The organism is Sedimenticola selenatireducens DSM 17993 (genome assembly GCF_000428045.1).
Lineage (GTDB): Bacteria > Pseudomonadota > Gammaproteobacteria > Chromatiales > Chromatiaceae > Sedimenticola > Sedimenticola selenatireducens.
Map to the genome: position 1 here is coordinate 115,343 of NZ_ATZE01000008.1, position 57,671 is coordinate 173,013.

Here is a 57,671-nt window from a genome sequence, read left to right on the forward strand (position 1 = left end):
CCCTGGACCGGCTTCCTGGCGACCGACGGAAACAACTGCCGCAGTGACCTGAGCAGGCTCTGGTATCCGGCGGCCATGCTCACCAACCTGAGTCTGGCGATACTGGCCATTGAAGGCTACTACTTCAGCGCTCTCAACCTGGAGCGCATGCTGTTTGTCTCAATGATCTCCGGGATACTCATCTTCCTGGTCTATCACCTGCTGGCGCGTTGGCTACTGGTGGCGGAACGACGCCTGGCACTCGCGCGGGCAAGGGCCAAACGACAGGCGGCACAGGAAGCCAAAGTTGCCAAGGAGGCCGCCGAGGCGGCCGGCGAGGGAGTGCCGGAACTGGCTGAATTCGAGGCGGTCAACCTGGCCACCATCAACGAGCAGACACGTCGCCTGTTACGGGTGGGCACCACCCTGCTGTTTGCCGTCCTGATCTACCTGATATGGGAACAGCTGACACCGGCCCTGAGCTGGTTGAACAACGTGGTGTTGTGGCAGTTTGAAAGCGGTGGCCAGATCTCGGATATCTCCCTCTGGGAGGGTCTGGCGGCGCTGGTGGCGGTGGCCCTCACCATGATTGCCGGGCGCAACCTGCCGGGATTGCTGGAGATCGCCGTATTGCAGCCGTTGAGCCTGGATCTGGGCACCCGGTATGCCGTCTCCACGATCAGCCGCTATACCATCTACGGTGTCGGCAGTCTGCTGGTGCTGAATCTGATCGGCTTGAGGTGGGATGATGTTCAGTGGCTGGTTGCCGCCATGGGTGTCGGCCTCGGTTTCGGACTTAAAGAGATCTTCGCCAACTTCTTCTCGGGCATACTAATCCTGTTCGAACGGCCCATCCGCATCGGCGACACCGTCACCATCGGCGACATAAGCGGTACCGTCTCGCGTATCCGTATCCGCGCCACCACCATCACCGACTGGGACAACAAGGAGCTGGTGGTCCCCAACAAGAATTTCATCACCGATCCACTGATTAACTGGACCCTGTCGGACCCGATCACCCGCCTTGTTATCAAGGTGGGCATCGCCTACGGCTCGGACACCGACCGGGCCCTGCAGATCATGACCGAAGTAGTGGATAGTCATCCTGATGTCATGAAGGAACCCAGGGCCACCATCTTTTTTACTGGATTCGGCGACAGCTCTCTGAACTTCGACATCCGCGTCTTTGTCAGTGACAACTTTAAGCGCATGCCCCTGTTGCACGACCTGCACATGTCCCTGAACAAGGCGCTGGCCAAGGGCGGCATCGAAATCCCGTTCCCGCAACGGGATCTGCACCTGCGCTCGGTGGATCCAAATATCGATTTGCGCGGCGGGGATAAGGCATGATTTTCCCTCATTCCGTCAAGGCGCACTGTAGGGGCAAGCCCCTGTGGTTGCCCCTGCCATCTCAATCATCCTGCATTTGTGACAACCCACCGCAGCCTTTAGAATGCCCCGATGAACCCAACCCCCACCACGGCCGACCGACTGACCGAAACCCTCAGCCGTGTCTTCGGCTACAGCGAATTCCGCCCGCATCAGCGCCAGATCATCCAACAGCTCACCGGGGGAGAGTCCGCCTTCGTACTGATGCCCACCGGCGGTGGCAAGTCGCTCTGCTATCAGATTCCGGCGCTACTGCGTCCGGGCGTTGGTATCATCATCTCACCCCTGATCTCGTTGATGAAGGACCAGGTCGATGCGCTGCGGGCAAACGGGGTCAAGGCCGCCTTCTACAACTCTTCCCTGTCATCCGATAACGCCCGCCAGGTCCTGGCACAACTGCACAGCGGCGAACTGGAGCTGCTCTACATCGCCCCGGAGCGGCTGATGCGGGCGGATTTCATCGAACGGTTGCGGCAGATCGATATCGCCCTGATCGCCATCGACGAGGCCCACTGCGTCTCCCAGTGGGGCCACGACTTCCGTCCCGAGTACGCCCAGTTGGGCCAGCTCGAGACGCTGTTTCCCGGCATCCCCCGGATCGCCCTGACAGCAACCGCCGATCCGCAGACCCGCAAGGATATCTTGCGGGTGCTGAAGCTGGAGCAGGCAGCTTGCCATATCACCGGTTTCGACCGTCCCAATATTCGCTACTCGGTACTGGAGAAACACAACCCGTTCAACCAGCTGCGTCAGTTTCTCGCTAACCACCCGAAAGAGTCAGGCATCATATACGCCCTCAGCCGCAAGCGGGTGGAGCGACTCACAGCCCAGCTCTACGAGAAGGGCGTTCGCGCCGCCGCCTATCACGCCGGGCTCTCGTCCGAACAGCGTCACTGGGTGCAGGAGCAGTTTCTGCGCGACGAGATCGACATCGTGGTTGCCACGGTCGCCTTCGGCATGGGCATCGACAAGCCCGATGTGCGATTCGTGGTGCACTACGATCTGCCGAAAAATATCGAGAGCTACTACCAGGAGACCGGCCGGGCCGGCCGTGACGGCCTGCCGGCCGAGGCGCTGCTGCTGTTTGGTGCCCAGGACATGGTGCTGGTGCGCCAGCTGGTGGAGGGCGGCGATAATCCGGAGCGGGTGCGTATCGAACTGCACAAGCTCAACACCATGATCGCCCTGGCCGAGAGCGTCACCTGTCGCCGCCAGGTGCTGCTGAACTACTTCGGCGAGCAGCTCGAGGGCGGTTGCGGCAACTGCGATCTCTGCCTTGATCCACCCGAGACCTTTGACGCCACCGAGGATGCGCGCAAGGCCCTCTCCTGCGTCTACCGGGTCGGCCAGTCATTTGGCATGCGCCATGTCATCGACGTGCTGCGCGGCGCCGACAACGAACGCATCCGCCGCCTCGGCCATGATCGACTCAGCACCCATGGCATCGGCAGCGACAAGAGCGATATCGAGTGGTCCAGCCTGATCCGTCAGCTGATTCACCACGGCTACCTGCTGCAGGATATCGAGCACTACTCGGTGCTGCGGCTCACTCCCGCGGCACGACCGGTATTGCGCGGAGAAAAGCCGTTGCAGCTTGCCGTGCCGCGCATTCGTGAAAAGACAAAGAGCAAGCCCAAGGCACCCAAAGGGGCCGCCGAGATCGGCGCCTACGATGAGGTGCTGTTCGAGCGGCTGCGTGCGCTGCGCAAGTCATTGGCGGATGAAGCCGGCGTGCCGCCCTACGTGGTGTTTGGCGACAACGCACTGCTGCTGATGGCAAGGGATAAGCCGACCGAGTCAGACGAGTTCCTGCAGATCAGCGGTGTCGGCCAAACCAAACTGGAGCGTTATGGTGATACCTTCATGAATGCCATTGCCGAACATGACAGCCGGGCAACCGACGGCTGATTGTCGCAACATGTGGACTCTATTCCCCTTAAAAACCATCTCCAATCACGGCACAATAGAACGATAACGAAAAAACAGATAACGGGAGAAGGACATGGATCAACGCTGGATCACGCTGGGTGGCGCAACCCTGATCGCCCTGGCGCTCTACTGGGGTGTCGATCTGGCAGAACCCCTGCGCATTGGCCTCTCCATCCTCGCCTTCATTGCCCTGCTCTGGGTCACCGAGACCTTCCACATCACCATTACCGCCCTGCTGATACCGATACTGGCGGTTGCCAGCGGGATCTTCGACACCACCGAGGCGCTGAAAAACTTCGCCCACCCCATCATCTTCCTGTTCATGGGCGGGTTTGCCCTGGCCGCTGCACTGCACCGCCAGCAGCTTGACGAGCGACTCGCTGGGCTGGTGATGCGTGCAGCCCACGGAGAGCTTTCGCGAGCCACGCTACTCATCTTCGTCACCACCGCCTTTGTCTCCATGTGGATATCCAACACCGCCACCACCGCCATGATGCTACCCCTGGCCCTCGGACTGCTGGCGGCCCAGCCCTACGAAACCCACCGCTCGACCTACTGGTACCTGCTGCTGGGCGTCGCCTACTCGGCCAATATAGGTGGCATCGGCACCCTGGTCGGCAGCCCGCCCAATGCGATTGCGGCAGCAGCCAGTGGCATCAGCTTCGTTGAATGGCTCAGCTTCGGACTACCGGTCGTCCTCGTCCTGCTGCCGCTGATGCTGCTGTTGCTGTGGCTGGTGTTCCGCCCCGACCTGACACTGCGACTGAAACCACCGGCCGGAACTCCGGATAATCGGCGCCTGACGCGGCAACAGAAGCTGACACTGGGCGTCTTCCTGCTCACCGTGCTGCTCTGGCTGACCAGCCGCCCCCTATCCCAATGGCTCGGAATTGACGCCAACTTTGACTCACTGGTGGCGATCATGGCAATCGTCCTGATCGCCGCCCTGCGGCTGGTGGAGTGGCGGGATATCGAGAATTCCGCAAACTGGGGTGTACTGCTGCTGTTTGGCGGTGGCCTCACCCTCTCCGCCCTGCTCAAGGAGACCGGCACCAGCGTATTCCTGGCCGAGGGGGCCGCCGGCCTGTTGCAGGGGGCACCGCTGCTTCTGCTCCTGCTGGTGATCGTGCTCTTCATGGTGATACTGACCGAGTTCGCCAGCAACACCGCCAGCAGCGCCCTGATGGTGCCGATCTTCGCCTCCATTGCCGAGGCGATGGGCATCTCCGCCACCATCATGGCGGTAGTCATTGCCATTGCCGCCTCCTGCGCCTTCATGTTGCCGGTGGCAACCCCGCCCAACGCCATCGTGTACGGTTCCGGTTACATCCCCCAGAGCCAGATGATGCGCGCAGGCATGGTGATGAATCTGGTGCTGGCCTGCCTGATCAGCCTGGTGACCTGGTGGATTATCTAGTCGGGGCGGACTAATAGGTCGCATTGTTATTTCCGCACCACTATCCCCATCAATTTTCAACAGATAGCGTCAAAAATGCCGGATGACAGCCGGCAAATAACACGAGAGACTATTCCAATGAGCAAAACCGGCACCGCACTGGTCTGGTTCCACAGGGATCTTCGCCTGACTGACAACCCGGCCCTAAGCACCGCAGTGGAGCAGTGCGCCCGGGTGATCCCACTTTACATACACGCACCTGAAGAGGAAGCTCCCTGGGTACCCGGCAGTGCCAGTAACTGGTGGCTGCATCAGAGCCTCCGGGCACTGCAATATGATCTGCGACGGTACGGATCAAACCTGATCATCGTCAAAGGGCCAACACTGGCGATACTTCAGTCTCTCGCTCATGAGACTGGGGCAACCCATCTGTTCTGGAACCGGCGCTATGAACCGGCGTTCATCGCACGGGACAGCCGGATCAAGCGCGAATTGACCGACTCAGGCCTCACCTGCCGCTCGTTCAATGGCAACCTGCTGAGTGAACCGGCCAGCATCCTGACCGGACAGGACACCCCTTACAAGGTATTCACCGCCTACTGGAAGGCGTGTCAAAAAAAGGCGCAAGCACTGACGCCACCCCTGTCCCACATCACCCGGATACCAACACCGCCACAAAATCATCCCAACCTCGACATCAACACGCTTGACCTGCTACCCAGGATAAAATGGTACGCGGGTATGGAAGCCACCTGGCAACCGGGAGAGCAAGGTGCCCTGGACAGATGGACCCGCTTCCTCCAGAACCGCCTTCCCGACTATGAAGATCAACGGGATTTCCCCGGTAGCGAAGGCACCTCGCGCCTTTCGCCCCACCTGCACTTTGGCGAGATCTCACCGCGGCAGATCCTCTGGAGTTTGCAACAGCAGTCTGATCAGTCACCGGTGCTGGGGCGTCATCTGGACCGTTTCACCAGCCAGCTCGGCTGGCGTGAATTCGCCCACTACACCCTCCACCACTTTCCCCACAGCGCCAATGAATCGCTCGACCGGCGCTTCGAAAAATCGGCCTGGCCTAAGGGTGAGGAGCAGGAGCAACTGCTCGGCCTATGGCAAAGGGGCGAGACTGGCATCCCGCTTGTGGATGCCGGCATGCGAGAACTCTGGCACACCGGTTGGATGCACAACCGGGTACGCATGATCGTCGCCTCGTTCCTGACCAAGAACCTGGGCATCCACTGGCGGGAAGGTGCCCGCTGGTTCTGGGACACCCTGGTGGATGCCGACCTGGCCAACAACAGCCTCGGCTGGCAGTGGACCGCCGGCTGCGGGGTTGACGCCGCCCCCTACTTCCGGGTCTTCAATCCGGCCAGGCAGGCCGAACACTTCGACGCCGGCGGCTATATCCAGCGCTGGTTGCCGGAGCTCAAAGGTGCCGACAAGGCCGTTCTGCACAACGGTCGCCTCGACACTGACGGCCCCATCGACTATCCCCGACCCATCGTTGACCTGAACCAGAGTCGGCGCGCTGCCCTGCAACGCTGGGAACGGATCAAACGATTGGAGCGGGGGTAGCTTTCTTTAAGCAAGTACCAGCCACCACACTCCCCAGGTCGATATCGATTACGAAACTGAACCGCCACTGGCGGATGACGCGGGAAAATTTCCATACAGAGATGTTTATTGTAGTGTCCCTCGCCCGCATAGCGGATCGCTCCGGCCAATGCCAAGACACACCAATCCCCTTTTCACCCCCTGATTAATATCGAAATATACGATATCAATTACGAATAAATATCGTTTGATAAATATCAGAACTCTCTTATATTTATAACTGATGGTTCTGATATCTCTTCGATGCCAACATCAGGAAGTACTTTCTCCAGATGATCGGAATGCGCTGTTCAGGACTGAATCTGCATAAACCGTGCGGATGGCCGGTTCAACCAGCACAGTCAAAGGTACCGATGAGAACAGATGACCAGTCTTTAAATCTGAATCAATCGCGAGGTTGTCATGAATGATCTAATCGCTAACTTTCCTCAGAGCGGGATTATTACGGTAAACCGGGTGATTCTGAAACCTGAATACAGTGTGGACGATCTGCAGGAGCGGGTAGCCGTGCTGTGTGAAAATGTAAAAACCTATCACTCTGACCAGGGTTTTGTGGGCGGTTTTGTGGCCCTTAACAGCGGCCAGATATCCAATGAGGGTTCTACCATCGGCCAGGCGGTGGATAGCGACCTGAAAGACCGGGAAGCCTTGATCGTGACCTTCTGGGACAGTTTCCAGGAACATGAGCGCTCGCACCGCAGCGACAGTTTTCAGCCACTGTTTCAACAGGTGCTGGAACTTTGCGAAAACGGCAACGAGGAGATCGTCTATTCGATGCTCTGGTCCGGCAAGGCATACAATCCGGATGAGGTTAAGGCGGCACGTGAGGCAAAAGCGCGTTATTCGGCTTGAATGTCCCTTTTCATTTTTCAATGATTCTTTCTGCGCAAACGGGAACCTTTTCTGCTTGAGCGGTATTTAAGGGGCGGTCATCTTCGCAGAAGTTCACAGACCATTTCTGCTTCACGAGTCTATCACGCCGCTCATTCTTATTGCTGACGGTACGCGACCAGTTCAAAGGTATCCGTATTCATCCGTTGTCCCGAAGCGGCCGTGGTGGTGCGCACCATCTTCACATAACGCTTGATCTCCGCCGCATACCAGATGTTGTATTGTATCCGCACCGGTTCTGAATCCCTTTCCGTTTGGCTGCCGGAGGCGGTCCGAGCGCTCCATATCTCCAGTTTTATCGCATCGAAAGTACCCGCGGGTACGGTCACTGATTCGTGTCCCTCCACCTCTCCGGTACTGTACCATTTGGTCCAGAAATTATTGGTATCGGGCGTGGGGATTCCCTTCCAGCTCGACTTGGAGTCAACACCACCAAAGGCGGCCAGGTAAGGACTGAACTCGGTACCGAGTATGGGCGATTGGGTCATATAGGCAACTGGCCCGCGTACATGCCGCTGAGCCAGTGTCTTGCGCGACTCGGCCTCAACCTGTGATAGCAGCTCTTCTACTGCGTCGGAATTCACCGAAAGTGCTGACACCTCAATGGTGCGCCTTGGCGAAGACGCCCATTGCCCACGCACTCGATAGGTCCACCGGTCACGCACATTGGGCAGTCTGCTATTGACCAGAGCCTTGGGTTCGGGCTTGGCTGGAATGACCTCCGGGGCGGCGGGTGCCGCTACCGGTGACTCGGGCACCACCACCAGGCTATCCGTAATACTGCGGTCTGCCCCCCGGGCCACTATTTTGAAAGTCGTTCGCTCTTTGAGGCGAACAGTCACACAACCACTCTGCGGATTATTCAGGCGACCCGGCCGCGGTGTGATAGTGACGCGCTCCGCATTGGCGACCCGGTAGCAGAGTTCGGCCGCACTGCCGCTCACCTTGCTGGTGAAATTGAGAATCTTTGGTGCTGGCGGAGGGCTGGCTTTCGGCGGCTCCGGTGGCGGCTTGGCGGGTGGTGGAGTGGACTCCACTATTGGCGTACTGGGTACGGGTAAGGTTTTTTCCACCACTTTGCCGGTCAACAAAATGGTAATGGGAGTGTCATCAACCCGCCCAATACTCAACTCGATATTCAACGGACCCGCACGCCGTGGTTCAAAACGCAACCCGACCACACAGCTTTCGTCTGGTACCAGTTTATCGGGACACCGGTTATCGAGGGTGATATCTGCCGCTTCAACGCCCCCAATCCGAGGAGCAGCCAGATCGGCATCACCACTGTTGGTCAGCGTGATACTGGCCATACCGGATGCACCCAGGGTAATGGTACCGTAATCAATCCGATGCGGTTGGACATCCAGTCGGCCAACCAGCTGCACGGGTTCAGGCTCAGTCTCCAGTGAGGGAGCAGGTTCAGGCTCGGCTACAGGTTCTGGCTCTGGTGCGCTTGTAGCTTCAGGCTCCGGTTCGGCCCCGGACAGTTGTGCCGACTCCGGCTTGTGTTCCAATGCGGCAATTGGCACCTCGGCAGGTCGGGTAATCGGTGCAACGGGTGTAGCAGTGAAGGTCTCTTCCGGCATCAGCCAGCGGGTTGCCACCCAGGCCCCTGCCAGGGCCACGCCAACCAGGCCGACCGCCAGCCACGGCCCCCAACGCTTGGCGTGCGATCGGGATGAATCTTCCTGACCGGTGGTGGTAGTAACTTGTGGTGTTACTGTCGAGGTGTCCGGAAAATAAATTTTATCCAGTGCCTCAATCAGGTTACCGGTACTTGCCTCCCACTGTTTATGACTGATCTCGATGGCCTGCCGACGACTCAGAGAAGACAACTCATCGGGCAGTTCATCCACTCGCGGCATCTGCGCGCCTTCCAGCAGTACCGGAACAACACGGATATCCCGTTTAAGTGCCGTAGAGGTCTCGAGACGAATAAAGTCGTTGGGATCATCCAGCCTGCGGCGGCCACTGCCGTCAACGATACCCGTCCATTCGTTGCCAATCAGCACGATCAACACTTTGCAGGAGGTCACGGCACGTTCTATGGCGTCGACAAAATCGGTACCGGGAGCGATCCCCTCCACGTCCATGAAGACCCGTTCGACACCAAAGTGCGCCGCAAGCCTGTCGTACAATCTGCCGGCATAGCCGGCAGAGTCTTCACGTCGATAGCTGATAAAAATTCCGTCCAATATTCAGCTCTCCTGAGGTTCTGCCAACGGGATGCCCGCCATCAACACGCGGCTGCGTAACCGCCTTGCCTATTAAGCATAGAAGATGCCAAAGGGGATTTAAGGAAACAGGGATGAATTAATGTTATCCAGCCCATAACCACACATTGAATATGGAAAACAGTGTATAAAAAAATCTATCAAAGGTTCGCTTTGTTTGATCACGGAGCAAGATCGGCATAAGCCATTTTAAAGCACCGAAAAGCCACATATATGGAAGACCGGCGACACCAATAAAAACAGCGATTCAGGTGTGGTCCTATCAGGATTCTCTGGCAACCGCGACCCCGTTTCGATATGCTTTGACTAATATCAAACGGACAATCGATCTATGGCTGAACAGAAGACCAATAACAGCCCGGGCGGTGACGACACCATTCTGCAGCAGCAGTTCATGCGCGCTGTCAGCTCATTCGAAGGCATTATTCTCAGCCAGATTGATATCAAGAACCGGCTGGCCGATCGCCTCAATTACAGCATACGTACCGGTTTGGTTATCCTTGGCCTGATTGCCGCTTCGATACTCATTCTGCTACTCACACTCTCCTCCCAGATCACCCGCATCTCTGCCGTGGTCACTGAAATGAACCACGACTTTACCTCGGTGACAACACAGATGACCGCCATCAAGCAGGCGGTAGGCTCAATGGAAAAACAAGTCGCACTGCTGCAACAGATGGACAGCCATACCCGAACCATGGACCAGGAAATGGCCGTTATTGCAACAGATCTGACCACCATGCGCGGATCAGTGGAGCAGATCAGCGGCAATCTCACCACTGTCAGGAGCAATGTGGACAACATCTCCCAGATCATCAGCCAGATGGATCTTGAGGTTTATGGTCTCGGACAGGAGGTGCACCGGATGGGTCAGCCGGCGCGCAGCATGAACCGGATGATCCCACTCCCCTGATTCAGGAGCAGTACAATGGCAGACGATCCAAGACGCGTATTGGTTGAGGTGGTTGCCCGGCTCGGGCGGGAGACCCAGCTGCACCTGGATGAGCGGCATCGCCACTTCTGGATCACCAACGTCGTCACCATTGTCATCTCCCTGTTGCTGGTGGTGCTCGCTGTGTTCAATGTTTACTACGTCAAGGTGCTGCACGGAGACCTGAATGGCATCGTCTACAACATGGGCTCGATGCATACCAACCTGCGGCAGATAACCGGTGATATGACGGGGATCGCCGGGCATGTTCAGATCATCGGCAACAGTATCCAATACATGGACAGTATCAATACGCACACCGCGGGCATATCCCGGCATCTGCCGGAGATCGCCGCCTCCATGGCCGGCATGGTGGTTGAAGTAGATGCTATCAGCCAGGACATGGAGCTGATGAAACAGGGCATGCTCAATATCGAGCAACGGACGGGCCACATGACCGGCAATGTTTCGATCATGCGGGAGAATGTGCGGCAAATGTCCCGCCCCATGGGTGTCATGAACCCATTTCTTCCCTGATTACTGGAATGGCTCCGGTTACCACCCTTCGCCTGTGAGTGGGTGTGTTACATTATTCGCAACCATTCAGCTATTCCGATTAACCCTTTGTGGGATGCGCAGACTGTAGTGATGCGGTTCGTTTCACTCACCACGTCCTACCGGTGGACGACATTCAACGGACCAACCGACAAGCCAGGAGTCACCGGACATGTTGTTGAAGCCAGCAGAGCTTTATCACAATTGCAAGACAGAACTGTTTACCTTTGAAACCACCGCCGAGCTGGAGCATCTGGCGGAAACCATCGGGCAGGAGCGGGTGCTTGAATCGATCCGTTTTGGTGTCGGCATGCCCCACTCCGGTTACAACCTGTATGTCATGGGCTCCAACGGACTGGGCCGTCATACCCTGGTCCGTGAGGCGCTGATCAAACAGTCGATGGAGGCCCCCACGCCACTGGACTGGTGCTACGTCGCCAATTACCAGCATCCACACAACCCCACTACACTGGGCATTCCTCCAGGCATGGGCAGCAGCCTGCGCCACGACATGGCACAGTTGATCGACAACCTGATCAAGGCGATACCCGCCGCCTTCCGCGGTGATGAGTACCAGCGCCAGGCCCGGGAGATTCAGGATGAGTTCAGCATGCGTGAAAACGTTATGGTGCAACGTTTGAGAGAAAAGGCCGAGAGCCTGAATATCCGGCTGATGCAGGGGCCTACCGGATTCACCCTGGCCCCGCATAAAGAGGGAAAAATGCTCACGCCGGAGGAGTTCAACCATCTGCCGGAAGCAGAACAGAAACAGCTGGGCAACGCCATGGAGGAGATGAAACAGGAGCTGAAGGAGACCATGAGCCACGTGCCGGAGTGGCAGCGCGAGATGCAGCAGCAGTTCAGTCGCCTGAACCGGGAGACCATGGAACTGACCGTGACCGAATTCATCAATGAACTGGAGGAGCGCTACCGGAGCAACGCCAAGATCAGCGCCTATCTCGCCCAGACCAAGCAGGACATTATTGAAAACGTCGACATGTTTCGTCAGGCTGGAGAGTCTGAGGAGAAGAACTTCACTTCGCAGGACCCTGAATTCACCCGCTATCGAATCAATGTACTGGTGGACAATGCCGAAACACAGGGCGCACCGGTTATCTTTGAAGACAATCCCACCTACCAGAATCTGTTGGGGCGCATCGAACACCTGGCCCGCTATGGCACCCTGCAGACCGATTTCACCCTGATCAAGCTGGGCGCCCTGCACCGGGCCAACGGTGGCTACCTGATCCTGGATGCCGAAAAGGTTCTCACCAACCCGTTTGCCTGGGATGGCCTGAAGCGAGCCATCCGCTCCCGCGAGATTCGTATCGAATCACTGGAGCGACAGTTGAGTCTGATCAGCACGATTTCACTGGAACCTGAAACCATTCCGATGGATCTGAAGGTGGTGTTGATCGGCAGCCGGATGCTCTTCTATCTGCTGAAACAGTATGACCCGGAGTTCGGACTGCTGTTCAAGGTGTCGGCGGACTTCTCGGAACAGCTCTCCCGGGAAGATGAGAACGAGTTGCTCTACGCCCGGCTCATTGCCACACTGCAGAAGCGCGAAGGAATCCGGGTCATCACCCGTGATGGCGTGGCACGCATTATCGAACAGCTGGTCCGGCTAGCCAACCACAACGACAAGATCTCCCTCAAGCTGAGCAGCCTGCTCGATCTGTTGCAGGAATCCAATTATCGCGCCGAGCAGCGGGGTGGCAGCCGTATTCGCCGGATCGACGTGGACGCCGCCATCCAGGCGCAGATCTTCCGGGGCAATCAGTACCAGCAACATCTGCAGGAGGCCATTCTGAACGGCACCCTGCGTATCGAAACCAGTGGGGTACAGCTGGCCCAGATCAATGGCCTCTCCTATCTGCAACTGGGCGATCACGCCTTTGGAGCCCCCACGCGCATCAGCGCCACGGCTCGCATGGGCGGGGGTGAATTTATCGACATCGAGCGGGAAACCAAACAGGGCGGTCCCATTCACTCCAAGGGAGTGATGATTCTCTCCTCCTATCTTGGGCAACGCTATGCAAAAAACCAGCTCCTCTCGGTAACCGCCAGCCTGGTATTTGAACAGACCTATGGTGAAATCGAGGGTGACAGCGCCTCCGCGGCTGAACTCTGCGTCCTGCTATCGGCGATTGGCGATATCCCCTTGAGGCAATCCATGGCGATTACCGGCTCCATCAATCAACACGGGCAGATGCAGGCAATTGGCGGTGTCTGCCAGAAGATCGAGGGATTTTTCGATATCTGCAAGGCACGCGGGCTGAACAAACAGCACGGCGTGATCATTCCCTCTTCCAACATAAAAGACCTGATGTTGAAGGAGGAGATTCTCGAAGCGGCCGAAGCGGGTCTTTTCAATGTCCACGCGGTGGATCATGTGGAGCAGGCGATGGAATTGCTAACTGGTCTGCCGGCGGGCGTACCCGATGAAGATGGACTGTTTCCAGAGGGCAGCATCAATTACCTGATTCAACTCAAGCTCGCCGAATGGATCGCCCTGCGCCTGCACTACGCAGGCAATACCCTCCAGCAGGGTGGAACAGCCGAGCAGTGAATACTGCGACACACCTGGTGACGTAGTTTTCCCACTAAACCCAATACGGATACGGCAATAAAAAAGGGGCCCCAAGGGCCCCTATGGATATACATCGATATATTCGATTACATGGCGGCTTTCTTCGCCTCGGCAATCCAGCCATCAAACGTCGCCTGATGCCCCTTGATCCAGGCGTCCGCATGGCGTTCGACATCGGCGGCGCTCTTTTCACCGTCACGCATGCGCAGGTTCTGCGCACTGATGTCGTTATTGCTCAACTGCATAATGGAAAAAAGTTTCGCGGCCGCCGGATTGGCCTCTGCCCAGGCGCGATTGGCAATAATGCGCTGGGTGTTGGCCTGGAAACCATAGTTGCTGCCATCCGGCAGGCTGGTGTCCACATTTTCACGCGCACCGGGAAGACTGGAGAACGGCACCTGCAGCCAGACCACGTCCTTGCCCGGCACCAGCACACCACTCACCCAGTAGGGCGTCCAGGTGTAGTAAAAGATGGAGTCACCCTGTTTGTAACGGGCAATGGTGTCGGCAATGATGGCGCCGTAGGAGCCCTGGTTATGGACCACGGTATCACGCAGCCCATAGGCGTCCAGGTGATGTTCAATGACCTTTTCGCAGCCCCAGCCCGGGTTACAACCGGCCAGATCCGCCTTGCCATCACCGTTGCTGTCGAACAGTTTGGCGATTTTCGGGTCCTTCAACTGGGCAACATTTTTGATGCCGTATTTGTCGGCAGTCTTATTGTCGATCAGGTAACCCTGCAACGCACCACCGGAGTAGACCCCTTCACGGTAGAGCTTTTCGTCGCCACCGGCCTTGTTGTAGAAATCCACATGTAGCGGATCCCAGTGATCCGCCAGGAAAGTGGCGTCGCCATTGGCGATAGCGATATGTCCGGCGGCGTATTCGATCTCCTTGATCGGCTTCACCTCGTAACCCAGTGCTTCCAGCGCCTTCATCACCACCAGGGTCTGGAAGGTCTCTTCGGCAATGGAACTCTTCAGCGGTTGAACCTCTACGCCTTTGCCCGGCAGATCTGCTGCCAGAGTGGTTCCGCCAAGACAGAGCACCGCTGCTGCGGTGGTCAGTTGTAGCATCCTCTTCAATTTATTCAGTCTCATAATCTTCCTCATTGTTCTTAACTCTAGGTACTCCGCCAAGCCCTACTGCGGGTTGGCTTGTGACTTGTTACCGGACTTGAGCAGGCCCATGACAAAACCCAGCGGCCCGGTCTGATACCAGCGTGCCGCCGGCTGCTTGCGCTCCTGCTCACCCATCGCCTGGGTGATGCGATCGAGGACGATGGCCAGCAGCACGATGCCGACACCACCGACGGCCGCCAGTCCCATATCAAGCCTTCCGATACCGCGCAGCACCATCTGTCCCAGTCCACCCACGGCAATCATGGAGGCGATCACCACCATGGAGAGGGCAAGCATCAGGGTCTGGTTCACACCCGCCATAATCGTGGGCATGGCCAGTGGCAGCTGTACCTTGAACAGCAGTTGGCGGGGTGACGCACCAAATGAGCGGGACGCTTCCACCAGGTCAGCCGGCACCTGCCGGATGCCCAGGTTGGTGAGCCTGATCAGCGGCGGCAGGGCAAAGATAATGGTCACCACCACACCCGGCACATTGCCGATGCCGAACAGCATCACCACCGGTACCAGATAGACAAAAGCGGGGGTGGTCTGCATCGCGTCCAGAATTGGTCGCAGGGTGGATTCAGCCCGGTCACTGCGGGCAAGCATGATGCCGGTCGGCAGACCGAACAGAATGCAGAAAAAGACCGAGGTCAGCACCAGCGCCAGGGTTACCATCGCTTCCGGCCAGGCACCGATAAGGCCGACAAATGCCAGAGAGCCTACCGTCGCCAACGCCAGGCGTCGGCCACTCACCTGCCAGGCAATCAGACCGAACAGGATGATCATGACAATGGATGGCACTGCCAGCAGGGCGGATTCGATTCCAGTTAGGGTGGCATCAATCGGCCAGCGCACCGCCTGAAAAGCCGGACGGAAATTATCCACCAGCCACTCCAGTCCCTGATCCACCCAGATATCCAGTGGGATCAGTTTCTGGGCAAAGGGATCGAGCCAGTTGAAAGCATCCTCGGGTAGCGGCGCCTGTTGTGTATCCAGCCAGTTGGCCGTCGGCTCTTGGGGTGCCTGGGCACCCGTCCCCCAGGGATTGGCCGCGGGCGCGGCAGCGGATGTATCGGGTGTGGGCGTACCGACGACGTTGTCACTGCTTCCGGAGGCGGCCCAGGGATTACTGCTGTTCTCACTGCTCATAATTCAATCACCTGGCCTGCCTGTCCAAAGTTTCCAGCATGGTGGCCTTGCTCACCGTGCCGATATAACGCCCGTCGCTGGATATCACGGGCAGTCCGTAGCCGTGTTGGGCCAGCGGACCAAACAGGTCGCCCAGCGAAGCATCCTGCTGTACCGTTTCAACCGACGGTATGAAGGCATTCTTCAGGTGCGGGTCATCGTTTTGCAGCTCTTGTTTCAGGGAATCAACCGAGACAATCCCGGCAAAGCGCCGTCCCCGATCAATCACATAGCCGTACTCCCTATCATGCTGCCGTAATCGTTCCAGTGCCGCCCGCGCACCAATACCACCATGCTCAATCACAGTGACCTGGGTCTTGCGTGCGATATCACCCGCGGTAAACACCGTCGAAACATCCACCCCACGGAAGAAGGAGCGCACATAGTCATCGGCCGGGTTGCGCAGAATCTCATCTGGCGACCCCACCTGTACCACGCGACCGCCCTCCATGATGGCGATGCGATCACCGATGCGGATGGCTTCATCCAGATCGTGGGAAATAAATATAATGGTGCGTTGACGGGTCTCCTGCAGATTGAGCAGCTCATCCTGCATTTCGGAGCGAATCAGCGGATCAAGCGCGGAGAACGCCTCATCCATCAGCAGCACGGAAGGATCGTTGGCCAGCGCCCTGGCCAGGCCGACCCGCTGCTGCATCCCGCCGGAAAGTTCATGCGGAAAACTCTCGCCCCAGGCATCCAGTCCCACTTGCTGCAACGCCTCTTCGGCCCGTTGCAGACGTTCATTCAACGGAGTACCACCCAGTTCCAGCCCAAATGCGGCATTCTGCAATACCGTCAGGTGCGGCATCAGCGCAAACGACTGGAACACCATGCTCATGTCCCTGCGCCGCAGATCGCGCAGTTCTTCATCCGTCATGGAGGCGATATCCCGGCCATCCACCAGCACCTCACCCGCCGTGGGCTCAATCAGCCGGTTGAGCAAGCGCACCATGGTCGATTTGCCGGAGCCGGACAGCCCCATGACGACAAATATCTCGCCCTCCTTGACATCGAAGGAGGCGTTATTGACGCCCACCGCATGACCGGTCTTTTCAAAAACGGTCTCTTTATCCACACCCTGCCTGGCCAGACGAAGCGCTTCCTTCGGGTTTTTTCCAAAGATCTTGAATAGATTCTTTACTTGAACCTTGACAGGCGATTGCTGCATATAGTTATCACTTTCCGGATGAGGTGGCTGCTTGGTTCACAACCTGTCACTTGCCCGCGGATAGAGAGCCAAGCGATTGAATTGATTAGTGGACTATGTTGATTCCACGTGCTGTACCACTTAAACAAAATATGCTGTGTATCAAAATTGATTTAACAGGAATGTACACAGCAACAATATATAACATATTGATTATTATTCATTTTAAATAATTTCATTCAATATGAATAATTTAGAATACTAACAATTATTGCGCTATGTCGTCAAATGCGTGGCTGGTTAATAATAAGAATACCATCGCATTCAAATGATCTGCGTTGGCCGTCAACGCCCGTTAATCACGGACACGGCAACGCGGTGTGCACATAGAAAACCTGCCACAAGAATAATCACCACCCCCCAGGATCGGGAAGCCTCAACAGAGTGAGCGAAAACAGCAGCCGAAACCCGGTTGTATGCAGCCGAATTCGTGCTAGCTTGTAACCTATACACCGATCCATGGTCATACCAGGCAAGTTAGTTATGTTCTTAAATATCCGCGCAGGAGATTAATTATGGGTTTATTTCAACGGGAAAGAACCGAAGAGAAGGCCACGTTCAGTCACCAGATCACCGATGAGGTACGTGTGACACCGGAGGCAAGGGATCAGCTGATCCAGTTGGTCCAGAATGAGGAAGACATCGTCGGCATACGCATCTTCATTTATGGCGGGGGTTGTAGCGGTATGAATTATGGCCTGACCTTCGTGGAGAGTCCCCAGGAGATCGACTGCGTCCTGGAGCAGGATGGACTGAAGATCTTTGTCGATCCGGTGGCCTTGGGCGTTCTGGAAGGGGTCGAGGTGGATTATCAGACTCAAGGGCTCAACAGCAGCATTGTATTCCGCAATGTGTTCCAGAACATCGGCGGGAGCGGCGGCTGCGGTGGCTGCGGTGCCTCCGGGGGTGGCGGCGGGGGTTGTGCCTGAACCTGACGCAGATGCAGTCCCGGTTGTTGCTGATCAGCCCGGGCCAGAGCTATCGCCTGGCCCCCTATCTGAAGGCGGCAGAACGGCTGGGTGTATCACTGACCATTGTTTCCGACAGCCGCTATTCACTGACCCGTGAAGTGGCCGACGGCATTCAGGGCGACTTTACAGAACCCTCGGAACTACTCGATACCATCATCGCCCAGGCGCAGACCACTCCGTTCAGCGGGGTGGTCGCAAGTGACGACAGCACCGTGGAACTGGCGGCACGCATCGCCACCCGCCTGGGGCTGCCCACCAACTCCATCGCCTCCGCAACCCTCAGCCACCGAAAGGACCTGGCACGCGGACAGCTAAAGGCAGCGGGACTGCCCGTGCCGGAGCATTGGCAGCTGGATCTTGCCCGGGAGATTACGCCCCAGTTGCAGGGACTCCCCTACCCCGTGGTACTGAAACCGGTCAGTCTCTCCGCCAGTCGCGGCGTCATCCGCGCCAACGATCCGGATGAAGCGGCCGAGGCGTGTCGGATCATCGCCCGGATTATTGCGCCGTTAAGTAACCCCATTGAACGCCAGACCCTGCTGATCGAGCGCTACCTGCCGGGCCAGGAGGTAGCCCTGGAAGGACTACTGCAACAAGGGGTATTCACACCGCTGGCCCTGTTTGACAAACCAGACCCGCTCACCGGGCCCTATTTTGAGGAGACCTATTACATCACCCCCTCGCGACTCCCTGATGCGATCCAGCAGCGCATCAGGCAGACGGTAGCGGATGCCTGTCGGGTCTATGGGTTGCACCAGGGGCCGGTGCATGCAGAGCTGAGAATTGATGGGAATCAGGTATGGATTCTGGAAATCGCCTCCCGCACCATCGGCGGGGAGTGCAGCAGGAGCCTGGATGCGGTTCTGGCACGCCCCCTGGAAGAGTATGTACTGGCCGCCGCGATGGGTAACCCGCTGCCTGTCGAACGGCGGTCGGGGGCATCGGGCGTACTAATGATCCCCATCCCCCGCGCCGGCGTCCTGCGTCGTATCAACGGCGTACAGGAGATCAGGACACTGCCCCACATTACCGATATCCGTATTAGTATGGAGTCCGGACAGGTCGTTGAGACCCTGCCAGAAGCATCCAGTTATCTCGGCTTTATCTACAGCACCGCCGACACGCCGCAAGCGGCAGAGCAGGCCCTGCGCAACGCCCATCGCGCGCTGGATATTACTATCGACCCCCTGCTGAATAGCTGAAAACGGTCGCGCTACTTCTTACCGCCACCAGCACGATAGCCTGCCGGGAGCTGACCATAATCGCCCTCCCCAAACAGAAAACCGAGCATATGCTGCTCAATCAGTGACAGATTTTTTGGATCAGCGGTGCTCAGGCCGTTTTCATTGACGATTATCACCAGGCGATCAAGCCACTGCCGCCAACCCTCCCTGGAGACATTCTCATAGATTCGCTCACCCAGTTCACCCGGATGCGGTGGCTTGTCCAATCCCTCTGCCTTGCGTTTGAGCACCACACATTCAACCATTCGTTTCATAGTCAATTACCCTGTACAAAAAGACTACTCATACTTTTTCAACAGCACACCCTCCTCTCCGCAACAGGAGGCACTGCACTTTTTCACTGCGTTCAACTGCAGCGATTTTTCCGGAAAATAGGCCTGAAGGGGTTTGTTCTCCATGGCACAGTCACAGCCGGTATCCGCATAGACATAGGCATTTTTCAACCCCGCCCGTTGCGCTTCCGCATGCGCCTGCCACAAGGTCTCCACGGGAGTCGGTGGAATATGCGACAACTTGTAGGCCGGGAAAAAACGGGTAATGTGCCAGGGGCTCTCTTCACCCAGGTGATCACGCACCCAACAGGCGATGCGGTAAAGCTCATCCCTGTCGTCATTCTTGCCCGGGATCACGTTGGTTCTCGTCTCCACATGAATCCCCAGTTCCTGGGCCATTTCTATGGCACTGAGCACCTGCTCGACCCGAGCGGTGGGACAGATCTCGTGATAGAAATCATCCCGCAGGCTCTTGATGTCGGAACAGAGCACATCGATATGCGGGGCCACCCGAACCAGCGCCTCCGGGGTGATGAAGCTGTTGCTGACATAGACGGTATAGAGTCCGGCCTGATGCGCCAGCGGAGCCACATCCAGTATGTACTCCAACCAGACCGCCGGTTCCGAGTAAGTAAAGGCGATCCCCTCCACACCCTCACGCAGGGCCGCCTGGACCAGTTCGTCCGGGGTGATAAAGGCCTCGGTGGAAGCCCCTCTGGCCAGTTCATCCAGAGCCGTCACGCCCCAGGAGATTTCCAGATTGTGGCAGCCGCCGCAACGAAAACTGCAGCCGTAGCTGCCTACCGAGAGCACCCGGGTACCCGGTCGAAAATGGCGCACCGGTTTGGCCTCGATAGGATTGACATCAATCGACGAGAGGATGCCGTAAGAGAGGTTATACAGAGTACCATTGCGGTTGACATGAGCCTGACAGAATCCGCGCTGCCCATGACTCAGCTTACAGCGCCAGGAGCAGAGTCCACAGCGGACCGTGCCGCCAGGTAGCTGTTCCTGCAGGCAGGTTTCAACCAGTTGGTAATTATCCACGGGAATTTTGATCGGACGACTCACCACCCCTCCTCGTTAAGACGCGCAGCACCACACTACCATCATAGCAGTGAATCAGCCGCTCACCCGGCAGAGGTTGTGCCGAGTGACCGCTCGCGGCAAGCGACGCGTCCTGAATCGGATCGCGACCGGCGTGCGTCTCCAGGAAGGGGACGCCCAAACCCCTGACCCCCTTCACGAATCGCACTACCCGTCGAGCGGACCAGCCGGGGTCAATCGCGAAGTCCTCCGGCCGGGGATGGCCCTGCCGGCTACCCGACTCCGCATCCTGCACGGACTCACCGGACCGTCCCTTGCTGTAGTTTTCCAGATACGCCAGAAACAGCCCCACCCCGCAACGCCCCACACGCCGACAGATCTCCATATAGTCCGGAAAATCAGTCAGCTCAAAACTGCATTGATCGATAATAGGGCCAAGATCGAGCAACCGGTTCATACGATGCAGGGTCACCCCGATACCGGCCTGCCCATCGCGCAGTTGCCAAAAAATGGGATTAACACCGCGATAATCCGGCAACAACGAGGGATGGATATTCAGCCAGCCGAGCGGCACACCCTCCAGCAGTGCCGGTGATATCCGGTGCGGATAGCAGGAGACCAGCACCCGCTCCGGACGGTCGATCTGGACAATCTGCTGCAGTTGCTGTGATGATCCGCTGGTTGCCGCAATGCCGTGCGCAGCGGCAAGTTCCAACACCCCGGCTTGATCTTCCGCTGTGATCAGCGGCGGCAGACGCCCATCCGCTCCGTAACCACCACTGTCCGGACCATCGATAAACAGCATATCGGGGGACGCATTACTCTCCAGCAGCGCCGCCAGGGAGGCAGCGGATTGAGCCGAACGGCTCCCGACAAACAGCAGTTTCATGGGCGTGTATCTCTTTGCAGACGAGAAAATACTGCCTTTTTAGCTCAACGCATCAAACACCGGTTTGTGAATATTGGCGGTTTTTTTGAGTTTTTTTTAAAAAAAGTGACAGCATTTACAAATCCGCGTGCTTTGACTTGTTAAGTGCCTTTTTAAGATTGCAACTGAATCCTTTCTAGGATGAACTGGGCAACCTTCTTTTCTGAGAAGTTATTGGCATCAATATAACCATCTATTGAAAATACACCTTCAATTTCTTCATTATCGAAGCGTACAAACATCACTCTATCACTATCTTTAGACTTTATAATATCTCTCACAGCCCGCCATTCTAGTCCACACCACTCTTTTTCTGCATATTCTTTACAGAAGAAAACTACAACTAAGTCTGATTGGTTTCTGTAGATATTTTGAATTAATGTATCAGCATTGGGCTTGGCTATTTGAGATTGATAGTCAAAATCATAAAACATTTGGTTATCACCCAAAGATGCTCTTAGTATGTCGGCAATATTTGAGACATATGATCTTTTCTCTCCAGGAAAAGATAATGCCACTTTAAAGTTAATCGATTCAACTTTTTTCAATGATGTATCTACCTTTGTAACTTCTGGCTTTTCTAGTAAGCGTTCAAGAGCAAGTAATGATAACGAGAAGGGATCAGGCTGAATATATTTTGCACTTTCTCTGCCTGGGTGAACTAATGATAGGTGATAAAGAAGATAATTAACCCAGATCGCCAATGGGTTGTCGTTTACAATTGTGATTGTTGTTTTGGGGTCAGCTCGTTGACCTCCAACTATTTCCGCTACAGTTCTACTTTTAATCTTCTCTGCTTCATTTTTATTAAATAAACTTCCGGCTCTATTTGCCATCCTAGCAAATAGTTTACAAGCCTCTCCTTCAAGAACAGCAAATGATGAAAGTTTTGCTCCTCTCATTCCCCACTGCAAGTCACTTGTTTGTATATCTTTCATGAGCTGTGGAAGCTCATCTTTTATATCTATATCGCCATAGTATTGCCAAAGCATAATAGTATGATTAGGCGATTCAAATTTCTCATCCTTGAATTTCTCAGGTGAAAACAAGAATTTTTTAAATTTTAAATCATGAAATTTGTCTGATTCTGCTTCAAAAGCAGCAATTAGTCTTTCTATTTCTCTTCGTTTCTTTCTAAGAGACATACTTCTTCCTGAAGGTGGTGAGAGCACTTAACGAGGCTGTAGAAAAACCTCAAAAACAGCCATTTTCGGTTTTTTGTCAAAAAGTATCATTTTCTTTGGCCATCCTTAAAGCTTTCTTCAGAAGTCATATGGCGCGATATGCGCCCACTTAAATCACTTGCATATGGGAATCAATAGGATCAGAGTCATTGGTCCGGGGGGTATCCAGGACGTACTGCGGGTTGAGCCCTTCGGTAACATCGTCGAAGGCACAGTCAACCGCAAGTGAAGTGCCCTTATTCGTAAAACCAATGACTCCGACCCCATTGGTTTTCAGCGGCCGGTTTGGCGCGCGCAGCGTGACAAACCGGTCCGACTGGCGCTACTGGTTAGAAGCTTTTTCTCACTGCCAAAACCCTCAGAATAAGGGCCGACCATTTTATTGAATCATAAATAACTGACTTTATGACGGGTTTTGAACCGTGCACATCGCCCATTGCGGACCGCAGTTTCTGCATAATGAACGCTGCTTGGTTCAGAGAGCCACTAAAGTTCTTTATAAATGGTGTAATATCCGAATCAGGCCAACCAATAGCCTGCAATTCCTTTTCCAGGTTTTCTTGCGCACCAATTGCCTTAATCGATTGGCTTATTCGTTCTTGAAACGAAGCCTTATGAGGATCTCCTAAACTGAACACCTGATAGATTGATAGTGTTACCGAATCTATTGCGCCAGAAGATGCTGACAAAGCCCCACTTAGGTCGCCGTCTCGTAGCCTAGTTGCGGCTTTTAGTAAATCTTCATGAGCTTGCTCTGGAAGCTCCAAAAGTTCTGAAATATCGAAAACATCGATGGGTAGTAAACGGTTATTCTGGAACTTCCATCCCACTCTAGACAGAACTCTTTCCAATTCGGATTCAAGGTCCGATCTACGAATGAGCATCTCCTCACAACATATAGAGGCAACGTGGCTTTGCTGCTTCTCACTCAAGCCGCCGATCTGCTGGTCAATCTCACTCAAGAGCTGTGATTTCGTTGCTCCACCTTGAGATCTTTGCTCCAAATGCGCGAGCTTGGACATGTCGATATCTGCATATCCAACGATTTCTTTTATGAGCCCGAAAGAAAAATTGTTTACTAATGAGGACCGAATTGGACCCCAAGGAATTTTACTCATACTCAAATCTTCCCTAAGCTTCTAACGACAAAGCGCACCGGCGCGAAGCGTCCGCGTGGCGCGCATTGTTAGCCCATTTTTACGGTGAGTTTCGGTAAGTACATAGAAACAGGGCTCTCATCGGTTTTCTCTTTACTATCTAGAAGTGCTCTTACATGCTCTGTAAGCTCCGCTCTAGCCGAGGCGATTCGGTCCATAATCGTATATGGGTCAGACGTGTCGATAATTATTGTTCTACCTTGTTGCACATCAAATGGAATTTTGTCCCCTTTTCGAATGATTTGTATTGATGGGAGCTTGAACGCATGCCGTATGCCCAGTTCGTAGTGAGCGTTTTGATTTCCGAAAGATAGATCAGTAATGCATAGACGGCTGTATGCTATATGCTCTACAACTTGTTTGGTTACATGTCCAGGCTTACTTATATTGTCCGCGCGAACAACATCTATACCTGCTTCTTTTAGGACTGGAGTAATAAGATGTTTTAACATTGCATCTGCATGCTTTCGTTGATCACTCCCCTCATCGCCGATAGGCGTTATTATGAAGCATGCTTTTGAATAATCAGATTCAGTTAGATCTGCCAGACTTGAAGTTGTATCTGTGTAGGTAACATCCGATGTTTGATTGTCTTCACTTCCGATCCCTACGGCAGCATTACTTGATCGCAACGCAAATGCATTCTCATCGCTTTCATCAAGCATACCGGCAAAACGAGCATTTGAAAGAATAAGCTGAATGGTCTCATCAACTCTCGCTTTAGGGACGTGGTACTTTTGCTCAAGTACATTTTTAAAGATTTCCCCGTTTGGCAACTTTGACCCAGAATAGTCTGAATAAAATTGTGCGAGAATTTTGGGGGCTGCAATTGCCTTGACTTTACCTTCTCTATCTTCACCCTCATAAGTAGGCGATAATATTTTTCGACCTGTCTCTGAAATCTTATATGTTCCGGATTCGTCTGAGTGAATTATGCCGTACGCTGATGCTGACCACAGCAGGTATTTATTGTTTGGGTTTTTAGCAGAAAATTCCATTGCTTTAGCAATATCTTCCCAAGACGCATTTTTACCTGCGTAATGGTCGTTGATTGTTTTAGCTATACTTAAGGCATCTTGCAACGACTTCTTTGGCAAATCTTGAGACGAGATCTGTTTCTGTGCGCGTTGTTTAGATTGCGCAGCCGATTTCCTTGTTACCTTCTTTTTTACAACCTTTTTCTTAGAGACCTGCTTTTTCTGGGGTGTCATTTTTTACCTCCTCCATTTCTTATCGATAATAGCTTCAAGTCACTACGGCATTTATGGGCTAACAGCTGATTATGCGTCTCGCGCATTTCTTGAGAAATGTTGCTCGCGCATTATTTGTAAAAAGCGACTTTTCCGTGTCAGGCATTGCCTCCGGCCATGTCCTGATTGACCCATCTGGATATTGTTTTGGTGTGTTTTTCAGCATCCCGCCAAGCGAATATTCCTTACCTTCTCAGTAGGTTACCAGACAACAAACGCGAGGTGAAATAATTTCTTAACGATGCCGGACAAAGGCCAACTATCGCTCGCAAAGCCCCAAACTCAGCGGATAATAATTACCTTATCCTACCCGGCATGCAAATAACCCGAATCAGCCATTCAGACCTACCCCGCGACGGGACGAGAACACTATTCTCCGGGGTTATTCCCGCAAAAGGTCAATATCCGACTGCTATACTCTGGCAGTAGGAAAACTATCATTCCTGCACTGTTCGAATACGCTGGAGGTGAACCATGAGTCACACCATTTTGAGTACCTATTCCGACCACCGGAAACTCGCTCAAGTAGAGGACATCACCACCGACCATCCCTGGCGTTGGCTGGTCGCCGGCTGGCAGGATCTGAAACGCACTCCAGCCACCAGTATCGGCTATGGGGTACTGATTACCATCGCCAGCTACCTGCTCACTCTGGGCACTGTTGCGACCGGACTGTTCTATCTGCTGCCGATACTGCTCGGGGGATTTTTCCTGGTGGCACCAGCCCTGGGCCTGGGTCTGTACGAGGTCAGCCGACGTGTTGAAAATGGCGAACCGGCCAATTTCATGCACGCATTGCGCGCCATCGGCAAACACAGCTTCGCCATCAGTACCATGGGCGCGGCCATGGCGGTCTGTTTCATCGCGTGGTTTCTGGCGGCAAGCCTGATCTTCATGTTGATGAACAGCGGTATCACCCCGACCATGGAAAACGTCGTTCCCTATCTGTTCTCGCTGGAGAATATGCCGATGCTGGCCGTCGGAACCCTGGTGGGCGCGATGTTCGCTCTGGCCGTGTTCTCCTTCAGCGTGGTTTCCGTTCCCATGCTGCTGGATCGCGAGGATGTGGATGTCATGAGCGCCATGCGCGTCAGTTTCGAGGCTTTCCGCTTTAACCTGGTACCGATGCTGGTTTGGGCCGGATTGATTGTGCTGGTGATCGTGGGCGGTTTCTTCACACTATATGTGGGGCTTGCCATCGGATTCCCAGTCGTGGCTCACGCCTCCTGGCACGCCTATAGAGATGTGGTCAAAAAATAGGCCATGTCCCAGTTACCTGGTGCATGAGAAGTGGCCTTTTTGTAGAAGCGGATTTATCCGCGAAATTCGCGGCTGAAGCCACTCCTACCGCTACGCTTGGCCGCCGGAGAGGGGTTTGACCTGTAGGAGGCCCGCCCCTGGCCGAATTCGCGGCGAGGCGCCGCTCCTACCGGGCGAATCGCCAAGCCAAGTCAAAACAAGACCAACATATAATTGGGACAGAGCAAAAAAATAGCCCTGCCCATTAAACACCCCCCGGCGATAGCGGGGGGTGTTTGTAAACCGCTGATTCAGGCAGGGGTAACTTCAAGAACAATATCCTTCTCGGCCATCCATTGTACATCACTCAGTTCCACCGACCTGAAATCGACGCTTACCAGGTGGCGGCGTTCTTGTGGGATCGCACGGTAGAGAAAATCATCTGCGTTTTTGGCCTCGCCCGCGACATAGAATTGGGTGACGAAGGGGGCGCGTCCCTCCGGGAACACGGCGACATGAATGTGGGGCGTGCGCCCGGGATAAGGCACCGGATGGATGGTGCGAAAACGATAGCGCCCTTCACTGTCGGTCACGGTATGACCAGAACCCTGGAACCCCGGGTCGAGCGGTCGCCGTGCCTGGTCGTTCGGATGGTGGTAACGCCCGTTGTTATCGCATTGCCAGATCTCGACGCGAACCCCATCCAACGGATGGCCGTTGCGATCCAGAACTCGTCCGTACAGATCGGTGATCTGTCCCTGGGCTGATGTATCGCTACCGGCAACCTGGACCAGGTTGTTGTCATTATCCAGGGGGGGTTGTTTGGGATAGAAAGGACCGGGGGTCTGGCGGGGTGTCAGTGGCCGCAACGCGCTTAGCGTCGGTACCGTATAGACGACCAACAGACCTGCCGAGGTGAGAACAAATTTCCTGCGTGTTATGTTTTTCATAGTCCCTGATCATCCGCGCGCTTGTCTACCCGTGAGACTGCTGCGTTGATGGCAGGTTCCCCCAATCCTCTGGATCGACCGGCCAGAGCGCTGACCGCGTGCCAAAGATATCGGTGACTTATTTCATCATGCCGCGGAGAAAATCACGCCGGGTGCCGCTTTTTTTCTCTGCGGATTTTGCCTCCCGTTCAATATCCAGCCGCCCCGGCATGGCCACCTTCACCGACTCGCCGGACGGTTGTTCCGTCGGGGGCTGGAACAGCAGCGTCATCACCTCTTCAGCGGTGCTTTTGATCGTCTCCTGGGAGGGGAAATCGTGCAGTGGCGACATCAGGGAACAGGCCAGGTAGACCCCCAGGTCGGGGTTCTCCGAAGCCATGAATACAACGCTTCCCTGGGGAAACACAAAAGTCCGGTGATCACCTTCTGCCAACTCTTCGGCCTCGGCAGTCGCCGGCAGCAGGATCAGTTGCAGAGTCCAGGGGGTGATCAGCGCGCCGGCCCAGTACTGTTCAAATCGACGCAGCCCGACAATCTCCGTCGTCAGCCGATCATTGCAGACCGGCAACCCCTGCATCTGGTTCTGCTCGATCCGGCGAAAGGCACGGGTGATTTCGGCTGCCGGGTCGGCGGCAAAAAAGGCGGATCGGGTCATGGGCGTATCAACTCGGGTCGTTGGGAAAGCTGCCGGGCTTGCGGTTGGGATCGGTCAGGTCGGCAAAGTAGCTATCCACATCCACCTCTCCGTCACTACTCATGATCTGCTCCAGCGCATCCAGGGCGTCATTGGTCTGTTTCGCCTCGGCCTCGGTCAGTACTTCACGAGCCGAACCGATAAAATTGAGAATCCAGGTGCCCGGTTCCTGCGGACCGATCAGCATGGTATTGACCATCTCTTCACGCCCGCGTCCACGGCACAGCGCCATCAGATCGCGCTGCTCGATCACCTGCATTGGAATACCGATACACATGTTTATCCAACCTTGTCTGTTTCTCTCTATTGACCCGCTTCTGCCCAGAAGCCCCGGACGCCATCCTGCCTGGGTTTTATCGCAATGCCAAGTGATCGCAGTTCATCCGCCAGCAGTTCCACCATCTCATCCATTTTGGCATTGATTCCGTCGCTCAGGCCAATGTGGGTTTTCAGAGACTCCGGGACCATGCCGATAATGGTGATCTTCTTCGGCGCCTGGCCCTGTACGGTCAGCAACGCCAGCAGATCAGACAGGCCGATCTGGTGAGGCGAGATCTTGGTCTGAAAAAAATTTGGGACCTCGTCATCCGCCAGGCGTACCAGGGTGCAGGGCGGCGCGCCGGTCTTGACCGAGTCAGCGATGATGACGTGTTCATTGTTACTGAGCGGGTTGAGCAGATCTATGGCCGAGGTGCCGCCATCGATCAGCTCCACCGACTCTGGCAGGCTATAGCGTTGTTCCAGCAGTTCAACAGCGCGAACACCCAACCCTTCATCGGATAGCAGCACATTACCCAGTCCAATCACCACTACGCTCATATCGTCTCCACATCGATCAGGAGCCACGGGGGCAAACCCAAGGCCATACCCATTCTTCCACCACGCCCTGGAAACAAACCGTAAACTCCATAGATTGCATCACAACCGCCAAGAACGCCAAGAGCGCAAAGATTAAGTAAAGGAATCGGTTTTCCTTGGCGTGCTTCGCGTACTTCGCGGTTACTTGCTTTTTGCCGGTTCCAGAGCCCGTAGGTTGGGATGAGCCTGCGAATCCCAACAAGATTTCAGGCGTATGCATCAGCGTGTTGGGGTTCGTTCCTCACCCCAACCTACATCGACACCCATTGTTGGCGGGCCAATGTTCCATCCTGGAAAAAACCCTCTCTCCCCGGACAGGGAGAGAGGGAAGGAGGCATCCAGCACTGTTCAGATGCTCTCAGAGTTTCAGATGCTCAAAGCGCCTTGACCTTGATGATCTCCTGTTGCTCGGTATCCACCAGGTGGATGGCACAGGCGATACAGGGATCAAACGAGTGCACCGTACGCAGCACTTCCAGTGGCTGCTCGGGATCGGCCACCGGGTTGCCCATCAATGAGGCCTCGTAGGGGCCCATGGCGTCATTCTCGTTACGTGGGCCGGCGTTCCAGGTACTGGGGACCACGCACTGGTAGTTCTTGATCTTGCCATCGTTGATCACCACCCAGTGGGAGAGCACGCCGCGCGGTGCCTCGTGGAAACCGAAGCCCTTGATCTCGCCCTTGGGGAAGACCGGCTGGTTGAAGGTGTCGGTATCGCCCTTGCCGATATTCTCCACCAGCATGTTCCACTGCTCGTTCATGTTGTCCAGCATCACTGCCGTGCGCACCGCACGGGCCGCATGACGACCGATGGTGGAGTGTAGCGCCGCCAGCGGGATCTCCTGCCCGGCCACCGCATTCAGGGTGCCCATGGCGGTCTTGAGATGTTTGGACGTGGACTCGTGGCCAGCCGCCGCCATGCACAGCACGTTGGCCAACGGGCCGACCTGGGCCGGTTTGCCGTAGAAAGTGGGCGACTTGATCCAGGAGTACTGCCCTTCGTCCTGGAAGTCGGTGTATTGGGGCTCGGTCTCACCTTCCCATGGGTGCAGTGCCGCATCACCCTCGTACCAGGCATGTTTGGAACTCTCCTTCACACCGTCGCGGAACAGCGCATCCTGATAGCTGCTGATCGGTTTAAAGGTGCTCAGGTCGCCACCGGTGATATAACCGCCAGGCAGGGCGAACTGGGTCCCCTTGGTGTCGATTGGCATGTCCGGTACCGACAGGTAGTCGGTCACGCCCTGGCCGTAACCGGCCCAGTCCAGATAAAAGGCGCCGACGGCCGGCACATCCACCAGGTAGACGTTGTGTACGAAGTCGGCCAGCTTGTCGATCCAGCCCTTGATCGCCAGCAGACGTTCCATGTTCAGGGTCGACTGGCTGTCCAGGTTAATGGAGTTGGAAACACCGCCCACCGCCAGATTCTGGATATGCGGCGTCTTGCCACCCAGGATGGTAACGATCTTGTTGGCGTAGCGCTGCACTTCCAGCGCCTGGAGATAGTGGGCAACCGCCAGCAGGTTCACTTCCGGCGGCAGCTTCATGGCCGGGTGTCCCCAGTAGCCGTTGGCGAATGGTCCCAACTGGCCGCTGGAGACAAAGGACGCCAGCTTGTCCTTCACCGCCTGCATTTCATGGGGTCCGTTGCCACCCCAGGAGGAGAGGCTCTCCGCCAGCTTGGCGGTGGCCTTGGGATCGGCATCCAGGGCCGAGACCACGTCCACCCAGTCCAGCGCGGAGAGGTGATAGAAGTGCACGATATGATCATGCACCGCCTGGGCCGCCACAATCAGGTTGCGCACGAACTGGGCGTTCAGCGGCACCTCCAGGTTGAGCGCGTTCTCCACCGCCCGCACCGAGGTGAGCGCATGTACCGTGGTGCAGACACCGCAGATACGCTGGGTGAACACCCAGGCGTCACGCGGATCACGCCCCACCAGGATCTTCTCGATGCCCCGCCACATCTGGCCCGAGGACCAGGCATTATTGACCTTGCCATCCTCAACCTCGACATCGATACGCAGGTGCCCTTCAATGCGGGTGACGGGATCAACAGTTATACGAGTAGCCACAATATTCTCTCCTACTTAAGGAATGTCTGTTCTGCCTTACGCATGTTCAGCAGAGTGCAGAACGGGCAGTTTCTTAACGAAGACCAGATAGGCCATGATTTCAATCGCCACGATACCCACGGTCACCATGATCTCGGGGACCGAGGGGAAGTAGCTGTAACCGGGACCCGGGTTATAGGCGATCAGGAACGCATTGAACCGATACAGGGCACCGGCGAACAGCAGCGAGACCGCGGCGAACAGCAACAGTCGCGCATTATCACGACGGCCACGGGAGAGCATCACCACCAGCGGGAAGATGAACAGTGCCATCTCCAGCAGGAACATGTTGCCCGCCAGGTCACCGGCGAAGGCAAAGCCGAGTTTGCCCCGCAGTACCAGCTCCGCCAGCCGCACCACCAGGAAGACTGAGATCAGCCAGATAATCGCCTTGCTCAAGCGTGCCAGCAGCGGAGTTTCGGGACGCCGGTTGAATCCAACCGCGGCAAACGAGGCCTCAAAGATCACAATGGAGAAGCCCATGGTCAGCGCGGTCAACAATGCCATCAGCGGCTGCCACTGCAACGACTGCCAGAGCGGATGCACCTTGGACCCCATGATGATCAACAGTGAGCCAAGCGACGACTGGTGCATGGTGGGCAACAGCACACCCAGGGCGATAAAGAAGAACAGCACCTTGTTGAGCCAGCGCAGGGCACTTTTCGCGCCGATCTTCTCCAGCAGGGCGGGAGCAAACTCGATAAACAGCACGAAGATGTAGGTGATCACGCAGAGCCCCACCTCCAGCATGACCGAGTTGAAGTTCCAGTTGGAGGGCATGGCGATGTTATAGAACTGCCAGTAGCGCCCCATGTCAAAGAAGGCGCCAAAACCACCCAGCGCATAACCGAACAGGCTGGCCAGGATGGCCGGCCGGATCAACGGGTGATATTTACCCTTGTTGAAAACATAAATGACAAAGGCCAGGGCATAACCGCCGCAGGCCAGGGCCGTACCGACCACCACGTCATAGACCACCCAGATACCCCAGGGATAGCCCGAGTTGATGTTGGCGACCGCACCCAGTCCATCGGTAAAACGCACACCGAGGAAATAGAGCCCAATCGCAGCCAGTACACCCAGGAACATGAATGGCAGGGTAAGAATCTTACCTTCCACCTGTTGATGTTCACTCATGGTTCACCTCTATCATTGTTAGGCCCGGGACGACGACTATTTTGACCATCGGGGTCATCCTGGTCCGTTTTACTGGTGTTGCGCTTGACCACGTAGGCCAGCCCCGCCAGGGCGATGGCCGGTGCAATCATGCCCTTGTAGAGTGTGTGCTGAACCCCTTCCGCGATCGAGGCGTAGGAGCGCTCGGGCAGTTCCGGCATACCCAGCTTTTTCAGCGGCACGCCGGCGATATGCATCACCTGGGTACCGCCCACCTCGTGCTCGCCATAGATATGCTGCTGATAGGCTGGCGCATCCTTCTCATGCGTATGCAGTTCGTCGGACGCCCGGCCTCTGGCGTAGGTGTAGGTCTCGCCCGGCTTGCTGGCGAGACGTTTTTTGGCCTCCGCCAGCAACTCCTTGCGGGTACCGAACAGGGTCGCCCCGGTGGGACAGACATCGGCACAGCCCGGCAACAGACCCTGGGAGATGCGCTCCACCCCGGCCTGATTGCAGAACAGGCACTTCTGGATCTGCCCCTTGGCGTCATGGTACTCGTACTGGGGAATACTGAAGGGACAGGCCACCATGCAGTTGCGGCAACCGATACAGGTGTCGGCGTTGTACTGGACGATGCCGGAGACCGGATTCTTGGTCAGCGCGGAAACCGGACACCCGGAGACGCATGCCGGATCGACACAGTGCATGCAGCTCTTCTTGGCAAACGAGAAGCCGTCGATCTCCCGATCCTTGGCCTCCGAGGTGCCGTTCTTGTACACCTTGATCACGTTGTAGGTGGAACCGGACACACCGCGTGAGGCATCGTACTGCACATCCTCACCCATGATGACCGGCGGCAGACCGTTGATCTCTTTGCAGGCCCGCACACACGCCTTGCAACCGACACAGAGGGTCGCGTCATAGAGGATGCCGATGGCATTCTCCAGCGGCTCCTTGTTGGGCCGAGCCTCCGCACTGCCGGCACTGCAGAGTGCGGCGGCGCCACCGGCTGCGGCTTTGAGAAAATCTCTACGTTTCATAACGCCCCCTTAACCCTGGCTGTCGCCGTCACCCGACTGCTCGCTCTTGCCGAGTTTCCTGGCCGCCATGGCAGTGGCGCCGACCGCGGCGCCAATCACGCCACCCACCAGTGCCGCGGCACCCGGCGTGGCGCTGTTGGTACCCGGACGGTCGTTGACATAGGGGAAGGCATTAGGCGGCGCATGGGTCTTCACATCCGCCAGTTGATGAATCGCCTTGGTGAAGCCAACACCCTGCTCGGTACAGCCGAAGCAGGGGTGGCCCACGCCCACCGGCCAGGCACCGCCACCCACGTCACCGAACTCAACAGCGGGACAGTTGGCATAGGTCTCGGGCCCCTTGCAGCCGAGTTTGTACAGGCAGTAGCCCTTCTGATGACCCTCATCACCAAACTCCAGGGCGAAACGGCCGGCATCGAAGTGCGGACGACGCTCACAGTTCTCATGAATCAGTCGGCCGTAGGCAAACCTGGGTCGGTTCAGGTGATCCAGTGCCGGTAACTTGCCGAAGGTGACAAAGTGCAGCACGGTGGAGAGGAAGTTATAGGGGTTGGGCGGGCATCCGGGGATGGTGACCACGGTCTTGTCGGTCAGGATATCCGGCGCACCCTTGGCCTCGGTCGGATTGATGCCGCTGGAGGGAATGCCACCCCAGGAGGCGCAGGAGCCAATGGCAACAATGGCTGCGGCGCCCTCGGCCGCCTCTTTCACATGCTCCAGCATGGTCTTGCCGCCGATCTTGCAGTAGATGCCGCCATCCTTGACCGGCGTGGCCCCCTCGATCACCAGCAGGTACTTGCCCTTGTTGGCCTTCATGGAGGCCTGCTTGGCCGCCTCCACCTGATGACCGGCGGCCGCCGCCAGGGTCTCATGGTAGTCCAGTGAGATTAGATCCAGGATCAGGGTCTCAATGGTGGGGTGCTCGGAGCGCAACAGGGATTCGGTACAGCCCGTGCACTCCTGACCATGAAGCCATATCACCGGTGGCCTCGCCTTCGGACTGGCAACCGCACTGGCCATCGCCATTGCATCGCTGGTGGTCAGTCCCATGGTCGCAGCCACGCCGGTACAGAACTTCATAAAGTCCCGCCGCGATACGCCCAGTCTCTTCTCGAGTTGCTCGAAATTGCGCTCGTCGTTCATTAACCCCTACCTCAATTGTCGGTCCTGGAAGGTGAGTTATTCTGTAAGTCTGTTCACCTGACAGCTTCAGATCTGTCACTCCAGGGCTAAGTACAATTTCCATGCCAGGAAAAAGGTATGGGGAATTTTAATCAGCGACTCATGTGCTTAGAGGGGGATTTGATATATGTCAGAAAGACATATTGGAAGGTTTTATTTCATAATCGCTACGCAAACGACAAGTATCTTTTCATGCCAGAAGAAACCAAATGGGCATTCCGTTTGCCGACACTTGGCCCTGGAAACAGCGATACCATGCTGATCTCAACCACTCACTGCGCGAATGGCGCGCCACTCGCGCGCCAGCATTTCACGGTCATCAGGATGGGCGATGGCTATCAGCGCCTCTGCCCGTTCATTGAGAGTGCGACCATAGAGATTGGCCACCCCGTATTCGGTAATGATGTAGTGAACGTGTGAACGGGTGGTGACCACCCCGCCGCCAGACCTCAGGGCCGGTACGATGCGAGAGGCACCATTTCGCGCACGGCTTGGCAGGGCAATGATCGGTTTGCCGCCTTCCGAGAGCGAGGCGCCCCGAATGAAGTCCATCTGCCCGCCCACCCCGGAAATGATCCGGTGGCCGATGGAATCGGCGCACACCTGGCCGGTCAGGTCCACCTCGACAGCCGAATTGATCGCGGTGACCCGCGGGTTCTTGGCAATTTCATGGGGCGAATTCACCCAGTCGATGCGCGCCTGGATCACCGAGGGATTATCATCGATATACTCATAGACCCGGTTCGAACCCATGATAAAGCCGGAGACGCTTTTGCCCCGGTGACTCTTCTTGCGTGAGTTATCCACCGCGCCGATCTCAATCAGGTCCAGCAGACCATCCGACCACATCTCGGTATGCACCCCAAGATGACGATGGCCGTGCAAGGCTCCCAGCACCGCATCCGGTATGGCGCCGATGCCCATCTGCAGGGTCGCACCGTCCTCGATCAATGCCGCTGCATGTCTACCAATCGCCCGCTCCACTTCCCCCAGAACCGGGCGCGGCACCTCCGGTATTGGGTCGTCCACTTCGATATAGTGGTCTATCCGGGAGATATGCACAAAGCCGTCCCCATGTACCCGTGGCATGCGTGGATTGATCTGGGCAATCACGGTACGCGCAGTGCGTATCGCCTCCAGTGCCACATCCACGCTGCAACCCAGGGTACAGAAACCGTGGTCATCCGGTGGTGAGAGATGTATCAGTGCCACATCGATGGGCCGTTCACCGGAGCGGAACAGCGCCGGTATTTCAGACAAAAAGCAGGGCAGATAGTCTACCCGGCCACCGTCATAGTAGCGGCGCATATTGCCACCGACGAACAGGTTGGCCACCCGGAAACTCTCCGCACAGGCGGGATCGGCATAGGCGGCATCACCGAAAGTGTGCAGATGCATTACCTCTACATCCCGGAGCCGCCCGGCATGGGAGACCAATCCATCGATCAGACGCAGCGGTGTCGAAGCGGCTCCATGCACGAATATCCGCTGACCAGACAACACGACGGACAGCGCCTCGTGCGCATCTTTATGCTGTTTCATATTGATTCCCTGATTCCCTGTATCGGATTTTAGGCGTAAAATTTATCGTATAGCTTGGTGAAGTGATTCATTCTACTTCAGATTGGCAGTTGGTTAGATTGAACGATATCAGACGTGAGAAATGAGCAACAATCCTGAAAACGGTACCCGCCGGATCATCGCGGACAAAGAGTGTGTCTTCTACGACGGCTACTGGATCCGCTACTATCCCACCCCGGAAAACACCCTGGCCAATCGTAAAAAGCTGATTGACGATATGACCCGGCGCACCTTTCACCATACCGAAAGCGGCATCAACACCCCGGGTGAGCGTCTGGAAGAGGCGCGGGAAGCCTACGAGCAGGAACAGGACCCGGCGCGTAAACGGGTGAATGGTGCCATGCTGGCAGGCGCCCTGTTCAACCGTGCTTCGGACATCTTCAACGCCATCGTTGATCTGGAAGCCAAGGGGGTCAAGGTCAATCCCGACAACGAGCTGATGGTGCGCTGCGGTGACTACTTCAAGGAGGCGCTGGAACTTGGCAAGCTGGTCAAGCACTACAGCGGCCATGAAGGCATTGATGAACTCTGGGGCGAGCCGTTCAAGGCCTTCTCCCACCCCCTTGACCAGCTGTTCGAGTCACGCTATCGCAAAATCGCCCAATCCATGAAGGATATCGACCGCATCTCAACCCACATGGTAAAGAGTTTTACCGATGACGAGATTTTCGGCGCGGCCGTCCCTTACATCCGCAATTACTGCCGTGCTGCCAAACAACAGATCGAGCTGATCAAACAGGACAGGGCCCTGTTCACCGTCTGGCCGGAATTTGTCGCATCCCGGGAGATGGTGGAGCAATTCTTTATGCACCTGCCTATACCCACCAGCACAGAACAGAAACAACATATTGATCAAGGCGTGAAGCTGATCACCGCAGGAACCCAGCTTATCACCTATCTTTCAGGGGCCAGGGTTCCCATGCCCAAGAGCACCAGTGAGTTTCTGGAGCAGTGCCAGTTTTATGATATGAACTGGTCGGCGAAAGAGTAACGCCAATCCGCTGCAGGCCATGAACCTCGTGACAAACCCACCGGAGAACCCGGCCATAGATGATCTGACACGCACCACGATAGGCAAATTCCAGATCCGCAAACTGCTTGGAAGGGGTGCAACCGCCTCGGTCTACCTGGCGCAAGATCCCTTCTCCAACAATGAAGTGGCGATCAAGATCGCCCACCAGAATATCTTCAGCGAACCGGTCAACGGCGCCCGCTTCAAGAAGATGTTCATTAACGAAGCGAGCCTGGCAGGCAAACTGCGTCATCCCTATATCGTCAAGGTGTTCGATGCCGGCACCGAGAGGGATATGCACTACATCGTCATGGAATATGTCGATGGCCATACCCTCAAACGCCATACCCAGCCGGAGAACCTGTTACCGATCGACGATGTGGTGGAGATCATATTCAAGTGCTGTAATGCCCTTGAGTACGCCTTCGTCAATGGCCTGATTCACCGTGACATCAAACCAGCCAACCTGCTGACCACCGGCGGCACAGATATCAAGGTGACCGACTTCGGCACCGCCCTGCTGGCCGATTCCGATCTGACCCAGGTGGTGGATGCGGTCGGCACTCCCAGCTACATGTCACCCGAGCAGATCATGGGCCGGGAATTGAGCCAGCAGGCTGATATCTACTCCCTGGGTGTGGTGATGTATCAGCTGTTGAGTGGCAAGCTGCCGTTCACGGCAGAAAACCAGTATGACCTTATACAGAAAATATCCAACCGCCCACCGACCCCGCTGAAGGATGTACGGCGTGACATTCCCGGTGAGATCATTCGGATTGTTGACCGCTGTATCCACAAAAAGGCGGCCGACCGCTATGATAGTTGGGCCGACCTGGCGTGCGATCTGGCGACCGTGCATGAACAGCTGGAACTCACAACCAGCATTGATGTATCGGATACTCGCAAATTCAATATCCTGAAGACCCTGGCCTTTTTTCACGACTTCACTGACGTCGAGTTGTGGGAGGTGCTACGGATCAGCAAGTGGCGCCGCTTTCGTGGTGCCAAGACCCTGATTGACGAAGGCAAGATCGGCGGGTCCATTTTTATTCTCGCCGCAGGCGACGCCCGGATCATGAAGAACGATGCCTTCCTCGGCGTGATCGAGACCGGTCAGTGTTTTGGTGAGATGGCCTATATCCACGGCATGAAAAAGCCGCGTAGCGCCAGCGTGGTGAGCAATTCACCAGTGACCGTGATCAAGATCCGCACCGAGGCCTTGCAACAGGCCTCGATACAACTGCAGACCAAGTTCAACCTGGTGCTGATGCGAACCCTGGCCGACCGGCTGGAGCGGACCTCAATGATGGCCTCGGCGCTTTAGGGCGGGCAGCCGGTAGGTTGGGAAGAGCCTGCAAATCCCAACAGGATTTCAGACATATGCACCGTAACGCTGGGGTTCGTGCCTCACCCCAGCCTACCTCGGCTAATCCACCCTACCGCTCAGCAAAGCGCGCAGGTAGCAGGCTCCGCCTTCTGGCTGGCGGCAACTGTTCCTTCCTGCGTCGTATAGACGGGATCACTGTCACGCACCATCAATCTGGGCTCGGTAAAGGGCGCCAGCCGCTCGAGAAAATCCAGCAGACTGAATGTGGGACTGGCGATAAAGAACTGGGTGCTGGGATAATCCAGCCAGAGCTGATCGGCATAGGCATGCAGTTCGTAGGGAGTATCGCCGGTCCCGTCCCCGTCGCGATCGAAACCGGCATAGTCGCTCCAGAAATTCCCCCGCCACTGGTTCTTCATCGCCCCGCCGCCGTTGCGCACGGCCACCTGGATGAAGTTGTTCTGGAAACGGTTGGAGGAGAGCTGATTGCCGCCCCGGTCGCTCAAAAACTGAATTCCCACCGTGCTGTAGGCGATCAGATTATCCCGCACTTGATTGGGCAGGGTCTCATCTTCCGGAGAGAGATCCAGGGCAATGCCGATAGTGACATTGAGTATCCGATTACCCTCGATCACGGCACTGGAGCTCTCCTTTAGCCCGATTCCAACACCGGTCACATCCTTGATCTCGGCCACCAGGTTATTCCTGATCACCAGCCCGTTGGTTTTCAGGGTAAAAATTCCCGCCTCGTTACCAACAAATCGGTTGCCCTCAATCCGGGTGCCTTGCGAGTTGACCACATGCAGGGAGTAGCGGCCGCCCTCCACCCGGTTATCGACCAGGCTATTGTCGTGGGAATCCAGCACGATCAGGTCGCGGGCATCCGTGACCTGGTTCTGCAGTACCTTGTTGCCGCTGCTGTACCAGATGCGGATGCCATCGCCGCGCTGCGCCACTTCCCGCCGCTTGGAGCGGATACGGTTGCGCCGGATGATGCCATGCTCGGACTGGTGCAGGGCGATACCGAACAGCACGTCGTCCAGCACGTTGTCCTTGACCACATTGAATTTGCCCGTCACCCGGATACCGGCGTCCAGCTCGTTGTGCCGGTCACCCGATCCGGTGATGCGCAGATTACTCAGTCGGGCGCCATCGGTTTCTATGCTAACCACCGTGCCCTGTCCACCACCGTCTATAATCGCCTGGCCGCCCCCGTCAATGGTCAACGGTTTGTCGATCACCACCGGACCCCTGTAGTGTCCCGCCGGCAGTTGCAGGGTAGCGCCGGGAAGCGCAGCATCAATCAACGGCTGCAGCGGCGTACCCGCCGCCAGGGAGAGTGGAATCAGGATGCAGTAAAGCAACAGGCACTGGGCAAAGCGACGTGGCAAAGGTAACCTCACAGGTTGAAGTGATTGGTGTCATTCTCCCCGTGGTATCTTAACTGCCGGAATGATCGACGGAGTGGACGCTGACGACGTTGCGCAGCATAGCAGCCATAAAAAACACAGTAATTGACATGGATTAAGCAGCATGAGCAGAACAGTATTGATCACAGGCAACAGCAGCGGATTGGGACATGGCCTAACCGAGGTCTATCTGGACAAAGGCTGGGAGGTGTACGGCGTTAGCCGGCGCGGCTGCACGGATCTGACCGGCAAGCTGAAGGATATCCGCTGCGACCTGACCGACTACGAAGCGGTGCCGCTGGCCCTGGAGACCCTGCTGATGGGCATCGGCCATCTGGACGTGGTAATTCTCAACGCCGGTATCCTCGGCAAGGTACAGGACATGGCCGACAGCAGCCTGGCGTATATTCAGCAGGTGATGGAGGCCAACGTCTGGTCCAACAAGGTACTGCTGGACTGGCTGTTGAAATCGGGTATACGCATCGACCAGATCGTGCTGATCTCTTCCGGCGCCTCCATCAACGGCAATCGTGGCTGGGGCGCCTACGCCCTCTCCAAGGCGACGCTGAACATGCTCACCCAGCTCTATGCCCACGAGTTTCCACACACCCACCTGACGGCGCTGGCGCCAGGACTGGTGGATACCGCTATGCAGGATGTGCTGTGTGATCCGGCCCAGGTGGACGAGGACCAATTCCCGTCAGTCGCCAAGCTGCGCGCCGCACGGGAGACCCCGGCGATGCCCAAACCCCGTGAGGCGGGCCTGCTGATCGCCGACGCCATCCCGGGATTGAAGCAGCTCCCCAGCGGCAGTTTTGCCGACATCCGCACACTCGACCAGCACTGATCAATCGATGCCTGAGATCGTCCTCGCCACCCTGAACGCAAAGCATATTCACGCCTCGCTGGGACTGCGTTATCTGTATGCCAACCTGGGCGAACTGCAGTCCCGGGCGGCCATCCGCGAGTTCACCATCGACCCCTGGCCGATCGATATAGCCGAACAATTGCTGGCGGAGCAGCCACGCATCATCGGTCTCGGGGTCTACATCTGGAATACCGAAAGGAGTCAACAGCTGGTATCCCTGCTCAAGCAGGTCAGTCCGGAAACGATTATCGTGCTGGGCGGGCCGGAAGTGAGTCATGAGTGGCAGGATCAGGCCATCGTAGCGCAAGCCGATTACCTGATTAGCGGGCAGGCTGACCTCGCCTTCGCCAGACTCTGCGGCCAGCTGCTTCGGGGCGAGCAACCGCCGGGAAAAGTGATCGAGGCATCGACGCCCCCGCTGGAGACATTGCAGCTACCCTATGCCCACTATACCGAGCAGGATATCGCTCACCGGCTGATCTATGTCGAGGCCTCACGCGGCTGTCCGTTCAAATGCGAGTTTTGTCTCTCGGCACTGGACCGAAGCGCGGTCCCGTTCGAGCGGGGCGCATTCATGCAGGCACTGGAACAGCTTTACCAGCGTGGCGTGAGGCACTTCAAATTCGTTGATCGCACGTTCAACCTCAACCCGGAGCAGAGTGTCGCCCTGCTGGAGTTTTTTCTGGCCCGCATGGACGAACAGCTGTTCCTCCATTTCGAAGTGATACCGGACCATCTGCCGGAGCGGCTGCGCAGCACCCTGCAGCGATTTCCGGCCGGGTCGCTGCAACTTGAAATCGGAATCCAGACTTTCAATCCACGGGTACAGCGGATCATCAACCGAAAGCAGAACAACGCCAAGAGCCAGGACAATCTGCACTGGTTGCGCACCGAGACCCAGGCCCATCTGCATGCCGATCTGATCATCGGACTCCCCGGCGAAGACATGCAGAGCTTTGCCGACAGTTTTGACCAGCTCGCCGCCCTCGCCCCCCATGAAATCCAGGTCGGCGTTCTGAAACGGCTCAAGGGCTCCCCGATCATCCGCCATAGCAAAGCGTTTCGAATGCGCTACAACCCGGTCGCGCCGTACAATGTGCTGAGTACCGACCGGATCGATTTTCCGACCATGCAGCGGCTAAACCGCTTCGCCCGCTATTGGGAGATGGTCGCCAACTCGGGACGTTTTCAGCATAGCCTCCCTCTGCTGCTGGACGATCAGCCGTTCGCCCGCTTCATGCAATTCAGTGACTGGCTGTTCAGCACCACCGGACAGGTGCACCGTATCGCGCTCAAGCGGCTGTTCGAGCTGCTGTATGACGGACTCACCGGGCCACTGTCGGTGCCACCGGCAACCGCCGCCCGGACACTCGAAGCCGACTTCAATCGATCCGGTATCAAGGGACGTCCCAAATTTCTGCGCAACACCATCGACCCGGGCGACGGTGCGAATCCGACAACCAACCGGCATGCAGCTCGCCAGGCAAGACATCATTGAGTACCCGGGGAGACCGGGATGTTGCCCCCTCATTGGGGTATAATAATCCCTACCAACGCCCTTGCCCTGCACATGCAACCCGGGAACAGGGCAGGATTCAGACAACGTACGGATCGCCAGATCCGTCAATAAAAAATGACCGGCGCGGACAAAAAAGGAATGTCGACCCATGAAACCACTGCGTAACCTCACTGCCTGCACGCTGCTGCTCACCGCGTCCCTGCTCAACTCAGCGCACGCCGATGACTATGTCCGGGAGGCCGAAGCCTACCTGGAGAAGGGCGAGGCGAAGGCGGCAGTGATCCAGCTGAAGAATGCCCTGCAAGAGAATCCCGCCAATATCGAAGCCCGCCTGATGCTGGGCAGAATCTATCTGCAGGCCGGTGATGGCGCCTCGGCTGAAAAAGAGTTTGAGCGGGCAAAAAAGCTGAACGCCGCGAAGAGCTACTGGGAACTGAACCTGGCCAAGGCCTACCTGATGCAGCAGAAGTATCAGGAGATACTTGACTCTATCAGCGAAGAGGAAGGGAGCTCGATCGATGACCGAATCTCCATCTCGCTGATTCGGGGTGATGCCCATCTTGGCCTGCGCCAGTACAAGGAAGCACGCGACACCTACAGCAAGGTAAAACAACTCAACCCCCAGTCTCAGGAAGCGGTGCTTGGGTTAATCATAACTGATATCGCAGAAAACCACCGCGCAGAAGCGCTTAACAGCCTGGACGGGCTGCTTGCTGACCACCCGGACAACACCGCTGCCCTGGTGATGCGTGGTGAACTGAATCTACAGAGCGGAAAAGCTGAGTTGGCCCGCGCCGATTTCGACAAAGCACTCACCCTGCAGCCGAAAAATGTCCGCGCCCTGCTGGGCCGGGCACAGATCTATCTGACCGGAGGCCAGATAGATCTTTCCAAGGCCGATCTGGCCACACTGGACACGCTGGTGCCTGGCCACCCCAAGCTGCTCCATCTCAGTGGGGCTATCGCCCTGCTGGAGCGAAACCTGGACGAGGCGGACAACCTGCTGCAAAAGGCCCTCAATGCCAATCCGGATGATCTGCGGACTCGAACACTGCTGGGAGCGGCAAACTTCTACCGTGGCAACTATGAGGCGGCCCATGGCTATCTCACCCAGGTGCTCAAGGCCCAGCCGACTCTGCTGCCAGCCATCAAACTACTGGCATCGGTCCAACATCAGCTGAAACAGTCGGATGCGGTGGTGAAGCTGCTGGAGCCCGCTCTCGGGCTCTACCCCGAAGACCCGCAGTTGATGGCCATGCTCGGCGCTGCCTACATGCAGGTAAAGCGGTTTGAGGAGGGATCGGAACTAATGAGCAGGGCGATTGAAATCGCCCCGGACCTGGCCGCCTATCGGACCCAGTTGGCGCTCGGACTGATGGCCCAGGGCAAGAGCAGCGAGGCCATCGCAGAACTGGAGAACACCATTGGTATGGAGCAGGAGTTTGTCCAGGCGGATGTCCTGCTGGTCCTCTCCTATCTGAATAAACAGGAGTTCACCAAGGCACTGGAGGCGAGTCAGGCACTGGAGAAAAGATCGCCGGAAAATCCCGTCGGCTACAACCTGACCGGTCTGGCCTATCTGATGTCGGGCAATCTGGAGCAGGCGGAACAGCGCTTTAAAAAGACCCTTGAAATTGATCCGAACTTTATCACCGCCGAAGCCAATCTGGCGCGCCTGGCGATACAGAAGGGCGATTTGACATTGGCCGAATCACATTTCCAGAGCGCACTGAAAAAGATACCCAACAGCGCCATGATACTGATGGGGCTGGCGGATCTGGCACGACGACAGGGAGACCGCGACAGGATGCACAAGCTACTGGAGCAGGCTCATAATGGCGAACCGAAAACCTCCCGCGCCGGCCTGATATCGGCCATGGCCTATCTGGCAGAAAACCGACCGCTCAAGGCTCTGCGTATGACCAGCCAACTCTCCGCCGCCTTCCCGCGGGATCCTTCGGTGCTGACCATCCATGGACGGGCCCAGCTTGCAGCGGGCGACACCATCAACGCCGTCACCACGTTCAGGCAGCTCACGTACCAGAAAAAGAGTGCAGAAACCCTGCAACTGCTGGGTAACGCCCAACAGGCGGCCGGGCAACAAGACGATGCCCGCGAAAGCTATCAGCAGGCGCTGAAGGAGAATCCAGGATTCGTCCCGGTACTGGTGGGCCTTTTCAGCCTTGAACTGGGTGCTGGAAACCATCAAGCCGCCCTGTCCCATGCCAAGACCATCCAACAGGCCATGCCGGACAAGCCGGTAGGTTATGAATTTGAAGGTACGGTCTATGCCGCTCAGGGTGAGACAGTAAAATCCATCACCCTGTATGAGAAGGCCTATCAAATGCAACCCGGTGAGCGACTGGGGATCATGCTGGCACAGCAATATACGCGCGCCGGCGATGCCCGGCGTGGCTTGGATCTGTTACGTGAATGGGCAGAAAAACAGCCCGACAATCTGCAAGTTCAGATCAGTCTCGCCGGCACGCTACTGGAACAGGGGTTGCATGATGAGGCGATCCAAACTTATGAAAAGGTCCTGCAGGCCGACGACAGCCAGTTGATAGCCCTGAACAACCTCGCCTGGATCTACTCAAGCCGCGGGAACGACAAGGCCGTTGAACTGGGCAAACGCGCCTATGAGTTGGCCTCAACAAGACCGGAGATTGTCGATACCTACGGCTGGATCCTGGTACAGACCGGCGACCTCAGCAAGGGATCGGAAATTCTCAAACAGGCGGCTGAACTGAGTCCAAATAACCAGGAGATCATCTATCACCTGGGCTATGCTCAGCATAAACAGGGAAACCGCACTGAGGCCGAGACCATCCTGAAACGGGCCATCGCCATTAACGACAAAACGGAACTGGCCAAATCCGCCCGGAAGCTTTTGGAAAACTGACGCTAATCACAACAACCCTCTTGGCCGTCCTGACCAGGAGGGTGTTCCGTGTTTCAGCACAATCGGGAATAGCGCACACCTAACTCAAAACCAGCGTCGCCAGCGAAAGAAGGCCAACAAGGCCGCCGCCACCAGCAGCATTCCGAAAATCACCAGCGGAAAGCCGAGGGGACTTTCAGCGCCTGGAATACCGCCCACGTTGATCCCCAGCAAACCGGTCACAAAGGATAGCGGCAGGAAGATGGCGGCAATGACGGAAAGAATGTACATGCGATTGTTGGTCTGTTCGGTCAGACTGCTGACCAGTGACTCATGCACCACGCCGGCGCGTTCCCGCGCCGCATCCAGATCTTCCACGAAACGTGTCAGACGGTCAGATGACTCGCGTAGATACAGATGATGTTCGTTGGATAATATTGCCGAACGTTCCGCCGACAACCGGTTAAGCGCCTCACGTTGTGGTGCCAGAAATCGACGCAAGGTTATCGCTTGCCGGCGAATACCCGCCAGCTGTTCACGTGAATGATGACCTGAAGCGATTAATACCGACTCTTCCAGTTGATCCACCAGATCATACAAGTCATCGATTACCACATTGACCCTATCCAGTAGCAGGTTCACCAGCATAACCAGAAAATCCCCAGGTACTTCCGGGCCACTGCCACGCTCAATCAATCCACGCAGATCATCCAGTGACAACAGACGTCGTAGTCCCAAGGTGTAAATCTTCTGGTTATCAATCCAAATACGCAGACTGACCATATCTTCCGGATCGGCTCCCGGATTCAGATTCACTCCGCGCAGAAAAATCAATAATCCATTATCCATGGCAACACAACGGGGGCGTGTCTCTACCTGCAACAATGCCTCCACGGTAAGTTCATTGAGCCCGCTGTATCGATACATCCACTCCTGAACGGCAGCTTTGGAATAATCGAGGTGCAACCAGAGCCACTGATCATCCATGAGTTCACAATCCGAAACCTGCTTTTCGTTTAACCGATTCCCGCCACCCCGCCCGGTAAGCAACCACGCATCTGTCAGGCCATCCAATTCATCAGGTGCACCCTGTTCAAATAATCTGCTCATAAATCTCTTCTTCTGTTTGTTATTCTGTGCCATAAAGCAACAGCCCATTGCTGCAAGGTAGTATAGCCTCGGGCCGTCGACAATTTGTATAGACACGACGACAGACAAGATATGCAGGTTAGGGAGCCTCTGATCAAGTCGCAAACTTGTATCTTGCGCCCGGAATGTCCAGTTTCTGCGTTGCAAATCTTCGCAATAGCCGGCTATTACGTGCTATTTGCGCCTTGAATCTGATCATTTCGGCTCACAATCTACTTCGTCCAGACTTAACCAGAGGCTCCTCAATTATCGGACTGAACAATTGGTGATCATCGATGATGCGGGTATTTCAAGCTATAGGCTGAGCATCGACTGACCTGCGGCAGTCAATCGATAGACCAGTTGCACCATTTCCAATGGCAGCCTTCTGCCGGGTTTCTGTTCAACAAGCCCCAGGCCAATCAGCTTCTCCAACACCGGTGCTTCACAAGGCAAAACAATGATTGACGAACCATTGGCAATTGCTTTCAGACAGCGCAACTCCTTTTCATCCAGTTGTATCATAGGGATGGCCTCCGGCTGGTTGGGATGTATTATCGACGCCAGAAAGAAGGGCTCAGCACCACCAGCAAGGTAAAAATCTCCAGGCGACCCAGCAACATGGCAAAGGAGAGTATCCACTTGGCCGAATCGGATACCGACTGAAAGCTGGCTGCCACTTCACCCAACCCAGGTCCCAGATTGTTCATACAGGTCGCCACCGCGCTGAATGCAGTCACCTGATCCAGACCCTGCTCCATGAGAAACAGCATGAACAGTACGAAGGTGGCGACGTAGACACTGAAAAAACTGCGCACCGCATCAGCCACCCGCACATCGACCACCTTGTTCTGCAATTGCAATGGTTTAATCATCGACGGGTGCATCAATCGCTGGATCTCCAGACCGGCTCCCTTTCCCATTATGACAAACCGGATCACTTTCATACCACCGGCCGTGGAACCGGCACAGCCACCAACAAAGCTGATCAGGATAAGCAACAGCGGCAGCATGGTGGGCCAGACGGAAAAATCATCAATGCCGAACCCGGTACTGGTCACCACAGATACCACGGTAAATGAGGCATAGCGCAGGGACTCCAGGATCCCGTCCCGCCCCCCCTCGAGATCGAGCACGGCACCGGTCACCAGAGTCACCGCCAGAACAAACAGCAGAAACACGCGCACTTCCACGCTCTGCCAGTAAGGCCGGATCGACAGCCGTTTCCAGACCAGGAAGTGCACACCAAAACTGATTCCGCCAATCAGCATGAACAGGGTCGCAACCACCTCAATAAACACACTGTCAAAATAGCCCAGGCTGGCATCATGGGTAGAGAATCCACCTGTAGAGACGGTGGATAGACTATGAGCTACAGCATCAAAGGGACTCATGCCACCAACCCAGTAGAGCAGTGCGCAGGCCACGGTCATGACCAGATAGAGTTTCCATAGTGCCTGAGCAGTGTGGGCAATTCGCGGGGTCAGCTTCTCATCCTTCATCGGCCCCGGTGTCTCGGCTTTGAACATCTGCATACCACCGATACCAAGCATGGGCAGCAAGGCAATAGCAGAGACCACCACACCGATGCCACCAAGCCACTGCATCTCCTGACGGAAAAAGAGTATGGATGGCGGCAGCTCATCCAGACCGGTCATCACCGTGGCACCGGTGGTGGTAAAGGCCGACACCGATTCAAAAAGCGCATCTGCTATGCTCAAACCGGGACCAAAGATAAAAGGCAGCATGCCCAGCAGGCTGGTCACCAACCACAATACCACCACGATAATGAATCCATCGCGGGTGTGCAGCTGGGTCTTGTGTTTTGCCGACAGCAGCCAGACCACCAATCCGACAAGCAGACTGAACAGTACCAGGAGCGAAAAATGCAGCGTTTCACCGTCATGATATAGTAGCGAAATGATTGAGGGCGGAAGCAGACTTCCGCTGAACAGAAGCATCCAGATTCCGAGTATATTGGCAATGATGGCGGGATTCATAAGACCACTGAGAACTCTTCAACTGTGCGATGCACTAATTATCGGAACAACTCTCAGCACGGTCACATAAAAAGAGTGTCAAAATTTTATGCTTTTTTTATTTTATTGAAATCACGCTGATCCGCAGAATGAAACCACCCTGCTCAGTACTCAATACATGGACCCGGTAAACATGCCTACCCAGATCGACGCCGAGCAAGCGGATCAACTGTTCACAGCGAAACCACTGGCCTATGCCGGTGCCATGGTTATTGTTCTGATATCGGTCAGTCTCGCCTTCCTGCTGCATCGTCTGATGCCCCATGCCAATCTGTCGCTACTGTTTCTGACCGGCGTCCTGATCATCTCTGCCCGCACCGGCCTGGGCCCATCTCTGGTTGCCAGCGTATTGAGCTTTCTCGCCTTCAACTTTTTTTTCACTCCGCCCTACTACACCTTTGAAGTGGCGGATGACGGAGATGTGGCCACCCTCATTTTCTTCCTGCTCATGGCCGCCATAACCGGCAATCTGGCAGCACGCATGCATCAGGAGATGATCAAACGCCGTCTCTCCCTGCAACGCATCTCCAAGCTCTATGAATTCAGTCGTCACATGTCCTCTGCTGCCAGCACCGATGATGTGCTGGACACACTGGTTGACCACTTCACACACAGCCTCAACTGTCCGGTCGCTGTCTATCTCCCGGACAATAACGGCGTTCCGGTATTACGCACGGGCACAAACCTGCCTGTCCCACTGACCGCAACTGATATCAAACAGGCCTGGTCAGTAATCGCATCCGAACCACTCATGCAGGATCAATGGCAGCTGTTGCCGCTCATCACTGATCAGGAACCGGTCGGTATGCTGGTAATGAATAGCGAACAGATGGATAGTGAGCAACTCAATCTATCCCGCAGCCTGTGTCAGCAGGCGGCCATTGCCCTGCACCGTACCCAGTTGGCGGAAGATCTGGAGCAGGTTCGACTGGTCTCGGAGACGGAGCAGTTACGCTCTGCCCTGCTGTCATCCGTATCACATGACCTGCGTACCCCTCTCGCCTCCATCATCGGCTCCACCACCAGCCTGCTGGAGTATGGCGAAAGCTTCAGTAGTAAAAACCGTACCGAGTTACTGGAAACCGTGGTCGAAGAGGCACGACGACTTGACCGGCACATTCAGAATTTGCTGGATATGACCCGACTGGGACAGGGCAAACTGAATCTGCGCCGTGACTGGGTCGATCTGCATGACATAATCTCAAGTGCTGTGGAACGGATGCGCGACAGGCTGAAAGAGTGGCCATTGAACATAACCATTGGCTCCGATGTGCCCCTGCTCTGGGTGCATGGTGTATTGATTGAACAGGCTTTGGTTAATCTGTTGGATAATGCGGTACGCTTTTCACCAGCCGATGGCGAGATCACCCTGACAGCCCGCTACATGGACAATCAGGTGGAAATTCTTTTGTGTGATGAGGGCCCCGGCATACCACCTGAGGAACGCGAAAAAATATTCGACATGTTCTACACCGCCCGCCAGGGTGATCGCGGCAATCTCCAGGGCACCGGGTTGGGACTGGCTATAGTGCGCGGCATGATTATGGCGCACGGCGGCAGGGTAACCGCCCAAGGCAGACTGAATCATCACGGCACCTGCATGCAGATCCTGCTGCCCGCCGGCCCATCAGAAAACAGCGAAGCATAAGCATGGCAAACGAAACTATCCTGGTGGTTGAAGATGAAGCGCAGATTCGCAAGTTTCTGCGTATCAGTCTCGAGGCCCATCACTATACCGTTCATGAGACCCGCCTCGGCGCGGAGGGATTGGCCCTTTGCGCCACGGCTCAGCCACACCTGGTGATTCTCGATCTGGGACTGCCGGACCTGGATGGCCAGCAGTTCATTTCGCGCCTGCGGGAGTGGTCGAACGTACCCATCATCGTATTATCGGTGCGCGCAGACGAGACCCAGAAGGTAGCGGCGCTGGATGCCGGGGCCAATGACTATGTCACCAAACCGTTTGGTATCAGTGAACTGATGGCACGCATCCGCGTAGTGTTGCGTGACACCCGGCAATCTACCGCAACCCAGAGCCTGTTCGAATCCCAAGGTTTGCAGGTGGATCTCTCCCAGCGCGAGGTGAGTGTCGATGGCAACCCCATCCACCTGACCAAAAAAGAGTATGAGCTGTTACGACTGCTGATCGCTCAACCGGGTCAGGTACTGACCCACCGGCAGATCCTGGGTGAGGTATGGGGTCCCGCACAGCAGGAGGAGACCCATTACCTGCGGGTGCTGGTCGGTCAACTGCGCAACAAGTTGGGCGATGACCCGGCAAATCCACGATTTGTCATTACCGTGCAGGGTGTTGGCTACCGGCTGGCCATTCCCTTGGCCCTGGACGACCAGAGCCAACCCTGACACCCCATTAAACCGGTATTTACTGTGTGTTTTCCGCTGCCAAAACCAGGCGGCAGAATGCCCATGCGATTCCAATTTATGAACTATTATCACTCTGAGTCATGGCCGATACACACATGACCGACGAGTAACAGCCATGACACCCTGGCTCTTCCTGAATCCACCGACAGAGGCACACGCCACTGCATGAATATGACACGGCATATCCGTACTCCCTTAACACACCTGATACTCGGGCTGCTGGCCCTGCAACTTGCCGGCTGCAGCGAGAGCGAGTCGCAACCGACCGATAGCGCCATGCCGGTACAACAGGTCACCGTCATCGAACTGCTGCCTCGGGATCTGCCGGCACAGTTCGAGTACGTCGGTCGGCTGGAGGCCTCGCGGGAGGTCGAGATCCGCCCGCGGATTACCGGACTGATTGAACAGCGACTGTTCGAGGAAGGCAGCCATGTCCAGGCGGGAAAGCCGCTGTTCCAGCTTGATAGCGCCCCGTTCGTGGCCCGCAAACGGGTGGCCGAGGCGGCGCTGGCGGAGGCCAACGCGCGCCTCATCCAAGCCGAGCGGGAAGTGAAACGGCTGACCCCACTGGTCAAGGCCCTGGCGGTCAGCCAGCGCGATCTGGACGACGCCCGTTCCACCCGTGAGCTGAATCGAGCCGGTGTCGCCGCCGCCCGGGCAGAACTGGCCCAGGCCCAGCTCGATCTCGACTACACCCGGGTCGATGCACCGATAGCCGGACGTATCGGGCGCGCCCTGCAGGCCGAAGGCTCGTTTGTCTCACCCACCAGCGGGTCGCTCGCCAACCTCGCCCGGATTGATCCGCTCTATGTGCGCTTTTCCATCGCCGAGAACGAGCAGCTGGCAATTGACCGGCAGTTGGCCGAGGGCAGTCTGACACTGCCGCCCCCTGATCAGCGCCGGGTCGAGGTGCAGCTTGCCGATGGCACAATCTATCCGCTGACCGGACCGGTCGACTTCAGCGATTACCGAACCGACCGGCAGACCGGCGCCTACGACAGGCGCGCCACCCTGCCCAATCCGGATGCCCGGCTCAGCCCCGGACAATTCGTAAAGGTGCGGATCAAGGGAGGTGTCCTACCCAATGCCCTGGCGGTACCACAGCGTGCGGTACAGGAAGACGCCAACGGCAAGTTCGTCTATGTCGTCGGCCAGGGCGAAAAAGGCATGGCCATCGCCCAGTCCAAACCAGTTGAGGTGGGTCAATGGGTGGATAGTCCCGATTCCACCGAGGGTGAGCGGCTCTGGGTGATCCGCTCGGGCCTCAGCGCAGGCGACCAGGTCGTCATCGAGGGCACGGCGCGCATCTTTTTCCCAGGCATGCCGATTCAACCCCAGCCCCCCGTTGAAAAAACGGCCGAAACATCCAGCACTGCCAAGGCGTCCTCCGGCGGGGAGCGCTGATCATGTTGTCGCGTTTTTTTATTGATCGCCCTATCTTTGCCGCTGTGATGTCGATCTTCCTGGTACTTGCCGGGCTGCTGGCGATGCGCATCCTGCCCATTGCCCAGTATCCCGAGATCGCCCCGCCGGTGGTCACAGTACGGGCAATCTATCCCGGCGCCTCGGCCCAGACCATAGAACAGACGGTCGCTGCCCCCCTGGAGAATTCGATCAACGGCATCGAGAGTCTGATGTACATGAGCTCCACCTCCGCCTCCAACGGAGTGCTGGAGATTCAGGTCACCTTTGAGATCGGCACCGACGTCGACCAGGCCGCCCTCAACGTCAACAACCGGGTCAAGCAAGCCGAGCCGCGCCTGCCGGAAGAGGTCCGACGCCAGGGGGTAACGGTCGAGAAGGGCTCCTCCGCGTTCCTGCAGGTGCTCGCCTTTCTCTCCCCGGACGGACGCTTCGATGACCTTTACACCAGCAACTACGTTACGCTGAACGTACTGGACCGCCTGAAACGCATCCCCGGCACCACCAACGTACAGATATTCGGCGCCAAGGATTATGCCATGCGGATCTGGCTGAAACCGGACCGGATGGCCGAGCTGGGTGTCACGGCAACCGAGATCGCCAGCGCTATACAGGAGCAGAATGCTCAGTTTGCCGCCGGCAAGATCGGCCAGCCGCCGATCGGCAAGGGACAGGAGCTGGTCTATACGATCAACGCCCAAGGTCGTCTGTCGACTCCGGAAGAGTTTGGCGACATCATCCTGCGCACTGGCGAAGGTACCGCGCTGCTGCGGCTCAAGGATGTGGCGAGGATCGAGCTCGGTTCCAGGGATTACGACTTCACCGGCCTCTACAACGGCAAGCCGGCGACCCTGGTCGGCATCTTCCTGCAGCCCGGTGCCAACTCACTGGCCGTCGGCGACGAGGTCAAGGCGACCGTAGCCGACCTCGCCAGGCAATTTCCCGAAGGACTGACCTACTCGATCCCCTACGACACAACCCGGTTTGTCGAGGTGTCGATCCGCGAGGTGATCAAGACCCTGGGTGAGGCGATCCTGCTGGTGGTGCTGGTGGTGTTCATATTCCTGCAGAACTGGCGTGCCACCCTGATCCCGGTGATCGCCGTGCCGGTGTCGCTGCTCGGCACCTTTATCGGCCTGCACCTGCTCGGTTACACCATCAACACCCTCACCCTGTTCGGCATGGTGCTGTCGATCGGCATCGTGGTGGACGATGCCATCGTGGTACTGGAGAACATTGAGCGGATCATGCACGAGGAGGGACTTGCCGCCCGCGAGGCAGCATTGAAGGCGATGCGCGAGGTGACCGGGCCGGTGATCGCCATCGTCCTGGTGCTCTGCGCGGTATTTATTCCGATCGCCTTTCTGGGCGGCCTGACCGGTGAACTGTATCGCCAGTTCGCTGTCACCATCGCCATCGCCGTGGTGCTCTCCGGCTTCGTCGCCCTGACCCTGACTCCGGCACTGTCTGTGATTATCCTGCAAAACCAACGGCGTCACCCGGGGCGTTTTTTTGCCGCCTTCAACCGGGGGTTCACTCATATCACCGGCGGTTATCTGGCCGGGGTGGGTTTCCTGTTGCGACGGGCCAAACTGGCCATTGTGCTCTACCTGCTGATGGTCGGTGCGGCGCTGTTCCTGTGGGATATCACACCGGGATCACTGGTGCCGAATGAGGACCAGGGCTATTACATAGGCGCGGTCTACCTGCCGGACGGTTCCAGCCTCAGGCGTACCGAGGCGGTGACGCAGCGGGTAATCGAGATCATGCGCGACGATCCCGACGCTGAACATGTGGTGGCATTCGCTGGACTGGATTTTCTTGGCGGCGGCTTCCGCAACAGCGCGGCGACCATTTTTGTCGCCGCCCGGCACTGGGACCAGCGCCAGCGCTCCACCGACGATATGGTCGGACAGTTGATGGCGAAGAGCGCCGGCATCCGCGAGGCCCTGGTGATCGCCTTCGGGCCGCCGCCGATTTTTGGCCTCGGCAATGCCGGCGGTTTCGAACTCTACCTGCAGAATCGCGGCGAGGGCGGGCCAAAGGAGCTGGCCAAGGTCAGCGAACAGCTGCTCGCCGAACTGCGCAAGGACCCGCGCATCGTCCAGCCGTTGTCGCTCTGGCGCTCACGGGTGCCGCAACTTTATGTGGATGTCGACCGGGCCAAGGCAAAACTGCTCGGGGTCGATATCGACGCCCTGTTCACCACCGTGGCGGCGACCCTGGGCACCTTCTACGTAAATGATTTCAACAAGTTCGGTCGCACCTGGCAGGTCCAGATGTCGGCCGAACCCGGCTATCGCGCCAAGCCGGAGGACATCGGCGCACTCTACGTGCCCACCGGAAATGCCACCCAGGTCCCCCTCTCGGCCCTGGCCAGGGTCGAGTACACTTCGGGCCCGGAAACCCTGGATCGTTACAACAATATCCAGGCAGTGAAAATCTTTGGCGAATCGGCACCTGGCATCAGCTCCGGCCAGGCGCTGGCGATTGTCGAGGAGATCGCCGATCGCACTCTGCCGAAAAATTTCAGCTACGAGTGGACATCCGCCTCGTTTCAGGAGAAGCGCTCCAGCGGCACCTCAAGCCTCGCACTCAGCCTTGCGGTATTGATGGTGTTTCTGATCCTGGCCGCCCAGTATGAGAAGTGGTCACTGCCGATCGCGGTCCAGTTGGCCCTGCCGTTCGGCACCTTTGGCGCACTCGCCGCGGTCTGGCTGCGCGGGCTCAGCAATGACGTCTATTTCCAGATCGGCCTGGTGACCCTGCTCGGGCTGGCGGCGAAAAATGCCATTCTGATTGTCGAGTACGCCCTGCTCAAGAAAGACGAGGGATATTCCGCCAGTGCCGCCGCACTGGAGGCGGCCCGTCTGCGCTTTCGACCGATCCTGATGACATCTCTGGCGTTTATCCTCGGCGTGCTGCCGCTGGCGATCTCCACCGGCGCCGGCGCCGGGGCGCGCCATGCGGTCGGCACCGGCGTGGTCGGCGGCATGCTGGCGGCCACCTTTCTGGCAATCTTTTTCATCCCGCTGTTCTACCGGCTTGTCACCGATCGCCGCCTGCGCAGCAGCCCGGAAGAGTTTGAGCAGCGTCCCCACCTGCCACCCCATACATCACCCCACACCCCCAGCCATCATCCAGGCGGATCGGGATGATGCAGGCTGTTTGTAGATAGCCCGACCCATGGCTTGCAGGGGCGACTTCTGCCACGCAGGAATTCATCGGGAGCATTATCAGTAGTTCAATCCGCTGCGTCGTGCCGGTTATTCGGACAATGGCTTGTCCACACTGAAATCATCATCCCATCCGGTGGGATCTTCCGGGAAATCATCGAGCGGACCCAGGGGTCGCTCATCGCGCTCGAACAGCTGGCCACTCTGCATGTACATGGAGAGCAGGCGGGCCACCGCCAGCACCGATTTTTCATGGGTACGTTCATGACCGTGAGACGCGTCCAGGGCAAAACAGATCAGCCCGGTACGAATATCATTGCCGGCCTCCACCGCCGCCGCCGAGTCACTGCGGTAATAGCGAAATACATCCCGGCTGTGTTCTATCCCGCAGGTCTGGCAGAGTGAGATCAGCCGCCGGGTCAGGTACCAGTCGAACGGGCCACTGGAGTCCTGCATGGCGATGGTAACGCCGTACTCGGAGGTGTTCTGACCCGGCGCGATGGTGCCATTATCCACCGCCAGCAGTTCGGCCACGTCGCCATGCAGAATATGCGAGGCACCGACACCGGTCTCTTCCGAGATTGTGAACAGCAGATGACAATCCATCGGTAGCGGGACCTTGGCATCACAGATCGCCTTGGCCGCTGCCAATACCGCCGCCACGCCCACCTTGTCATCGAGAAAGCGGGAGACCCAGAAACCGTTTTTGAGAAATTCCGGCTGCGGATCAATGGAGACCATATCCCCGGGATGAATGCCGAGCTTTTCCAGATCAGCGATGCTGTGCACCGGCTCATCCAGACGCAGCTCCAGGTTCTGCCAGCTCGCCTCCTGGGTATCCACCTGCTTGCCGAACACATGTCCGGATGCCTTCAGCGGCAACAGCGTACCCCGGTACTGAACGCCCTTATCGATATACAGCGTCACCCGGGCACCTTCCGCCGAACGCGCCGGCCAGGTACCGACCGAAACCACCTCCAGCCGTCCGTTCGACTTCAGGTTCTTGACCATGGCACCCAGGGTATCCAGATGCGCCGCAATGGCCCGATCCGGCGAGTGCACTTCACCGGAAAGGTTGGCACGAATCGCCCCGCGCCGGGTCAGTTCATATTTAACTCCCATCTCCTCCAGCTTGTGGCAAACCAGTTGTACCACAGTGTCAGTCATACCGGTTGGGCTGGGCACTTGCAGCAGTTCCAGCAGGGTCTCACGCAGATACGTGCGATCGATATCAATTATTTTCATTGGTTTACCTGTTTGCCAGGGCGGTTTGGGGGAACAACATATCCAGTAGTTTTTCAGCCGTGGGCTGGGGTTCATGATTGGCCAGACCGGGCCGTTCATTGGCTTCGATAATGGCGTACTCGGGGCCTTCCAGATCCGGCACGATAAAATCAAATCCGACCAGCGGCATATCCAGTACCTGGGCTCCGCAGATGGCCGCTTTCACCAGTTCCGGATGCAGCCGGTTCGTCACATCTTGCAAGGTGCCTCCGGTGTGCAGATTGGCGGTCTTGCGCACCTTCAGTCGCTGACTTCTGGGCAGTACCTGATCCATAGTGAGGCCAGCATCTTTCACACAACGTTCCGTCTCATCATCCATCGGGATCACACTCTCGCCCTGGGTGGCGGCTGCCCGCCGGCGGCTCTGCTTTTGAATAAGCTCGGCTATGCTGCGGGAGCCATCGCCCACGACTGAAGCGGGACGGCGAACCGCCGCGGCGACCACTTCATCATTGATAACAATAATCCGCACATCGTCACCCGATACAAAACGCTCTCCCACCACCCGGTCACAAAAGCCGGCGGCGAGGGCATAGGCCGCTCTCACATCAGCCGGCTCGCTCAGATCAACACAGACACCGATACCCTGCTCCCCGCGAGCCGGCTTGATGACGATACGCTGGTGACGCTGCAGAAAAGCCAGTGCCTGCTCCTCGTCCTTGAGCAGTTCCTGTTCCGGCACATGCAGTCCGGCCCGGGCCAGAAACCGGCGAGTCACCGCCTTGTCATCACAGCGACTCATCGCCACGGCGCTGGTGAGATCGGTCAGCGACTCCCGACAGCTAACCGTCCGGCCACCCAGACTGAGGTCGAAGAAGCCACCGGCCGCATCCACAATATCCACCACAATGCCCCGGCGGTAGGCTTCATCGACAATAATCTGTGCGTAGACATTCAGCTCCTCATCATTTTTTGGTCCGACATAGAGCAGTTCATTAATCGCATTTTTGGTTTTGATGCAGTAGACCGGCACCTGAAAAAAACCGAGCTTTTCATAGAGCCGGATTGCCTGTTCGTTGTCATGCATCACCGACAGATCCATAAAGGAGCGGCCAGCAGCCTTGAATCTGTTGGCCAGTGCGATCACCAGTGCTTCACCGACGCCGGCATGCAGACACTGAGGGTCCACCGCCAGAGCCCAGAGACTGGAGCCGTTATCCGGATCATCGAAAGCCAGATGGTGATCCACCCCGGTAACACAGCCGACCACCTGTCCACTCGCAGTCTCAACGGCCAGCAGAACATGCAGTTCCGGATGCGTACTCTGGTAGTCAAAAAATCCATCCCTTACCGGCACCATCGAGCGCGCCTTGTATATCCGGTTGACCTGTTCTACATCACTGGCATCGGCAATCGGGCGA

General features: G+C 56.7%; 45 protein-coding genes (2 of these 45 running past the window's edge). 20 read left to right on the forward strand and 25 right to left on the reverse strand.

What is annotated here, in order from left to right; all coding sequences use genetic code 11:
* The 5 genes from A3GO_RS0107090 to A3GO_RS0107110 form a co-directional block, all read left to right on the forward strand.
* Positions 1 to 1,329 carry the 3' portion of a mechanosensitive ion channel domain-containing protein gene (locus tag A3GO_RS0107090; protein ID WP_029132812.1) on the forward strand. The gene continues 2,007 nt to the left of window position 1, outside the view, so 1,329 of the gene's 3,336 nt are visible here — the last part of the coding sequence; its start codon lies beyond the left edge, outside the window; it ends in the stop codon at positions 1,327 to 1,329.
* 111 nt (positions 1,330 to 1,440) lie between these two features.
* Entirely contained in the window at positions 1,441 to 3,276 is a 1,836-nt protein-coding gene (gene recQ / locus A3GO_RS0107095; RefSeq protein ID WP_051301924.1) for a DNA helicase RecQ, read from the forward strand.
* Positions 3,277 to 3,370: 94 nt separating this feature from the next.
* Positions 3,371 to 4,714 carry a DASS family sodium-coupled anion symporter gene (locus tag A3GO_RS22930; RefSeq protein ID WP_037374840.1) on the forward strand — a complete coding sequence of 448 codons (1,344 nt, stop codon included), beginning with the start codon at positions 3,371 to 3,373 and terminating at the stop codon, positions 4,712 to 4,714.
* Between the two features lie 117 nt (positions 4,715 to 4,831).
* The gene (locus tag A3GO_RS0107105) at positions 4,832 to 6,268 is read left to right on the forward strand and encodes a cryptochrome/photolyase family protein (RefSeq protein WP_029132814.1); all 1,437 of its coding nucleotides are present in this window, start codon (positions 4,832 to 4,834) and stop codon (positions 6,266 to 6,268) included.
* 441 nt (positions 6,269 to 6,709) lie between these two features.
* On the forward strand, positions 6,710 to 7,159 hold the full coding sequence (locus A3GO_RS0107110; protein WP_029132815.1) for a hypothetical protein: 450 nt from the start codon (positions 6,710 to 6,712) through the stop codon (positions 7,157 to 7,159).
* A 137-nt stretch (positions 7,160 to 7,296) separates the two neighbouring features.
* Here the strand turns inward: A3GO_RS0107110 and A3GO_RS25250 are convergent, their stop codons facing one another.
* Positions 7,297 to 9,393, reverse strand: coding sequence for a TIR domain-containing protein (locus A3GO_RS25250; RefSeq protein ID WP_051301925.1), 2,097 nt, complete (start codon positions 9,391 to 9,393; stop codon positions 7,297 to 7,299).
* Between the two features lie 370 nt (positions 9,394 to 9,763).
* Between A3GO_RS25250 and A3GO_RS0107120 the strand changes: the two genes are divergently transcribed.
* From A3GO_RS0107120 to A3GO_RS22940, 3 genes are all read left to right on the forward strand, one after another.
* On the forward strand, positions 9,764 to 10,345 hold the full coding sequence (locus tag A3GO_RS0107120) for a hypothetical protein (protein ID WP_029132816.1): 582 nt from the start codon (positions 9,764 to 9,766) through the stop codon (positions 10,343 to 10,345).
* A gap of 15 nt (positions 10,346 to 10,360) precedes the next feature.
* Entirely contained in the window at positions 10,361 to 10,900 is a 540-nt protein-coding gene (locus A3GO_RS0107125) for a hypothetical protein (RefSeq protein WP_029132817.1), read from the forward strand.
* A 190-nt stretch (positions 10,901 to 11,090) separates the two neighbouring features.
* Complete coding sequence (locus A3GO_RS22940; RefSeq protein WP_037374842.1) at positions 11,091 to 13,490, forward strand: Lon protease family protein; 2,400 nt, start codon at positions 11,091 to 11,093, stop codon at positions 13,488 to 13,490.
* A gap of 107 nt (positions 13,491 to 13,597) precedes the next feature.
* Here the strand turns inward: A3GO_RS22940 and proX are convergent, their stop codons facing one another.
* Genes proX through proV form a run of 3 tightly spaced genes read right to left on the reverse strand, consistent with a single transcriptional unit; the run spans position 13,598 to position 16,994 of the window.
* The gene (proX, locus tag A3GO_RS0107135) at positions 13,598 to 14,611 is read right to left on the reverse strand and encodes a glycine betaine/L-proline ABC transporter substrate-binding protein ProX (protein ID WP_335340016.1); all 1,014 of its coding nucleotides are present in this window, start codon (positions 14,609 to 14,611) and stop codon (positions 13,598 to 13,600) included.
* A gap of 42 nt (positions 14,612 to 14,653) precedes the next feature.
* Positions 14,654 to 15,784, reverse strand: a complete 1,131-nt coding sequence (proW, locus tag A3GO_RS0107140) for a glycine betaine/L-proline ABC transporter permease ProW (RefSeq protein WP_029132819.1) — start codon at positions 15,782 to 15,784, stop codon at positions 14,654 to 14,656.
* A 7-nt stretch (positions 15,785 to 15,791) separates the two neighbouring features.
* The gene (proV, locus tag A3GO_RS0107145; RefSeq protein ID WP_029132820.1) at positions 15,792 to 16,994 is read right to left on the reverse strand and encodes a glycine betaine/L-proline ABC transporter ATP-binding protein ProV; all 1,203 of its coding nucleotides are present in this window, start codon (positions 16,992 to 16,994) and stop codon (positions 15,792 to 15,794) included.
* A gap of 554 nt (positions 16,995 to 17,548) precedes the next feature.
* On the opposite strand from proV, the gene A3GO_RS0107150 reads away from it, so the two are divergent.
* On the forward strand, positions 17,549 to 17,962 hold the full coding sequence (locus A3GO_RS0107150; protein ID WP_051301927.1) for a HesB/IscA family protein: 414 nt from the start codon (positions 17,549 to 17,551) through the stop codon (positions 17,960 to 17,962).
* The gene (locus A3GO_RS0107155) at positions 17,953 to 19,206 is read left to right on the forward strand and encodes an ATP-grasp domain-containing protein (RefSeq protein ID WP_084609883.1); all 1,254 of its coding nucleotides are present in this window, start codon (positions 17,953 to 17,955) and stop codon (positions 19,204 to 19,206) included. The genes A3GO_RS0107150 and A3GO_RS0107155 overlap by 10 nt, the downstream gene beginning before the upstream one ends.
* An 11-nt stretch (positions 19,207 to 19,217) precedes the next feature.
* On the opposite strand, the gene A3GO_RS0107160 is transcribed toward A3GO_RS0107155, so the two are convergent.
* The 6 genes from A3GO_RS0107160 to A3GO_RS25255 form a co-directional block, all read right to left on the reverse strand.
* The gene (locus tag A3GO_RS0107160) at positions 19,218 to 19,502 is read right to left on the reverse strand and encodes an oxidative damage protection protein (RefSeq protein WP_029132823.1); all 285 of its coding nucleotides are present in this window, start codon (positions 19,500 to 19,502) and stop codon (positions 19,218 to 19,220) included.
* Positions 19,503 to 19,526: 24 nt separating this feature from the next.
* Positions 19,527 to 20,591 (reverse strand): AmmeMemoRadiSam system radical SAM enzyme, encoded by a 1,065-nt coding sequence (amrS, locus tag A3GO_RS0107165; protein ID WP_169720375.1) that lies wholly within the window; start codon positions 20,589 to 20,591, stop codon positions 19,527 to 19,529.
* A complete protein-coding gene (locus A3GO_RS0107170; RefSeq protein WP_029132825.1) occupies positions 20,560 to 21,456 on the reverse strand; it encodes a formyltransferase family protein in 897 nt (298 codons plus the stop codon). Before A3GO_RS0107170 ends, amrS begins: the two co-directional genes overlap by 32 nt.
* A gap of 152 nt (positions 21,457 to 21,608) precedes the next feature.
* Complete coding sequence (locus A3GO_RS0107175) at positions 21,609 to 22,640, reverse strand: TIR domain-containing protein (RefSeq protein ID WP_029132826.1); 1,032 nt, start codon at positions 22,638 to 22,640, stop codon at positions 21,609 to 21,611.
* 368 nt (positions 22,641 to 23,008) lie between these two features.
* Positions 23,009 to 23,797: a hypothetical protein gene (locus tag A3GO_RS0107180; protein ID WP_029132827.1), complete on the reverse strand. Its 789-nt coding sequence runs from the start codon at positions 23,795 to 23,797 to the stop codon at positions 23,009 to 23,011.
* 68 nt (positions 23,798 to 23,865) lie between these two features.
* On the reverse strand, positions 23,866 to 25,047 hold the full coding sequence (locus tag A3GO_RS25255) for a hypothetical protein (protein ID WP_051301929.1): 1,182 nt from the start codon (positions 25,045 to 25,047) through the stop codon (positions 23,866 to 23,868).
* A gap of 513 nt (positions 25,048 to 25,560) precedes the next feature.
* Between A3GO_RS25255 and A3GO_RS0107190 the strand changes: the two genes are divergently transcribed.
* On the forward strand, positions 25,561 to 26,346 hold the full coding sequence (locus tag A3GO_RS0107190; RefSeq protein ID WP_029132828.1) for a DUF2189 domain-containing protein: 786 nt from the start codon (positions 25,561 to 25,563) through the stop codon (positions 26,344 to 26,346).
* Positions 26,347 to 26,636: 290 nt separating this feature from the next.
* On the opposite strand, the gene A3GO_RS0107195 is transcribed toward A3GO_RS0107190, so the two are convergent.
* The 9 genes from A3GO_RS0107195 to A3GO_RS0107240 form a co-directional block, all read right to left on the reverse strand.
* Positions 26,637 to 27,275, reverse strand: coding sequence for a dioxygenase family protein (locus A3GO_RS0107195; RefSeq protein WP_029132829.1), 639 nt, complete (start codon positions 27,273 to 27,275; stop codon positions 26,637 to 26,639).
* A 118-nt stretch (positions 27,276 to 27,393) separates the two neighbouring features.
* Positions 27,394 to 27,930: a [NiFe]-hydrogenase assembly chaperone HybE gene (gene hybE, locus A3GO_RS25260; RefSeq protein WP_029132830.1), complete on the reverse strand. Its 537-nt coding sequence runs from the start codon at positions 27,928 to 27,930 to the stop codon at positions 27,394 to 27,396.
* Positions 27,931 to 27,937: 7 nt separating this feature from the next.
* Positions 27,938 to 28,246 carry a HypC/HybG/HupF family hydrogenase formation chaperone gene (locus A3GO_RS0107205; RefSeq protein WP_029132831.1) on the reverse strand — a complete coding sequence of 103 codons (309 nt, stop codon included), beginning with the start codon at positions 28,244 to 28,246 and terminating at the stop codon, positions 27,938 to 27,940.
* A gap of 26 nt (positions 28,247 to 28,272) precedes the next feature.
* The gene (locus A3GO_RS0107210; protein WP_029132832.1) at positions 28,273 to 28,788 is read right to left on the reverse strand and encodes a HyaD/HybD family hydrogenase maturation endopeptidase; all 516 of its coding nucleotides are present in this window, start codon (positions 28,786 to 28,788) and stop codon (positions 28,273 to 28,275) included.
* A gap of 413 nt (positions 28,789 to 29,201) precedes the next feature.
* The gene (locus A3GO_RS0107220) at positions 29,202 to 30,902 is read right to left on the reverse strand and encodes a nickel-dependent hydrogenase large subunit (RefSeq protein WP_029132834.1); all 1,701 of its coding nucleotides are present in this window, start codon (positions 30,900 to 30,902) and stop codon (positions 29,202 to 29,204) included.
* Between the two features lie 36 nt (positions 30,903 to 30,938).
* Positions 30,939 to 32,078, reverse strand: a complete 1,140-nt coding sequence (hybB, locus tag A3GO_RS0107225; protein ID WP_029132835.1) for a Ni/Fe-hydrogenase cytochrome b subunit — start codon at positions 32,076 to 32,078, stop codon at positions 30,939 to 30,941.
* Positions 32,075 to 33,097 (reverse strand): hydrogenase 2 operon protein HybA, encoded by a 1,023-nt coding sequence (hybA, locus tag A3GO_RS0107230; RefSeq protein WP_029132836.1) that lies wholly within the window; start codon positions 33,095 to 33,097, stop codon positions 32,075 to 32,077. Before hybA ends, hybB begins: the two co-directional genes overlap by 4 nt.
* A 9-nt stretch (positions 33,098 to 33,106) precedes the next feature.
* The gene (locus A3GO_RS0107235) at positions 33,107 to 34,240 is read right to left on the reverse strand and encodes a hydrogenase small subunit (RefSeq protein WP_029132837.1); all 1,134 of its coding nucleotides are present in this window, start codon (positions 34,238 to 34,240) and stop codon (positions 33,107 to 33,109) included.
* A gap of 303 nt (positions 34,241 to 34,543) precedes the next feature.
* Entirely contained in the window at positions 34,544 to 35,821 is a 1,278-nt protein-coding gene (locus tag A3GO_RS0107240) for an acetyl-CoA hydrolase/transferase family protein (protein WP_029132838.1), read from the reverse strand.
* Positions 35,822 to 35,942: 121 nt separating this feature from the next.
* On the opposite strand from A3GO_RS0107240, the gene A3GO_RS22955 reads away from it, so the two are divergent.
* A complete protein-coding gene (locus tag A3GO_RS22955; RefSeq protein ID WP_037374845.1) occupies positions 35,943 to 36,851 on the forward strand; it encodes a hypothetical protein in 909 nt (302 codons plus the stop codon).
* 19 nt (positions 36,852 to 36,870) lie between these two features.
* Entirely contained in the window at positions 36,871 to 38,196 is a 1,326-nt protein-coding gene (locus A3GO_RS0107250; RefSeq protein ID WP_051301930.1) for a serine/threonine-protein kinase, read from the forward strand.
* A 119-nt stretch (positions 38,197 to 38,315) separates the two neighbouring features.
* On the opposite strand, the gene nosD is transcribed toward A3GO_RS0107250, so the two are convergent.
* Positions 38,316 to 39,590 carry a nitrous oxide reductase family maturation protein NosD gene (gene nosD / locus A3GO_RS22960; protein WP_169720376.1) on the reverse strand — a complete coding sequence of 425 codons (1,275 nt, stop codon included), beginning with the start codon at positions 39,588 to 39,590 and terminating at the stop codon, positions 38,316 to 38,318.
* A gap of 142 nt (positions 39,591 to 39,732) precedes the next feature.
* On the opposite strand from nosD, the gene A3GO_RS0107260 reads away from it, so the two are divergent.
* The 3 genes from A3GO_RS0107260 (at position 39,733) to prsT (ending at position 44,897) form a co-directional block, all read left to right on the forward strand.
* Positions 39,733 to 40,455, forward strand: coding sequence for an SDR family NAD(P)-dependent oxidoreductase (locus tag A3GO_RS0107260; protein WP_029132840.1), 723 nt, complete (start codon positions 39,733 to 39,735; stop codon positions 40,453 to 40,455).
* A 7-nt stretch (positions 40,456 to 40,462) separates the two neighbouring features.
* On the forward strand, positions 40,463 to 41,974 hold the full coding sequence (locus tag A3GO_RS22965) for a B12-binding domain-containing radical SAM protein (RefSeq protein ID WP_051301932.1): 1,512 nt from the start codon (positions 40,463 to 40,465) through the stop codon (positions 41,972 to 41,974).
* A 169-nt stretch (positions 41,975 to 42,143) separates the two neighbouring features.
* Entirely contained in the window at positions 42,144 to 44,897 is a 2,754-nt protein-coding gene (gene prsT / locus A3GO_RS0107270; protein WP_029132841.1) for an XrtA/PEP-CTERM system TPR-repeat protein PrsT, read from the forward strand.
* An 84-nt stretch (positions 44,898 to 44,981) separates the two neighbouring features.
* On the opposite strand, the gene A3GO_RS0107275 is transcribed toward prsT, so the two are convergent.
* From A3GO_RS0107275 to A3GO_RS0107285, 3 genes are all read right to left on the reverse strand, one after another.
* On the reverse strand, positions 44,982 to 45,986 hold the full coding sequence (locus A3GO_RS0107275; RefSeq protein ID WP_169720377.1) for a zinc transporter ZntB: 1,005 nt from the start codon (positions 45,984 to 45,986) through the stop codon (positions 44,982 to 44,984).
* Between the two features lie 333 nt (positions 45,987 to 46,319).
* Positions 46,320 to 46,529, reverse strand: coding sequence for a hypothetical protein (locus A3GO_RS0107280; protein WP_029132843.1), 210 nt, complete (start codon positions 46,527 to 46,529; stop codon positions 46,320 to 46,322).
* A gap of 29 nt (positions 46,530 to 46,558) precedes the next feature.
* The gene (locus tag A3GO_RS0107285; RefSeq protein ID WP_029132844.1) at positions 46,559 to 48,004 is read right to left on the reverse strand and encodes a TrkH family potassium uptake protein; all 1,446 of its coding nucleotides are present in this window, start codon (positions 48,002 to 48,004) and stop codon (positions 46,559 to 46,561) included.
* Between the two features lie 172 nt (positions 48,005 to 48,176).
* Between A3GO_RS0107285 and A3GO_RS0107290 the strand changes: the two genes are divergently transcribed.
* The 4 genes from A3GO_RS0107290 (at position 48,177) to A3GO_RS0107305 (ending at position 55,008) form a co-directional block, all read left to right on the forward strand.
* Positions 48,177 to 49,691 (forward strand): sensor histidine kinase, encoded by a 1,515-nt coding sequence (locus A3GO_RS0107290; protein ID WP_169720378.1) that lies wholly within the window; start codon positions 48,177 to 48,179, stop codon positions 49,689 to 49,691.
* Positions 49,692 to 49,693: 2 nt separating this feature from the next.
* On the forward strand, positions 49,694 to 50,407 hold the full coding sequence (locus A3GO_RS0107295; RefSeq protein ID WP_037374847.1) for a response regulator: 714 nt from the start codon (positions 49,694 to 49,696) through the stop codon (positions 50,405 to 50,407).
* A gap of 186 nt (positions 50,408 to 50,593) precedes the next feature.
* Positions 50,594 to 51,832, forward strand: coding sequence for an efflux RND transporter periplasmic adaptor subunit (locus A3GO_RS22970; RefSeq protein WP_051301935.1), 1,239 nt, complete (start codon positions 50,594 to 50,596; stop codon positions 51,830 to 51,832).
* Positions 51,833 to 51,834: 2 nt separating this feature from the next.
* Positions 51,835 to 55,008, forward strand: a complete 3,174-nt coding sequence (locus tag A3GO_RS0107305) for an efflux RND transporter permease subunit (RefSeq protein WP_029132847.1) — start codon at positions 51,835 to 51,837, stop codon at positions 55,006 to 55,008.
* A gap of 108 nt (positions 55,009 to 55,116) precedes the next feature.
* On the opposite strand, the gene A3GO_RS0107310 is transcribed toward A3GO_RS0107305, so the two are convergent.
* Both A3GO_RS0107310 and ngg read right to left on the reverse strand, forming a co-directional pair.
* On the reverse strand, positions 55,117 to 56,271 hold the full coding sequence (locus A3GO_RS0107310; protein ID WP_029132848.1) for an osmoprotectant NAGGN system M42 family peptidase: 1,155 nt from the start codon (positions 56,269 to 56,271) through the stop codon (positions 55,117 to 55,119).
* A 4-nt stretch (positions 56,272 to 56,275) separates the two neighbouring features.
* Positions 56,276 to 57,671, reverse strand: partial view of an N-acetylglutaminylglutamine synthetase gene (gene ngg, locus A3GO_RS0107315; protein WP_029132849.1) — the 3' portion only. It continues 353 nt past the right edge of the window; the window shows 1,396 of its 1,749 coding nt (coding positions 354-1,749); its start codon lies off the right edge, out of view; it ends in the stop codon at positions 56,276 to 56,278.

Bases quoted from the DNA above. Each gene is read 5' to 3' on its own strand.
- A3GO_RS0107105 (WP_029132814.1), top strand. From the start codon at position 4,832: ATGAGCAAAACCGGCACCGCACTGGTCTGGTTCCACAGGGATCTTCGC.
- A3GO_RS0107210 (WP_029132832.1), bottom strand. From the start codon at position 28,788: ATGAGCGTAGTGGTGATTGGACTGGGTAATGTGCTGCTATCCGATGAA.
- A3GO_RS0107195 (WP_029132829.1), bottom strand. From the start codon at position 27,275: ATGAAAAACATAACACGCAGGAAATTTGTTCTCACCTCGGCAGGTCTG.
- A3GO_RS22940 (WP_037374842.1), top strand. From the start codon at position 11,091: ATGTTGTTGAAGCCAGCAGAGCTTTATCACAATTGCAAGACAGAACTG.
- A3GO_RS25255 (WP_051301929.1), bottom strand. From the start codon at position 25,047: ATGACACCCCAGAAAAAGCAGGTCTCTAAGAAAAAGGTTGTAAAAAAG.
- proV (WP_029132820.1), bottom strand. From the start codon at position 16,994: ATGCAGCAATCGCCTGTCAAGGTTCAAGTAAAGAATCTATTCAAGATC.
- A3GO_RS0107110 (WP_029132815.1), top strand. From the start codon at position 6,710: ATGAATGATCTAATCGCTAACTTTCCTCAGAGCGGGATTATTACGGTA.
- A3GO_RS0107180 (WP_029132827.1), bottom strand. From the start codon at position 23,797: ATGAGTAAAATTCCTTGGGGTCCAATTCGGTCCTCATTAGTAAACAAT.
- A3GO_RS0107120 (WP_029132816.1), top strand. From the start codon at position 9,764: ATGGCTGAACAGAAGACCAATAACAGCCCGGGCGGTGACGACACCATT.
- A3GO_RS0107170 (WP_029132825.1), bottom strand. From the start codon at position 21,456: ATGAAACTGCTGTTTGTCGGGAGCCGTTCGGCTCAATCCGCTGCCTCC.
- A3GO_RS0107150 (WP_051301927.1), top strand. From the start codon at position 17,549: ATGGGTTTATTTCAACGGGAAAGAACCGAAGAGAAGGCCACGTTCAGT.
- A3GO_RS22955 (WP_037374845.1), top strand. From the start codon at position 35,943: ATGAGCAACAATCCTGAAAACGGTACCCGCCGGATCATCGCGGACAAA.
- hybA (WP_029132836.1), bottom strand. From the start codon at position 33,097: ATGAAACGTAGAGATTTTCTCAAAGCCGCAGCCGGTGGCGCCGCCGCA.
- A3GO_RS0107310 (WP_029132848.1), bottom strand. From the start codon at position 56,271: ATGAAAATAATTGATATCGATCGCACGTATCTGCGTGAGACCCTGCTG.
- proX (WP_335340016.1), bottom strand. From the start codon at position 14,611: ATGAGACTGAATAAATTGAAGAGGATGCTACAACTGACCACCGCAGCA.
- A3GO_RS0107235 (WP_029132837.1), bottom strand. From the start codon at position 34,240: ATGAACGACGAGCGCAATTTCGAGCAACTCGAGAAGAGACTGGGCGTA.
- A3GO_RS0107290 (WP_169720378.1), top strand. From the start codon at position 48,177: ATGCCTACCCAGATCGACGCCGAGCAAGCGGATCAACTGTTCACAGCG.
- A3GO_RS0107305 (WP_029132847.1), top strand. From the start codon at position 51,835: ATGTTGTCGCGTTTTTTTATTGATCGCCCTATCTTTGCCGCTGTGATG.
- recQ (WP_051301924.1), top strand. From the start codon at position 1,441: ATGAACCCAACCCCCACCACGGCCGACCGACTGACCGAAACCCTCAGC.
- A3GO_RS0107260 (WP_029132840.1), top strand. From the start codon at position 39,733: ATGAGCAGAACAGTATTGATCACAGGCAACAGCAGCGGATTGGGACAT.
- A3GO_RS0107295 (WP_037374847.1), top strand. From the start codon at position 49,694: ATGGCAAACGAAACTATCCTGGTGGTTGAAGATGAAGCGCAGATTCGC.
- proW (WP_029132819.1), bottom strand. From the start codon at position 15,784: ATGAGCAGTGAGAACAGCAGTAATCCCTGGGCCGCCTCCGGAAGCAGT.
- hybB (WP_029132835.1), bottom strand. From the start codon at position 32,078: ATGAGTGAACATCAACAGGTGGAAGGTAAGATTCTTACCCTGCCATTC.
- A3GO_RS0107205 (WP_029132831.1), bottom strand. From the start codon at position 28,246: ATGTGTATCGGTATTCCAATGCAGGTGATCGAGCAGCGCGATCTGATG.
- A3GO_RS0107250 (WP_051301930.1), top strand. From the start codon at position 36,871: ATGAACCTCGTGACAAACCCACCGGAGAACCCGGCCATAGATGATCTG.
- A3GO_RS0107190 (WP_029132828.1), top strand. From the start codon at position 25,561: ATGAGTCACACCATTTTGAGTACCTATTCCGACCACCGGAAACTCGCT.
- hybE (WP_029132830.1), bottom strand. From the start codon at position 27,930: ATGACCCGATCCGCCTTTTTTGCCGCCGACCCGGCAGCCGAAATCACC.
- A3GO_RS0107280 (WP_029132843.1), bottom strand. From the start codon at position 46,529: ATGATACAACTGGATGAAAAGGAGTTGCGCTGTCTGAAAGCAATTGCC.
- A3GO_RS0107285 (WP_029132844.1), bottom strand. From the start codon at position 48,004: ATGAATCCCGCCATCATTGCCAATATACTCGGAATCTGGATGCTTCTG.
- A3GO_RS0107160 (WP_029132823.1), bottom strand. From the start codon at position 19,502: ATGAAACGAATGGTTGAATGTGTGGTGCTCAAACGCAAGGCAGAGGGA.
- A3GO_RS0107125 (WP_029132817.1), top strand. From the start codon at position 10,361: ATGGCAGACGATCCAAGACGCGTATTGGTTGAGGTGGTTGCCCGGCTC.
- A3GO_RS22965 (WP_051301932.1), top strand. From the start codon at position 40,463: ATGCCTGAGATCGTCCTCGCCACCCTGAACGCAAAGCATATTCACGCC.
- prsT (WP_029132841.1), top strand. From the start codon at position 42,144: ATGAAACCACTGCGTAACCTCACTGCCTGCACGCTGCTGCTCACCGCG.
- A3GO_RS22930 (WP_037374840.1), top strand. From the start codon at position 3,371: ATGGATCAACGCTGGATCACGCTGGGTGGCGCAACCCTGATCGCCCTG.
- A3GO_RS0107240 (WP_029132838.1), bottom strand. From the start codon at position 35,821: ATGAAACAGCATAAAGATGCGCACGAGGCGCTGTCCGTCGTGTTGTCT.
- A3GO_RS0107275 (WP_169720377.1), bottom strand. From the start codon at position 45,986: ATGAGCAGATTATTTGAACAGGGTGCACCTGATGAATTGGATGGCCTG.
- A3GO_RS22970 (WP_051301935.1), top strand. From the start codon at position 50,594: ATGAATATGACACGGCATATCCGTACTCCCTTAACACACCTGATACTC.
- A3GO_RS0107175 (WP_029132826.1), bottom strand. From the start codon at position 22,640: ATGTCTCTTAGAAAGAAACGAAGAGAAATAGAAAGACTAATTGCTGCT.